The organism is Streptomyces sp. NPDC004788 (assembly GCF_053601115.1).
This window is the reverse complement of sequence record NZ_JBSGBF010000027.1, coordinates 1-56,289: the sequence shown is the minus strand read 5'-3', so window position 1 is coordinate 56,289 and position 56,289 is coordinate 1. Positions and strand designations below refer to the sequence as shown.

The 56,289-nt window shown below is 71.8% G+C and carries 49 protein-coding genes, 5 tRNA genes and 2 pseudogenes (1 of these 56 only partly in view); 20 read left to right on the top strand and 36 right to left on the bottom strand.

Going from position 1 to position 56,289, the window contains the following annotated elements:
* From ACWEJX_RS14915 to ACWEJX_RS14905, 3 genes are all read right to left on the bottom strand, one after another.
* Positions 1-942, bottom strand: the 5' portion of a protein-coding gene (locus ACWEJX_RS14915) for a D-alanine--D-alanine ligase family protein (RefSeq protein ID WP_451607851.1). 198 nt of this gene lie to the left of the window's left edge; 942 of the gene's 1,140 nt are visible here — the first part of the coding sequence; the start codon lies at positions 940-942; its stop codon lies off the left edge, out of view.
* Between the two features lie 137 nt (positions 943-1,079).
* The gene (locus tag ACWEJX_RS14910; RefSeq protein WP_451607850.1) at positions 1,080-2,081 is read right to left on the bottom strand and encodes an NAD(P)H-dependent glycerol-3-phosphate dehydrogenase; all 1,002 of its coding nucleotides are present in this window, start codon (positions 2,079-2,081) and stop codon (positions 1,080-1,082) included.
* A complete protein-coding gene (locus tag ACWEJX_RS14905) occupies positions 2,078-2,839 on the bottom strand; it encodes a lysophospholipid acyltransferase family protein (RefSeq protein ID WP_451607849.1) in 762 nt (253 codons plus the stop codon). Before ACWEJX_RS14905 ends, ACWEJX_RS14910 begins: the two co-directional genes overlap by 4 nt.
* A gap of 293 nt (positions 2,840-3,132) precedes the next feature.
* Between ACWEJX_RS14905 and cofC the strand changes: the two genes are divergently transcribed.
* Entirely contained in the window at positions 3,133-3,792 is a 660-nt protein-coding gene (gene cofC, locus ACWEJX_RS14900) for a 2-phospho-L-lactate guanylyltransferase (RefSeq protein ID WP_403791732.1), read from the top strand.
* Positions 3,793-3,818: 26 nt separating this feature from the next.
* Positions 3,819-4,022, top strand: a complete 204-nt coding sequence (locus tag ACWEJX_RS14895; protein WP_451607848.1) for a hypothetical protein — start codon at positions 3,819-3,821, stop codon at positions 4,020-4,022.
* Positions 4,023-4,226: 204 nt separating this feature from the next.
* On the opposite strand, the gene ACWEJX_RS14890 is transcribed toward ACWEJX_RS14895, so the two are convergent.
* The 4 genes from ACWEJX_RS14890 to leuC form a co-directional block, all read right to left on the bottom strand.
* Positions 4,227-4,928, bottom strand: coding sequence for an HU family DNA-binding protein (locus ACWEJX_RS14890; RefSeq protein WP_451607847.1), 702 nt, complete (start codon positions 4,926-4,928; stop codon positions 4,227-4,229).
* 143 nt (positions 4,929-5,071) lie between these two features.
* Complete coding sequence (locus ACWEJX_RS14885; RefSeq protein WP_403791736.1) at positions 5,072-5,299, bottom strand: SCO5555 family protein; 228 nt, start codon at positions 5,297-5,299, stop codon at positions 5,072-5,074.
* 104 nt (positions 5,300-5,403) lie between these two features.
* The gene (leuD, locus tag ACWEJX_RS14880; RefSeq protein WP_403791738.1) at positions 5,404-5,997 is read right to left on the bottom strand and encodes a 3-isopropylmalate dehydratase small subunit; all 594 of its coding nucleotides are present in this window, start codon (positions 5,995-5,997) and stop codon (positions 5,404-5,406) included.
* Positions 5,998-6,003: 6 nt separating this feature from the next.
* Positions 6,004-7,428, bottom strand: a complete 1,425-nt coding sequence (leuC, locus tag ACWEJX_RS14875; RefSeq protein WP_451607846.1) for a 3-isopropylmalate dehydratase large subunit — start codon at positions 7,426-7,428, stop codon at positions 6,004-6,006.
* A gap of 140 nt (positions 7,429-7,568) precedes the next feature.
* Between leuC and ndgR the strand changes: the two genes are divergently transcribed.
* Positions 7,569-8,285, top strand: coding sequence for an IclR family transcriptional regulator NdgR (gene ndgR, locus ACWEJX_RS14870; protein ID WP_128977462.1), 717 nt, complete (start codon positions 7,569-7,571; stop codon positions 8,283-8,285).
* Between the two features lie 153 nt (positions 8,286-8,438).
* Here the strand turns inward: ndgR and ACWEJX_RS14865 are convergent.
* From ACWEJX_RS14865 to ACWEJX_RS14825, 9 genes are all read right to left on the bottom strand, one after another.
* Positions 8,439-8,511 (bottom strand) — tRNA-Glu (locus tag ACWEJX_RS14865).
* A 29-nt stretch (positions 8,512-8,540) separates the two neighbouring features.
* A tRNA-Gln gene (locus ACWEJX_RS14860) sits at positions 8,541-8,612 on the bottom strand.
* Between the two features lie 22 nt (positions 8,613-8,634).
* A tRNA-Glu gene (locus tag ACWEJX_RS14855) sits at positions 8,635-8,707 on the bottom strand.
* A gap of 61 nt (positions 8,708-8,768) precedes the next feature.
* A tRNA-Glu gene (locus ACWEJX_RS14850) sits at positions 8,769-8,841 on the bottom strand.
* A gap of 41 nt (positions 8,842-8,882) precedes the next feature.
* A tRNA-Gln gene (locus ACWEJX_RS14845) sits at positions 8,883-8,954 on the bottom strand.
* A gap of 95 nt (positions 8,955-9,049) precedes the next feature.
* Positions 9,050-9,772, bottom strand: coding sequence for an HAD family hydrolase (locus ACWEJX_RS14840; protein ID WP_451607845.1), 723 nt, complete (start codon positions 9,770-9,772; stop codon positions 9,050-9,052).
* A 61-nt stretch (positions 9,773-9,833) separates the two neighbouring features.
* Positions 9,834-11,309: a glutamate--tRNA ligase gene (gene gltX / locus ACWEJX_RS14835; protein WP_451607844.1), complete on the bottom strand. Its 1,476-nt coding sequence runs from the start codon at positions 11,307-11,309 to the stop codon at positions 9,834-9,836.
* Positions 11,302-12,096 carry a fumarylacetoacetate hydrolase family protein gene (locus ACWEJX_RS14830; RefSeq protein ID WP_403791745.1) on the bottom strand — a complete coding sequence of 265 codons (795 nt, stop codon included), beginning with the start codon at positions 12,094-12,096 and terminating at the stop codon, positions 11,302-11,304. Before ACWEJX_RS14830 ends, gltX begins: the two co-directional genes overlap by 8 nt.
* Positions 12,097-12,205: 109 nt before the next feature.
* Entirely contained in the window at positions 12,206-12,409 is a 204-nt protein-coding gene (locus ACWEJX_RS14825) for a hypothetical protein (RefSeq protein ID WP_451607843.1), read from the bottom strand.
* 578 nt (positions 12,410-12,987) lie between these two features.
* Here ACWEJX_RS14825 and ACWEJX_RS14820 point away from each other — a divergent pair.
* The 8 genes from ACWEJX_RS14820 (at position 12,988) to ACWEJX_RS14785 (ending at position 23,785) form a co-directional block, all read left to right on the top strand.
* Positions 12,988-16,875, top strand: coding sequence for a sensor histidine kinase (locus tag ACWEJX_RS14820; protein ID WP_451607842.1), 3,888 nt, complete (start codon positions 12,988-12,990; stop codon positions 16,873-16,875).
* 9 nt (positions 16,876-16,884) lie between these two features.
* Positions 16,885-17,298 carry a roadblock/LC7 domain-containing protein gene (locus ACWEJX_RS14815; protein ID WP_403792553.1) on the top strand — a complete coding sequence of 138 codons (414 nt, stop codon included), beginning with the start codon at positions 16,885-16,887 and terminating at the stop codon, positions 17,296-17,298.
* Positions 17,299-17,453: 155 nt separating this feature from the next.
* Positions 17,454-17,861, top strand: coding sequence for a DUF742 domain-containing protein (locus ACWEJX_RS14810; RefSeq protein ID WP_451607841.1), 408 nt, complete (start codon positions 17,454-17,456; stop codon positions 17,859-17,861).
* Positions 17,842-18,432 carry a GTP-binding protein gene (locus tag ACWEJX_RS14805; RefSeq protein WP_451607840.1) on the top strand — a complete coding sequence of 197 codons (591 nt, stop codon included), beginning with the start codon at positions 17,842-17,844 and terminating at the stop codon, positions 18,430-18,432. The genes ACWEJX_RS14810 and ACWEJX_RS14805 overlap by 20 nt, the downstream gene beginning before the upstream one ends.
* Before the next feature lie 353 nt (positions 18,433-18,785).
* A complete protein-coding gene (locus ACWEJX_RS14800; RefSeq protein WP_451607839.1) occupies positions 18,786-22,130 on the top strand; it encodes a nitrate- and nitrite sensing domain-containing protein in 3,345 nt (1,114 codons plus the stop codon).
* 10 nt (positions 22,131-22,140) lie between these two features.
* Positions 22,141-22,554: a roadblock/LC7 domain-containing protein gene (locus ACWEJX_RS14795; RefSeq protein ID WP_362534025.1), complete on the top strand. Its 414-nt coding sequence runs from the start codon at positions 22,141-22,143 to the stop codon at positions 22,552-22,554.
* A gap of 93 nt (positions 22,555-22,647) precedes the next feature.
* Complete coding sequence (locus tag ACWEJX_RS14790) at positions 22,648-23,223, top strand: DUF742 domain-containing protein (RefSeq protein ID WP_451607838.1); 576 nt, start codon at positions 22,648-22,650, stop codon at positions 23,221-23,223.
* Positions 23,204-23,785, top strand: a complete 582-nt coding sequence (locus ACWEJX_RS14785; RefSeq protein ID WP_399749970.1) for a GTP-binding protein — start codon at positions 23,204-23,206, stop codon at positions 23,783-23,785. Before ACWEJX_RS14790 ends, ACWEJX_RS14785 begins: the two co-directional genes overlap by 20 nt.
* A 94-nt stretch (positions 23,786-23,879) precedes the next feature.
* Here ACWEJX_RS14785 and ACWEJX_RS14780 read toward each other — a convergent pair whose 3' ends face one another.
* Positions 23,880-24,434 carry a helix-turn-helix domain-containing protein gene (locus ACWEJX_RS14780; RefSeq protein ID WP_403791757.1) on the bottom strand — a complete coding sequence of 185 codons (555 nt, stop codon included), beginning with the start codon at positions 24,432-24,434 and terminating at the stop codon, positions 23,880-23,882.
* 158 nt (positions 24,435-24,592) lie between these two features.
* On the opposite strand from ACWEJX_RS14780, the gene ACWEJX_RS14775 reads away from it, so the two are divergent.
* Positions 24,593-25,717: an aryl-sulfate sulfotransferase gene (locus ACWEJX_RS14775; protein WP_451607837.1), complete on the top strand. Its 1,125-nt coding sequence runs from the start codon at positions 24,593-24,595 to the stop codon at positions 25,715-25,717.
* Complete coding sequence (locus tag ACWEJX_RS14770) at positions 25,714-27,108, top strand: uracil-xanthine permease family protein (protein ID WP_451607836.1); 1,395 nt, start codon at positions 25,714-25,716, stop codon at positions 27,106-27,108. The genes ACWEJX_RS14775 and ACWEJX_RS14770 overlap by 4 nt, the downstream gene beginning before the upstream one ends.
* A gap of 58 nt (positions 27,109-27,166) precedes the next feature.
* On the opposite strand, the gene ACWEJX_RS14765 is transcribed toward ACWEJX_RS14770, so the two are convergent.
* The 3 genes from ACWEJX_RS14765 to ACWEJX_RS14755 all read right to left on the bottom strand — a co-directional run bounded on the left by ACWEJX_RS14765 (position 27,167) and on the right by ACWEJX_RS14755 (position 29,709).
* Complete coding sequence (locus tag ACWEJX_RS14765; RefSeq protein ID WP_451607835.1) at positions 27,167-27,367, bottom strand: acyl-CoA carboxylase subunit epsilon; 201 nt, start codon at positions 27,365-27,367, stop codon at positions 27,167-27,169.
* Between the two features lie 15 nt (positions 27,368-27,382).
* Positions 27,383-28,966, bottom strand: coding sequence for an acyl-CoA carboxylase subunit beta (locus ACWEJX_RS14760; RefSeq protein ID WP_451607834.1), 1,584 nt, complete (start codon positions 28,964-28,966; stop codon positions 27,383-27,385).
* Between the two features lie 230 nt (positions 28,967-29,196).
* On the bottom strand, positions 29,197-29,709 hold the full coding sequence (locus ACWEJX_RS14755; protein WP_451607833.1) for a hypothetical protein: 513 nt from the start codon (positions 29,707-29,709) through the stop codon (positions 29,197-29,199).
* Between the two features lie 224 nt (positions 29,710-29,933).
* Here ACWEJX_RS14755 and ACWEJX_RS14750 point away from each other — a divergent pair, with 224 nt between their 5' ends.
* Positions 29,934-30,548 carry a YceI family protein gene (locus ACWEJX_RS14750; protein WP_451607832.1) on the top strand — a complete coding sequence of 205 codons (615 nt, stop codon included), beginning with the start codon at positions 29,934-29,936 and terminating at the stop codon, positions 30,546-30,548.
* Between the two features lie 128 nt (positions 30,549-30,676).
* On the opposite strand, the gene ACWEJX_RS14745 is transcribed toward ACWEJX_RS14750, so the two are convergent.
* Positions 30,677-31,837, bottom strand: a complete 1,161-nt coding sequence (locus ACWEJX_RS14745; protein ID WP_451607831.1) for a serine hydrolase domain-containing protein — start codon at positions 31,835-31,837, stop codon at positions 30,677-30,679.
* A gap of 135 nt (positions 31,838-31,972) precedes the next feature.
* Here ACWEJX_RS14745 and dnaN point away from each other — a divergent pair, with 135 nt between their 5' ends.
* The gene (gene dnaN / locus ACWEJX_RS14740) at positions 31,973-33,100 is read left to right on the top strand and encodes a DNA polymerase III subunit beta (RefSeq protein WP_451607830.1); all 1,128 of its coding nucleotides are present in this window, start codon (positions 31,973-31,975) and stop codon (positions 33,098-33,100) included.
* A gap of 6 nt (positions 33,101-33,106) precedes the next feature.
* Here the strand turns inward: dnaN and ACWEJX_RS14735 are convergent.
* The 8 genes and pseudogenes from ACWEJX_RS14735 to ureA form a co-directional block, all read right to left on the bottom strand.
* Positions 33,107-34,471: pseudogene (locus tag ACWEJX_RS14735) on the bottom strand (hypothetical protein).
* Between the two features lie 58 nt (positions 34,472-34,529).
* The gene (locus ACWEJX_RS14730) at positions 34,530-36,869 is read right to left on the bottom strand and encodes a glycoside hydrolase family 3 protein (protein ID WP_451607829.1); all 2,340 of its coding nucleotides are present in this window, start codon (positions 36,867-36,869) and stop codon (positions 34,530-34,532) included.
* A 50-nt stretch (positions 36,870-36,919) separates the two neighbouring features.
* The gene (gene cimA, locus ACWEJX_RS14725) at positions 36,920-38,536 is read right to left on the bottom strand and encodes a citramalate synthase (protein ID WP_451607828.1); all 1,617 of its coding nucleotides are present in this window, start codon (positions 38,534-38,536) and stop codon (positions 36,920-36,922) included.
* A 283-nt stretch (positions 38,537-38,819) separates the two neighbouring features.
* Positions 38,820-40,151 carry an MFS transporter gene (locus tag ACWEJX_RS14720; protein ID WP_451607827.1) on the bottom strand — a complete coding sequence of 444 codons (1,332 nt, stop codon included), beginning with the start codon at positions 40,149-40,151 and terminating at the stop codon, positions 38,820-38,822.
* Between the two features lie 81 nt (positions 40,152-40,232).
* Entirely contained in the window at positions 40,233-40,772 is a 540-nt protein-coding gene (locus ACWEJX_RS14715) for a TetR/AcrR family transcriptional regulator (protein ID WP_451607870.1), read from the bottom strand.
* 162 nt (positions 40,773-40,934) lie between these two features.
* Complete coding sequence (locus ACWEJX_RS14710) at positions 40,935-41,954, bottom strand: agmatine deiminase family protein (RefSeq protein WP_451607826.1); 1,020 nt, start codon at positions 41,952-41,954, stop codon at positions 40,935-40,937.
* Between the two features lie 18 nt (positions 41,955-41,972).
* Positions 41,973-43,655 (bottom strand): urease subunit alpha, encoded by a 1,683-nt coding sequence (locus tag ACWEJX_RS14705; protein WP_451607825.1) that lies wholly within the window; start codon positions 43,653-43,655, stop codon positions 41,973-41,975.
* On the bottom strand, positions 43,655-44,389 hold the full coding sequence (gene ureA, locus ACWEJX_RS14700) for an urease subunit gamma (RefSeq protein WP_451607824.1): 735 nt from the start codon (positions 44,387-44,389) through the stop codon (positions 43,655-43,657). The genes ACWEJX_RS14705 and ureA overlap by 1 nt, the downstream gene beginning before the upstream one ends.
* Before the next feature lie 206 nt (positions 44,390-44,595).
* On the opposite strand from ureA, the gene ACWEJX_RS14695 reads away from it, so the two are divergent.
* Positions 44,596-46,077, top strand: coding sequence for a cytosine permease (locus tag ACWEJX_RS14695; protein WP_451607823.1), 1,482 nt, complete (start codon positions 44,596-44,598; stop codon positions 46,075-46,077).
* 72 nt (positions 46,078-46,149) lie between these two features.
* On the opposite strand, the gene ACWEJX_RS14690 is transcribed toward ACWEJX_RS14695, so the two are convergent.
* From ACWEJX_RS14690 to ACWEJX_RS14675, 4 genes are all read right to left on the bottom strand, one after another.
* The gene (locus ACWEJX_RS14690) at positions 46,150-47,247 is read right to left on the bottom strand and encodes a branched-chain amino acid aminotransferase (protein ID WP_451607822.1); all 1,098 of its coding nucleotides are present in this window, start codon (positions 47,245-47,247) and stop codon (positions 46,150-46,152) included.
* Between the two features lie 266 nt (positions 47,248-47,513).
* A complete protein-coding gene (locus ACWEJX_RS14685; protein ID WP_451607821.1) occupies positions 47,514-48,554 on the bottom strand; it encodes a 3-isopropylmalate dehydrogenase in 1,041 nt (346 codons plus the stop codon).
* 92 nt (positions 48,555-48,646) lie between these two features.
* Positions 48,647-48,778 carry a hypothetical protein gene (locus ACWEJX_RS14680; protein WP_451607820.1) on the bottom strand — a complete coding sequence of 44 codons (132 nt, stop codon included), beginning with the start codon at positions 48,776-48,778 and terminating at the stop codon, positions 48,647-48,649.
* A gap of 234 nt (positions 48,779-49,012) precedes the next feature.
* Positions 49,013-49,930, bottom strand: a complete 918-nt coding sequence (locus ACWEJX_RS14675) for a LysR family transcriptional regulator (protein ID WP_451607819.1) — start codon at positions 49,928-49,930, stop codon at positions 49,013-49,015.
* A gap of 101 nt (positions 49,931-50,031) precedes the next feature.
* Between ACWEJX_RS14675 and ACWEJX_RS14670 the strand changes: the two genes are divergently transcribed.
* The 3 genes from ACWEJX_RS14670 to ACWEJX_RS14660 are packed head-to-tail and all read left to right on the top strand — an operon-like array spanning position 50,032 to position 52,155.
* Positions 50,032-51,051, top strand: coding sequence for a zinc-binding dehydrogenase (locus ACWEJX_RS14670; RefSeq protein ID WP_451607818.1), 1,020 nt, complete (start codon positions 50,032-50,034; stop codon positions 51,049-51,051).
* Between the two features lie 40 nt (positions 51,052-51,091).
* Entirely contained in the window at positions 51,092-51,430 is a 339-nt protein-coding gene (locus ACWEJX_RS14665) for a PadR family transcriptional regulator (RefSeq protein WP_451607817.1), read from the top strand.
* Positions 51,427-52,155: a hypothetical protein gene (locus ACWEJX_RS14660; protein ID WP_451607816.1), complete on the top strand. Its 729-nt coding sequence runs from the start codon at positions 51,427-51,429 to the stop codon at positions 52,153-52,155. The genes ACWEJX_RS14665 and ACWEJX_RS14660 overlap by 4 nt, the downstream gene beginning before the upstream one ends.
* Before the next feature lie 19 nt (positions 52,156-52,174).
* On the opposite strand, the gene ACWEJX_RS14655 is transcribed toward ACWEJX_RS14660, so the two are convergent.
* The 3 genes from ACWEJX_RS14655 to ACWEJX_RS14645 all read right to left on the bottom strand — a co-directional run bounded on the left by ACWEJX_RS14655 (position 52,175) and on the right by ACWEJX_RS14645 (position 55,432).
* The gene (locus ACWEJX_RS14655; protein WP_451607815.1) at positions 52,175-52,711 is read right to left on the bottom strand and encodes a GNAT family N-acetyltransferase; all 537 of its coding nucleotides are present in this window, start codon (positions 52,709-52,711) and stop codon (positions 52,175-52,177) included.
* Between the two features lie 131 nt (positions 52,712-52,842).
* Positions 52,843-54,474, bottom strand: a complete 1,632-nt coding sequence (gene pruA / locus ACWEJX_RS14650) for an L-glutamate gamma-semialdehyde dehydrogenase (protein WP_451607814.1) — start codon at positions 54,472-54,474, stop codon at positions 52,843-52,845.
* 31 nt (positions 54,475-54,505) lie between these two features.
* Positions 54,506-55,432, bottom strand: a complete 927-nt coding sequence (locus ACWEJX_RS14645) for a proline dehydrogenase family protein (RefSeq protein ID WP_451607813.1) — start codon at positions 55,430-55,432, stop codon at positions 54,506-54,508.
* Positions 55,433-55,627: 195 nt separating this feature from the next.
* Here ACWEJX_RS14645 and ACWEJX_RS14640 point away from each other — a divergent pair.
* Positions 55,628-56,289: pseudogene (locus ACWEJX_RS14640) on the top strand (PucR family transcriptional regulator); the annotation flags it as partial.

Sequence of the window (56,289 nt, the reverse complement as noted above, 5' to 3'; positions counted from 1 at the left end):
GACCGACTCGTAGGCGAGGACGGCGAGGCGCTGGACCTCGGCGGTGGCCTCGTCGCCGATCGGCGCGGGCACCAGGCCCGAGGCCGAGTCGATGTACTTCGCCTCGAAGTCGTAGAAGTCGTGGTCGGTGACCGGCGGGATCTCGGCCGGCACGCTGGCGCGCGGGCCGTCCTCGAACTCCAGGACGCCGCACTCGATCTCACGGCCCTTGACCAGCGCCTCGACGATGATCTTCGGGTCGAAGCGGCGGGCCTCCTCGACGGCCTCGTCCAGGCCGGAGAGGTCGTCGACCTTGGTGATGCCCACGGAGGAGCCGCCACGGGCCGGCTTCACGAAGAGCGGCCAGCCGTGGTCGGCGGCGAACTCCACGATCTTCTTGCGGGCCGCGGCCGGGTTCTGCTCCCACTCGCGCGGCCGGATCACCTCGTACGGGCCGACGGGCAGGCCGAAGGAGACGAAGACGCGCTTCATGTACTCCTTGTCCTGGCCGACGGCGGAGGCGAGGACGCCGGCGCCGACGTACGGGATGCCGGAGAGCTCCAGGAGGCCCTGGAGGGTGCCGTCCTCGCCGTACGGGCCGTGCAGCATCGGGAAGACCACGTCGACCTCGCCGAGGGCCTGCGGCAGCGAGCCGGGCTCGTTGAGGACGACCTCGCGGCTGGCGGGGTCGACGGGCAGGACCACGCCGCCGGTCTCGGACTCGGCGAGCTGGGCGACGTCCGGCAGGACGCGGCCGGCGATCGCCATCCGCTCGGGGGCGTCGGCGGTCAGCGCCCAGCGCCCCTCCCGGGTGATGCCGATGGGCAGCACGTCGTACTTGTCCCGGTCGATGGCGCGCAGGACGGCACCGGCGGTGACGACGGAGATGGCGTGCTCGGAGCTGCGTCCGCCGAAGACGACGGCCACGCGCGGCTTGCGGGGGCTCTGGGTGTTCTCGCTCATATCGCGATGAGCGTACCCTGCGGCGTCCGAACTGCTGAGCGCCCCGCTTCCGCTTCGCGCGTCCGGCTCAGCGCCGCCCTGCGGTTCGGCGTGCCCTGCGGCTCAGCGCCGCCCTGCGGTTCGGTGTGCCCTGCGGCTCAGCGCCGCTCGGCCTTGGCGCTGCGCGACATCAGCTCCTTGAGCGCGACGATCGGCGGCTTGCCCTCGTGGACGATGGACACGACCGTCTCGGTGATGGGCATGTCGACGCCGTGCCGGCGGCCCAGATCGAGCACGGACTCGCAGGACTTGACGCCCTCGGCGGTCTGCTTGGTGGCCGCGATGGTCTCCTGGAGGGTCATCCCGCGGCCCAGGTTGGTGCCGAAGGTGTGGTTCCGGGAGAGCGGCGAGGAGCAGGTGGCGACGAGGTCGCCGAGGCCGGCCAGGCCGGAGAAGGTGAGCGGGTCGGCGCCCATGGCGAGGCCGAGCCGGGTGGTCTCGGCCAGGCCGCGGGTGATGAGCGTGGCCTTGGAGTTGTCGCCGAGGCCCATGCCGTCGGCGATGCCGACGGCGAGCCCGATGACGTTCTTGACGGCTCCGCCGAGTTCGCAGCCGACGACGTCGGTGTTGGTGTACGGGCGGAAGTACGGCGTCATGCAGGCGGTCTGGAGCCGCTGGGCGACCGTCTCGTCGGCGCAGGCGACGACGGCGGCGGCGGGCTGCCGGGCGGCGATCTCGCGGGCCAGGTTGGGGCCGGTGAGCACCGCCACGCGCTCGGCCGGGACGTCCGCGACCTCCGTGATGACCTCGCTCATCCGCTTGGCGGTGCCGAGTTCGATGCCCTTCATCAGGGAGACGAGGACGGTGCCGGGGGCCAGCTTCGGCGCCCAGTCGGCGAGGTTCTCGCGCAGCGTCTGGGAGGGCACGACGAGGACGGTGAAGTCGGCGTCGCGCGCGGCCTCGGCGGCGTCGGCGGTGGCCGTGATGCCCTTGGGGAGTTCGACCCCGGGCAGGTAGTCGGGGTTGACCCCGGTGCTGTTGATCGTCTCCGCGAGGGCGGCGCGGCGGCCCCAGAGGCTGACCTCGCAGCCCGCGTCGGCGAGCACCATGGCGAAGGCGGTGCCCCAGGATCCGTTGCCGAAGACGGCTGCCTTGGTCACTTCTTGCCTTCCTCAGCGGCCTTCGCGGCCTTGCGGCGCTGCTCCTGGCGCGCCTTCCTGTGGTCGTACGGCTCGGCCGGGGCCTTCTCGCCGCGGACCTCCTCCAGGATCCGGGTGATCGCCGCCATGATCTCCTCAGTGGCCTCGCGCAGCACGTCGGGCGTGGGTTCGAGGTCGTAGAAGCGGGAGAGGTCGACGGGCGGACCGGCCTGCACGATCAGGGTCTTGCGCGGCCAGAGGCTGAGCTTGTTCTCCTTGGCGTACGGCGGCATCGCGAGGTTGGCGCCCCACTGGGCGACCGGGATGACGGGCGCCTTGGTGAGCAGCGCGACCCGGGCGGCGCCGGTCTTGCCGGCCATGGGCCACATCTCGGGGTCGCGGGTGAGGGTGCCCTCGGGGTAGAAGGCGACGCACTCGCCGCGCTCGATGGCGTCGACGGCGGACCGGAAGGCGTCCAGGGCGTTGGTGGTCTCGCGGTAGACCGGGATCTGGCCGGTGTTGCGCAGCATCGTGCCGACGAAGCCGCCCTTGAAGAGGCCGGCCTTGGCCAGGAAGCGGGGCACGCGGCCGGTGTTGTACTGGTAGTGCGCGTAGGACAGCGGGTCCAGGTACGAGTTGTGGTTCACCGCGGTGATGAAGCCGCCGTCGGCCGGGATGTGCTCCGTTCCGCGCCAGTCCCGCTTGAACAGCACCACCAGCGGGGGTTTGGCGATGACCGCCGCCAGGCGGTACCAGAAGCCGATTCTGCGGCGGGACACTCGGACACCTTTCTCCGGACTGGTTCGCGGGGAGGGTCAAGTGTCGCCCCCCGCTCCTGGGCTGTCGAGGACACCGTACGCCCCGGGGCCCGGCCGGTTCGCGCGGGCGGGACGGAACTCCTGGGGCGCGGGCGGCCGGAAACCGGGCGGTGGGCGGGAGAAGAGAGGCCGGCGGGTGGGAGGGAACCGGGCGGTGGGTGGGAGAAAACCGGCCGGCGGGTGGGAGGGAACCGGGCCGCGGGTGGGAGAAAAGGGGCCGGCGGACCGGGCGGAGGCGGGAAGAATGGGGCCCGATGAAGAGCTACGCCGACGAGAGCGCGGACGACGGCTGGTCGCTCGTCGTGCCCCTGAAGCCGCTGGCACGGGCGAAGAGCCGGCTCGGCCCCGCGGTGGGCGGCCCGCTGCGCCGCCGCCTGGCGCTGGCGTTCGCCGAGGACACGGTGGCGGCGGTGCTCGCCTGCCCCGCGGTACGGGATGTGGCGGTCGTCACGGATGATCCGGCGGCGGCCGGGGCGCTCGCGGCGCTCGGCGCGCGGATCGTGCCGGACCTGCCGGGCGCGGGGCTCAACGGGGCCCTCGCGCACGGGGCCCGTACGGTGCGGGCGGGGCGGCCCGGGGCCCGGGTGGCGGCGCTGAACGCGGACCTTCCGGCGCTGCGGCCGGCCGAGCTCGCGCGGGTCCTGGCGGTGGCGGGGCAATTCCCGAGGGCATTTCTCGCGGATGCCGCCGAAATAGGTACGACATTCCTCTCGGCCGGTCCGGACACGGAATTGGAACCGGCTTTCGGAGGGGCTTCCCGGCGTCGGCATTTGTCGTCGGGAGCGGTGGAAATCCGGCTGGCAGGGGTGGATTCCGTACGCCGGGACGTGGACACCGGAGAGGATCTGGCGGCGGCCCTGGCGCTCGGCGTGGGGCCGCGGACGGCGGCCCGCTGGGTGCGCGCGGCCGGTTAGCGGGCGGGCCGGATAGGCTGCCGTCCATGCAGGCGACCGCGTACACGTACGATCCCGAGACCCACAGCGGCAGCGTGCTGCTGGACGACGGCACCCCGGTCGAGTTCGGGGGCGACGCCTTCGTGGCGGGCGGGCTGCGGCTGCTGCGGCCGGGGCAGCGGGTGCGGATCGAGACGGAGGGCGAGGGTGCGGCCCTGCGGATCACGCTGGTGACGCTGCAGACGTTCTAGCGGCGCCCGTACGACCGCACGCACGGCCCCGCATGCACGGCCCCGCATGCACGGCCCCGCATGCACGGCCGCATGTACGACCGCGTGCACGGCCGCCCACACGGCTGCTCGTGCAGCGTTCATACGGCCGAAAATCCCCTTGTACGCGCCGCGGGCCGGGCTCCCCGACAGGGAGCCCGGCCCGGCGTATGAGCACGCGCCGCCTTACTTCTTCGCGGCGGTGGTCTTCTTCGCGGTGGTCTTGCGCGCCGTCGTCTTCTTGGCGGGCGCCTTCTTCGCGGTGGCCTTCTTCGCCGGCGCGGTCTTCTTGGCGGTGGCCTTCTTCGCCGCCGCGGGCGTGGCCTTCTTGGCCGCGGCGGCGGTGGTGGTCTTCTTCGCCGTCGTGGTCTTCTTGGCGGCGGCCGTGGTCTTCTTCGCGGCGGCCGTCGTGGTCTTCTTGGCCGCGGCGGCGGTGGTCTTCTTCGCCGGGGTGGCCTTCTTCGCCGGGGTCGCCTTCTTCGCGGCGGCCTTCTTGGCGGTGGTGGCCTTCTTGGCCGCGGCCTTCTTCACGGTGGCGGACGCGGCGCCGCCACCCATGAGGCTGCCCTTCGGGGCCTTCTTGACGGAGACCTCGCCTCCCTTGGGGAGCTTCTTCGAGCCGCTGACCAGGTCCTTGAAGCCCTGACCCGCGCGGAAGCGCGGAACGGAGGTCTTCTTGACCCGCACGCGCTCACCCGTCTGCGGGTTGCGGGCGTAACGGGCGGGGCGGTCGACCTTCTCGAACGACCCGAAGCCGGTGACCGAGACCCGGTCGCCGGAGACCACGGCGCGCACGATGGCGTCGAGCACGTGGTCGACGGCTTCGGCGGCCTGCTGGCGGCCGCCCAACTTGTCGGCAATCGCTTCTACGAGCTGCGCCTTGTTCACGTCTTCCCCTTCGGAGACTTTGCCAGAACGAAAGTGTTCAAGCTTTTTCGCACGTTAGGCATGTATATACCGCAAATCAAACACGAAACGGGCTAATCACCCTAGTGCCGCAACGCGGAAGACGCGTTGCGGAGTTCCGGGCGTCAGTCGTCTTCAGGGAATCGACCCTCGTCGAGGTCCTTCATCAACCGGTCCAGACGCGCTGCCGCGTCCGTGATGTCGTGCTTCGCCGCGGCCGTCACGACCAGCAGCTTCCGGGACAGCGCCATCCTTACGCCCTCCGGGACTTGCAGTTCGCGCACCCTTCTGTGCGCTTGCTTCAATCGGGCGGCGACGGCCTCGTAGAGCTCGAGTTGGCTGTCACCTTCCATGCACCGATTGTGCCATCTAGGGCGAGTTGTCGCCCGACCGGGCCTCAACAAGCGACTGCGCCCCCCACCGGGCGGTGGGGGGCGCAGTCGTGGAAACGCGCTGCTCAGACCGTAATTGTACGGGGCTTGAAGGCCGGTCGAGCTGCCTCGTAGGCGGCGATGTCCGCTTCGTTCTGAAGGGTGAGGCTGATGTCGTCCAGACCGTTCAGCAGCCTCCACCGTGCGTTCTCGTCGAGCTCGAAGTCGGCGTCGATCCCGGGGGCGAGGACCTTGCGGGCCTCCAGGTCGACGGTGACCTCGACGGTCGGGTCGGCCTCGGTCAGCTCCCACAGGGCGTCGACGGTGGCCTGCGGCAGGACGACGGTGAGCAGGCCGTTCTTCAGCGAGTTGCCGCGGAAGATGTCGGCGAAGCGGCTGGAGATCACGGTCTTGAAGCCGTAGTTCTGCAGCGCCCAGACGGCGTGCTCACGGGAGGAGCCGGTGCCGAAGTCGGGGCCGGCGACCAGGACCGTGGCCCCCTGCCGCTCGGGGCGGTTGAGGACGAACTGCTCGTCCTTGCGCCAGGCCTCGAAGAGACCGTCCTCGAAGCCGTCGCGGGTGACCTTCTTCAGCCAGTGCGCCGGGATGATCTGGTCGGTGTCGACGTTGCTGCGGCGCAGCGGGACGGCGCGGCCGGTGTGCGTGGTGAAAGCTTCCATGGTTCCTCAGACCCCCGCGGTGGTGGCGACGTCGGACAGATCGGCCGGGGAGGCCAGGTGGCCCAGGACGGCGGTGGCGGCGGCGACCTGGGGGGAGACCAGGTGGGTGCGGCCGCCCTTGCCCTGCCGGCCCTCGAAGTTGCGGTTGGAGGTGGACGCGGAGCGCTCACCGGGGGCCAGTTGGTCGGGGTTCATGCCCAGGCACATGGAGCAGCCCGCGTGCCGCCATTCGGCGCCGGCCTCCTTGAAGACCTTGTCCAGGCCCTCCTCGACGGCCTGCAGAGCGACCCGGACGGAGCCGGGGACGACCAGCATGCGGACGCCGTCGGCGACCTTGCGGCCCTCCAGGAGGGCGGCGGCGTTGCGCAGGTCCTCGATGCGGCCGTTGGTGCAGGAGCCTACGAAGACGGTGTCGACCTTGATGTCGCGCAGCGGCTGGCCGGCGGTCAACCCCATGTACTCCAGGGCCTTTTCGGCGGCGAGGCGCTCCGAAGCGTCTTCGTACGAAGCCGGGTCGGGGACGTTCGCCGAAAGCGGGGCGCCCTGGCCGGGGTTGGTGCCCCAGGTGACGAACGGGGCCAGCTCGGCGGCGTCGATGACGACCTCGGCGTCGAAGACGGCGTCCTCGTCGGTCTTCAGCGTCTTCCAGTACGCGACGGCGGCGTCCCAGTCCTCGCCCTCGGGGGCGTGGGCGCGGCCCTTCAGATAGGCGAAGGTGGTCTCGTCGGGGGCGATCATGCCCGCGCGGGCACCGGCCTCGATGGACATGTTGCAGATGGTCATCCGGGCCTCCATCGAGAGCTTCTCGATGGCGGAGCCGCGGTACTCCAGGACGTAGCCCTGGCCGCCGCCGGTGCCGATCCTCGCGATGATCGCCAGGATCAGGTCCTTGGCCGTGACGTCCTCGGGCAGCTCGCCGTCGACGGTGATCGCCATGGTCTTCGGGCGGGCCATGGGCAGCGTCTGGGTGGCCAGCACGTGCTCGACCTGGCTGGTGCCGATGCCGAAGGCCAGCGCGCCGAAGGCGCCGTGCGTGGAGGTGTGGGAGTCGCCGCAGACCACGGTGGTGCCCGGCTGGGTCAGTCCCAGCTGCGGTCCCACCACGTGGACGACGCCCTGCTCGACGTCGCCCAGCGGGTGCAGCCGGACGCCGAACTCGGCGCAGTTCTTGCGCAGGGTCTCCAGCTGGGCCCGGGAGACCGGGTCCGCGATCGGCTTGTCGATGTCGAGCGTCGGGGTGTTGTGGTCCTCGGTGGCGATGGTGAGGTCGAGGCGCCGCACCTGCCGGCCGTTCTGCCGGAGACCGTCGAAGGCCTGGGGGCTGGTCACCTCGTGCAGCAGGTGCAGATCGATGAAGAGGAGGTCGGGCTCGCCCTCGGCGCGCCGGACGACGTGGTCGTCCCAGACCTTCTCCGCGAGTGTCCTACCCATCGCTTTCCCTCCGGCCGGCGGCGTGCGCCGGCACCCTAGAGACCCGTTTCGCGGGCCGTCGTGCGGCCGCACCTCAAGAGTGACAAGATCCTCGGAAAATTGAACTTGCGTTTCACAGAGTGAGACGCGAATATCGTTTCATGGACAACTCTAGCGGCGTAGGCGTTCTCGACAAGGCAGCCCTTGTCCTGAGCGCCCTGGAGTCCGGTCCGGCCACCCTCGCAGGTCTGGTCGCGGCGACGGGACTCGCACGACCCACGGCACACCGACTGGCCGTGGCACTGGAACACCACCGGATGGTGGCCCGCGACATGCAGGGCCGGTTCATCCTCGGACCGCGGCTGGCGGAGCTCGCCGCCGCGGCCGGTGAGGACCGCCTGCTCGCGACCGCCGGGCCGGTGCTGACGCATCTGCGCGACGTGACGGGCGAGAGCGCCCAGCTCTACCGGCGCCAGGGCGACATGCGCATCTGCGTGGCGGCGGCGGAGCGGCTCTCGGGCCTCCGGGACACCGTGCCGGTCGGCTCCACGCTGACCATGAAGGCCGGCTCGTCCGCGCAGATCCTGATGGCCTGGGAGGAGCCCGAGCGGCTGCACCGCGGCCTCCAGGGCGCCCGCTTCACGGCGACGGCCCTGTCGGGCGTACGGCGCCGCGGCTGGGCCCAGTCGATCGGCGAGCGCGAGCCGGGCGTGGCGTCCGTCTCCGCGCCCGTACGCGGCCCCTCGAACCGCGTGGTGGCCGCCGTGTCGGTCTCGGGCCCGATCGAGCGTCTGACCCGCCACCCGGGCCGTATGCACGCCCAGGCGGTCATCGACGCCGCCGCCCGCCTGACCGAGGCGCTGCGCCGCAACGGCTGACCCTGCCCGCTTTCCCTCTCTTCATCTGTACGTGTCCGGCCCACCGCTCCAACGCCGCAGCGGTGGGCCGGAGTTGTGTGTGTCCTCCGACACAGCGACTGCGACACGACAACGAAGAAGCCCTCCCCCGAAGGGAAGGGCTTCTTCTGTGCGTACCCCCGACCGGATTCGAACCGGCGCTACCGCCTTGAGAGGGCGGCGTGCTAGGCCGCTACACAACGGGGGCTTTGGATCATACGTTTCCGCAGATCCGAGCTGGTCTACCAGGACTCGAACCTAGACTAACTGAACCAGAATCAGTCGTGCTGCCAATTACACCATAGACCAATACGTGGTTAGACCAGCGTCGTACCCCCGACCGGATTCGAACCGGCGCTACCGCCTTGAGAGGGCGGCGTGCTAGGCCGCTACACAACGGGGGCCCTAGCGATCCTGCATCAGAGTCACCGGGAGCTACCCAGGTGATCCTGCGGGAAGGATCTGTACCCCCGACCGGATTCGAACCGGCGCTACCGCCTTGAGAGGGCGGCGTGCTAGGCCGCTACACAACGGGGGCTTTGTGGATGCCATCCACGGTTTGCAGATGAGCTCTGCGAGCTGGCCTACCTGGACTCGAACCAAGACTAACTGAACCAGAATCAGTCGTGCTGCCAATTACACCATAGGCCACCGGAACTTGATCACTTCGAGAAGGGATCCTGCTCGGCTTGCGCTTTCGGGGCTTTCCGGCCTTTCGGCCCGTTCCCCTCGGCGCAGGAAGAACATTACCCGAAGGTGGACGGTGCTCCAAAACGCGTATCCCCGAGCAGCACCCCGGGCAGCTGGTGGAGGTCCGTGATGCGGGTCAGCTCGGGCCTTCCGCCGGTGTCCGCGCGGTCCAGCCAGACCCCGAGCAGCCCCGCCTCGACGGCGCCGCGCGCGTCCGTGTCCGGCTGGTCCCCGACGTACGCCACCTGGCCCGGCGGCAACCCCAGGGCCGTACAGGCCGCGTGGAACGCCTCCGCGGCCGGCTTGGCCACCCCGAGCTCGGCGGCGCACAGAACGGCCTCGAAGCGGTCCCGTACGCCCAGGGTGCGGAGCTTGGGGTCCTGGGCGTGGATGCTGGAGTTCGACAGGACGCCGTGGCGGTAGTCACGGGCCAGCAGGTCGAGCACGGGCACGGCGTCGGGGAAGAGCTCCCAGGCGGCCTCGTAGTGCGCCACGTAGCGGTCGAACCAGCCGTCGGCCTCGTCCGAGGTCATCCCCGGCCGCTCCAGGAAGTCCCGCACCCGCCACCGCCGCTGCTCCTGCCAGTCGCCGAGCCCGGCCTCGTAGCGCCGCCAGTGCAGCTCCGTGAGCTCCTTCCAGCGCCCGAGGGCCCGGTCGACGGAGTCCCACCCGTCGACCAGGCCCTCGGCGGCCAGGTGCGCCCGCATGCCGGCGCGGTCGGCGCTCCCGTAGTCGAAGATCGTGTCGTCCACGTCCCAGAGGACGGCGCGGATGGTCATGGAAACGACGGTACCCCCGCCCCGGGTACGGGACGGGGGTACCGGTGGGTACGGGCCGGGCTCAGCCGGCGAGCTTCGCCAGGGCCGCGTCGACGCGAGCCAGGGTCTTGTCCCGGCCCAGGATCTGGAGGGACTCGAAGAGCGGCAGGCCGACCGTGCGGCCGGTGACGGCGACGCGGACCGGGGCCTGGGCCTTGCCGAGCTTGAGGCCGTGGGCCTCGCCGGCGGCCAGGACGGCGTTCTTGAGCGACTCCGGGTCGTTCCAGTCGGCGTCCACGAGCTTCTCGCGGGCGGTGGTGAGCAGGGCCGCGGGCTCGCCCTTCATCGCCTTGTCCCAGGACGGCTGGTCGAAGACCGGCTCCTTGAGGAACAGGAAGTCGACGTTGGCCGTGATGTCCGACAGGACGGTCAGGCGGGTCTGGGCGTACGGCGCGATGGCCTCCCAGGCGGCGCGGTCGAAGTCCTCGGGGGCCCAGTTGGCGTGCGGGGCGTTCAGCCACGGCTCGCAGGCCGCGGTGAAGTCCTTCACGTCCAGCATGCGGATGTGGTCCGCGTTGATGGACTCGGCCTTCTTGAGGTCGAAGCGCGCCGGGTTGGCGTTGACGTCCGCGATGTCGAACTTCTCGACCATCTCGGGGATGGTGAAGAGGTCCTGGTCCGCGGAGAACGACCACCCGAGGAGCGACAGGTAGTTCAGCAGGCCCTCGGGGAGGAAGCCGCGCTCCCGGTAGAGGTTGAGGGAGGCCTGCGGGTCGCGCTTGGAGAGCTTCTTGTTGCCCTCGCCCATGACGTACGGCAGGTGGCCGAAGGCCGGGATCTGCTTGGCCACGCCCAGCTCGATCAGCGCCTTGTAGAGCGCGATCTGGCGCGGGGTGGAGGAGAGCAGGTCCTCGCCGCGCAGGACGTGGGTGATCTCCATCAGGGCGTCGTCGACCGGGTTGACCAGGGTGTACAGCGGGGCGCCGTTGGCGCGCACGATGCCGTAGTCCGGGACGTTCTCCGGGGTGAAGGTGAGCTCGCCGCGGACCAGGTCGGTGAAGGTGATCGTCTCGTCCGGCATCCGGAAGCGGACGATGGCCTCGCGGCCCTCGGCCTTGTAGACCTCGACCTGCTCGGCGCTCAGCTCGCGGCAGTGGCCGTCGTAGCCGGACGGCTTGCCGGCGGCGCGGGCGGCCTCGCGGCGGTCGTCCAGCTCGGTCTGGGTGCAGTAGCAGTGGTACGCGTAGCCGCCGGCGAGGAGCTTGTCGGCGACGTCCTTGTAGATGTCCATCCGCTGCGACTGGCGGTACGGCTCGTGCGGGCCGCCGATCTCCGGGCCCTCGTCCCAGTCGAGGCCGAGCCACTTGAGCGAGTCGAGCAGCTGGTTGTACGACTCCTCGGAGTCGCGCGCCGCGTCGGTGTCCTCGATGCGGAAGACCATGGTGCCCTGGTTGTGCCGCGCGAAGGCCCAGTTGAAGAGGGCGGTGCGGACCAGGCCCACATGGGGGTTGCCGGTCGGGGAGGGACAGAAACGTACGCGGATGTTCGCGTTAGCCACGCTTGATCACCCTGTTGGTGAGAGTGCCGATGCCTTCGATGGTGACGGCGACCTCGTCGCCGACGGTGAGGGGGCCGACCCCGGCGGGGGTGCCGGTGAGGATGACGTCGCCCGGGAGCAGCGTCATGGCCTCGGTGATGTGGACGACCAGGTCCTCGATGGAGCGGATCATGTCGCTCGTACGGCCGAGCTGTCGTTGTTCGCCGTTGACCGTGGCCTGGATGGTCAGGTCGCTCGCGTCGGCGATGCTCAGGCCGGTCTCGACCCAGGGACCCAGCGGGCAGGAGGTGTCGAAGCCCTTGGCGCGGGCCCACTGGGACTCGCGCTGCTGGACGTCGCGTGCGGTGACGTCGTTGGCACAGGTGAAGCCGAAGACGACGTCCTTGACGCGCTCGCGGGGAACCTCGCGGCACATGCGGCCGATGACCACGGCCAGTTCGGCCTCGTGGTGCAGCTCGTTGGAGAAGGAGGGGTACTCGATGGCGTCGCCGGGGCCGATCACGGAGGTGGTGGGCTTGAAGAAGGCCACCGGGACCTCGGGGACCTCGTTGCCGAGTTCCTTCGCGTGCTCCGCGTAGTTGCGGCCGATGGCCACCACCTTGTTGGGGAGCACGGGCGGCAGGAGCCGGACCTTGCTCAGCGGGACCTTGGTGCCGCTGAGCTCGAAGTCGGTGTACGGGATGCCCTTGATGATGTCGAGGACCAGGCCGCCGGACTCGACGGTTCCCTCGCCCTCGACCGCACCGAACGCGACGTTGCCGTCGATGGAGAATCTGGCGATGCGCACGAGTGCTGTCGCCCCTCACTTGCTACTGGCTGGAGTCTGACGCTCCAGGCTAACGCGGCGCGAGGGGCCGACCGGCGGATTTGCCGCCTGGTCGCGGACGCGCGGGGAGTTACTCGGCGGCGGAGAGGTACGCCGGGACGTACGGCGCAGGCGGGGTCATCAGGACCGTGCGGCGCGGGTTGGCGGTCGTGCCCGGGAGGGCGGCGGCGTACTCGGGCTGGACGGGGCGGCCCAGCTGTGCGGCGTCCTCGAGGTGGGCGAGGGTCGAGCGGCGGGGGTTGGCCGTGGTGCGGAGTACGGGCGTCGTCTTCATCGCGGTGTCGGACCCTTGTCTGCGGTGGGGGGCGCCCACGCGGGCGCGCGGGTCTCCCATTCTGTAAAGCGTCAGGCTAAACATGCAATTCCCTTCGATTGCATGGCGGACCCAACGAACTACGTGTGAGTTTGCTCACCAATCAAGGAACAAAGCGGGCATTACGCTCCGCCACGCGAGGTGACCGAAACGGACATTCCTCCACTGAATGCAGTATTCCGCTCCTGATCATGGCGACTGGGACACCCCTCCCCCCTTGCCTCTTCGGGCAGATTCGCCCGATTCCTCCGTGATCATCTTCTACATGGGGTGACACGTCGTTCACACGTTGTCATCCCCTTCGCGCCACGCCCCACGGCCCTTGTTGGAGATCCGGCACTGTGCTGGAATTCCACGCACCGCCGCGGGTTTGAGGCCGGTGTGCAGGGGGCGCAACGCAGCGCCGGCCGAGTGGCGGGACTAGGGGGATCTGCGCCGGTCACCGACGACCACCACTGGGACGCGCCTGCGTCCCACGACGCCGACACCGTCTTCTCCGTTCATCCGGAGGGACGCCTGGTCCAGAGGTTGCGACGCTAGTGCAGGGACGTTTCAAGAGGGATGGCACGGGCTCTTCCCAGGCCCGAAAGGGCCGAGGGGAAGCTCCGGCGGAGCAGGAGCCGCGTGCCGGGACCCAGCACGGTTCCCCGGCCTCGCAGCCGCAGCATGCTTCCGGCGGCCCCGGCAACTCCGGCGCTGACCGGAACGGCAAGGGCGGCAAGGGCGGCAAGGGCACGAACCCGGCCAAGGCCGGTGGCTCCGACGGTGCCCGCGGTACGGCCGCGGACGCCGCCGCCGAGCACGCCCCGCTGCCCAAGCTCAACTCCGAGGCCCAGGTCGGGCCCCGAATAGCCCTGCGCAACTGGCGCATCTCCACCCGCCTGGTCGCCCTGCTGACCCTCCCCGTGGTCGCGGCGACCAGCCTCGGCGGCATCCGCATCAGCGAGTCCCTGCAGGACATGGACCAGCTGGACCAGATGCAGCTGCTCACCCGGCTGACCAAGGAAGCCACCAACTTCGCCGAGCAGCTCCAGCAGGAGCGCGACCTGTCCGCCGGTCCGCTGGCCAACGGCAAGGACCCGAGCGACTACCAGGTCGCCAACCCGCGGAAGAACACCGACCGCGCGTACCGGGCGTTCCTGGAGGCCACCAAGGAGATCCCGGCCACCGAGGACGACGAGTCGCTGCGGAGCATCCGGCAGAACGTCAACCAGATCGCCTCGCAGGTCAGCCAGCTCGGCACCATCCGCGTCAACGCGTACAAGCAGGACGGCACCGCCCACTCGGTGACCGTCGAGGCGTACAGCCGGCTGATCCGCTCGCTGCTCAGCCTGTCCCAGGACATGGCGCAGGCCACCAGCAACCCGGAGATGATCAAGCGGACCCGCGCGCTCGCCGCGTTCTCGTCCGCCAAGGAGTACGCCTCCATCCAGCAGGCGATCATCGCCTCCGCGCTGCCGCCGAACGACAGCAAGCCCGCCAACCTCCAGCTCGGTGACCGCCTCTACGGCGAGGCCGCGTTCACCAGTGAGGGCGTCGAGCTCAAGTCCTTCCAGGCGATCTACGAGTCGGCCGGCGGCGACGCCGCGGAGCTGACCGCCTCGCTGACCAACGGCAACCCCTCGATCGAGGCGGCCGACAACTACTCGCAGCGGCTGCTGAACTCCAGCCGCGGCCTGCCGGACGTCAAGCGCGGCCACCTGAACTTCACCGACGAGTACGGCACCAAGATGCGTGCCATGAAGACCATCGAGGCGACGCTGCTCGGCGAGATGGAGACCAAGGCGCGCGAGCTGCGCCAGGAGTCGCAGCGCGACGCCATCATCAACGGTGCGCTGATCCTCCTCGTCCTCGGCGTCTCGCTCGTCGGCGCCTTCGTCGTGGCCCGGTCCATGATCCGGTCGCTGCGCCGGCTCCAGGACACCGCGACCAAGGTCGCCCAGGAACGCCTGCCCGAGCTGGTCAAGCAGCTCTCGGAGGCCGACCCGCAGGACGTCGACACCTCCGTCGAGTCCGTCGGTGTGCACTCCCGCGACGAGATCGGCCAGGTGGCCGCGGCCTTCGACGACGTGCACCGCGAGGCGGTCCGCCTCGCCGCCGAGCAGGCCCTCCTCCGGGGCAACGTCAACGCGATGTTCACCAACCTGTCGCGCCGTTCGCAGGGCCTCATCCAGCGTCAGCTCTCGCTCATCTCCGAGCTGGAGTCCCGCGAGGCCGACCCGGACCAGCTGTCCTCGCTGTTCAAGCTCGACCACCTCGCGACGCGCATGCGCCGTAACGGTGAGAACCTCCTCGTCCTCGCCGGTGAGGAGCCGGGCCGCCGCTGGACCCGCCCGGTCCCGCTGGTCGACGTGCTCCGCGCCGCCGCGTCCGAGGTGGAGCAGTACGAGCGCATCGAGCTGGCCTCGGTCCCCGCGACCGAGGTCGCCGGCCGCGTCGTCAACGACCTCGTGCACCTGCTCGCCGAGCTGCTCGAGAACGCCACCTCCTTCTCCTCGCCGCAGACCAAGGTCCGGGTCACCGGTCACGCGCTGCCCGACGGCCGCGTGCTCGTCGAGATCCACGACACCGGCATCGGCCTCTCCCCCGAGGACCTCGCCGCGATCAACGAGCGGCTCGCCTCGCCGCCCACCGTGGACGTCTCGGTCTCCCGCCGCATGGGTCTGTTCGTGGTCGGCCGCCTGTCCCTGCGGCACGGCATCCGGATCCAGCTGCGCCCGTCCGACTCGGGCGGCACCACCGCGCTCGTCATGCTCCCCGTCGACGTCGCCCACGGCGGCAAGAAGCCGGCGCCGAAGGCCGGTCAGGCCGGCCAGGGCGCCGTCCCGCAGGGCCAGGGCGCCCCGGGCGGCCGGCTCACCGCCGGTCCCGGCGCGGCCGGCGGCCTCGGCGGCGGGCGGCCGGGCGGTGCCCCGGCCGCACCCGGCGGCCGGCTCGGCGCGGGCGCGGCCCGTGGCGCGCTGCCCGGCCAGGGCGGTCAGCGGCCGAACGGCCAGGCTCCGCAGCAGCCGCAGGGTCCGAACCTCTTCCAGGAGCGCTCGCAGGCGCCGGCCCCGTCCCAGGACCGGTCCCTGGACCGGGGTCCGGAGACCGCGCAGCTGCCGCCCGTACCGCAGGACCCGCAGCAGCCGGGGCTCGGCGGCGCGGCGCCCGGCGGTTTCGTCGGCGGTGCGCAGAGCGCGATCCCGTCCCGTACGGACATCTGGGGTGGCCAGAACCCGCAGGCCCAGCAGGCCCAGCACGCCCAGCAGGCTCCGCAGGACCGCCAGCAGCCGGCGCCGGAGGGCCAGAACGGCTTCCCGCGTGCCGAACTGCCCGGTGGCAACCCGCAGCCGCAGCAGCCGCGCCCGCAGGCCACCAGCTGGGGCAACGACCCGGTGCAGCCGGTCCGCCGGCCGCAGCAGGACATGACCCCGCTGGACGCGCCGCGCGGCCACGAGGACCCGGAGACCACCGGCGGCTACCCGCAGCCGGTCCCGGGCTACCCCGAAGGCCCCGGCTCCACCGGTCAGTTCGCCCGCCCGGACTACGGGATGCCGCAGGCCCCGCAGCAGCCGCAGGTCCCGCAGGGCTACCAGGACCCGGCGTCCACCGGGCAGTTCCCGCAGGCGGACTACGGGATGCCGCAGGCGCCGCAGCCCCAGCAGGCCCCGCAGCAGCAGGCGTTCGGCCACCAGCCGTACGTGCCGCAGGCGCAGGCGCCGCAGCAGCACGTCCAGGCCCCCGCGCCCCAGCAGCGTCCGGCGAACCAGCCGGCCCAGCCGCAGCAGCCGCAGCTTCAGCAGCCGCGTCAGCCGGAGGCCCTGCCGCCGGCGCCGCCCGCCGGTGAGGGCCGTACTCCGCTGTACGACACGCTGGAGACGAACTGGTTCCACCAGGACCAGGCCCAGCAGGCGCAGGCCCAGCAGGCGCAGGCCCAGGCCCAGCAGGCCCAGGCTCAGCAGGCCCAGCAGGGTCAGGCCCAGCACGGACAGCACGGTCTCCGCCCGCAGCAGGCCCCGGCGCCGCGTCAGGCCGCCCCGGCCCCGCGGGTGCCGGACGTCGAGCGGACCATGCAGACCCCGGTCGTCCCGCAGCGGCCCGCCCCGGCGGCCCCGCAGCAGCCGGAGGCCGGGCGGCAGAACGGCGCGGCCGCCTGGCGGACCTCGCCCAACGACGAGCTGGTGCGCCAGGCGGAGCGGGCGCGCAAGCCCGCGGCCGGCGGCGTCACCACCTCCGGGCTTCCGCGGCGCGTGCCGCGGGCCAACCTCGTGCCCGGGACCGCCCAGGAGCAGGCCAACTCGGCCGGCCCCCAGGTCTCCCGCGCACCCGACGACGTCCGCGGCCGGCTCACCAATCTGCGCCGCGGTATCCAGCAGGGCCGTCAGGCGGGCAACTCCACCACGGGTTCCTTCCACGTCGGTCCGACCCAGCAGCAGGAGCGTTAGTTGAGCGCGATGAGCCAGGCGGCGCAGAATCTGAACTGGTTGATCACCAACTTCGTGGACAACACCCCAGGGGTGTCGCACACGGTGGTGGTCTCCGCCGACGGACTGCTCCTTGCCATGTCCGACGGGTTCCCCCGCGACCGTGCCGACCAGCTGGCGGCGGTCGCGTCCGGACTGACCTCGCTGACCGCGGGGGCGTCCCGGATCTTCGAGGGCGGGCCCGTCGCCCAGACCGTGGTGGAGATGGAGCGCGGCTTCCTCTTCATCATGTCCGTCTCCGACGGTTCCTCGATGGCCGTGCTCGCGCACCCGGAGTGCGACATCGGCCTCGTGGGCTACGAGATGGCGCTGCTCGTCGACCGTGCGGGCAGCGTGCTCACCCCCGACCTGCGGGCCGAGCTCCAGGGCAGCCTGCTGCGCTGAGCCACCCTTTGTCCTATCCGTAACCGAACCGACGTGCCCAGGGCGGTGCGCCCCTCCGCACCGCCTCCGGACCGTTCACCGTCCGGCCGCCCCACCCGGCCCCCCACCGGCCCCATCAGACGGCAGAAGGTTCTGCTGTCACGCCCGGAGGATTCATGACCCCGCCCCCCGCCTCTCACGATCCGTACGGCGTCTCCATAGACGATCCGTACGGAGCGGAAGGCGACCAGCCGCTGGTCCGTCCCTATGCGATGACCGGCGGCCGGACCCGGCCGCGCTACCAGCTCGCCATCGAGGCGCTGGTCAGCACCACGGCCGACCCGGCACACCTGGCCACCCTGCTCCCGGAGCACCAGCGGATCTGCCACCTGTGCCGTGAGGTGAAGTCGGTGGCGGAGGTCTCGGCCCTGCTCTCGATGCCGCTCGGTGTGGCGCGCATCCTCGTGGCCGACCTGGCCGAGGCCGGCATGGTGGCCATCCACCAGCCGGGCAACGGAGAGGCCGGCGGCACGCCGGACGTGACACTGCTCGAAAGGGTGCTCAGTGGACTTCGCAAGCTCTAGCGCCGGTACCGCTTCGGCGGGCCGGTCGACCACCAGCGCGAAGATCGTGGTGGCCGGCGGCTTCGGCGTGGGCAAGACCACGTTCGTCGGCGCCGTCTCCGAGATCAACCCGCTGCGGACCGAGGCCGTGATGACCTCCGCCTCGGCGGGCATCGACGACCTCACGCACACCGGCGGGAAGACCACCACCACGGTGGCGATGGACTTCGGCCGCATCACCCTCGACCAGGACCTCATCCTGTACCTGTTCGGCACGCCCGGTCAGGACCGCTTCTGGTTCATGTGGGACGACCTGGTGCGCGGTGCGATCGGCGCCGTGGTCCTGGTGGACACGCGGCGGCTCGCCGACTGCTTCCCGGCCGTGGACTACTTCGAGAACTCGGGCCTCCCCTTCGTGATCGCGCTCAACGGTTTCGACGGGCAGCAGCCGTACACGCCGGACGAGGTCCGGGAGGCGCTGCAGATCGGGCCCGACGCGCCCATCATCACGACCGACGCCCGCCACCGCGCGGACGCCAAGAGCGCGCTCATCACCCTCGTCGAGCACGCGCTCATGGCCCGCTTGAAGTAGTACACATCAAGTAGAAGTCGATATACGGCAGTTGTCGTAGAGGTTTTGGGGGTGGTCTGTGTCCTTCGACACGACCACCCCCACGTTGATAACAATCCGACAGAGAATCGGGGCGGGTCGGACACCCGACGCATCCAAGCGGTATCGCTGTGCTCACATGAGCCCTGCCTTTTGGCGGGGCTCGCTCTTTATGCCCGTTTTATCTGTGGCGTGAGCACTGAAAACCGGCTGCTTCGCACTGTTTGGATGCGGCCCCCCTCACGTGCTGCAATTCATGAACTCCCGAGTAGTACGGCCCTGAAACGAAACACCCGGCACAACGTAGGTGCCGACGCCGAGAGGTTGTTGGTCGAGTGAGGCGAAGCAAGGAAAGCTCCGCGGAACCGCAGGCGCGGGGCAACTTCACGCCGCCGTCCCACGCGGTGCCGCAGCCCGCGGAAGAGCTTCCACCCCCGGCCGCCGGCCGCAAGGGCAGCTCCAGCAAGCTGGCGCCGCGCAACTGGCGCGTGCCCACGCGTCTGAACGCGATCCTCCTCATACCCGCGCTCGTGGGCCTGGTCATGGGCGGCTTCCAGGTGAAGACGTCCATCGACACCTGGCAGGAGGCGCAGGACGCCGAGAAGACGGCGCTCATCGTGCGCGCCGCCTCGGACTACGGCCAGGCACTGCTCAACGAGCGCGACCTGACCGCCGCTCCGCTGCTCAAGGCCAAGAGCGCCGAGGACCGCCAGAGCGACGAGATCGCCCAGGCGTACGCCGCCACCGACGAGGCCAAGGCCAAGTTCGACCAGGCCGTGCAGAACATGCCGGGCGGACAGGGCCTGGAGCGCCGCCTCGGGCTGTTCCGCAAGACCGAGCCCAAGCTGCAGCAGCTGCGCAAGGTCGCCTACACCCGCGCCATGGACCCGGTGAACACCCAGCTCGGTTACACCGAGGTCCAGCACTACCTGATGGAGTTCTCCAACGAGCTCGGTCTGGGCACCGGGAACATCACCAGCTACGGCCGTACGGTCTACGCCATCCAGCTCGCCAAGGCCGCCGAGTCCCTCCAGCGCTCGATCGGCACCCAGCTGCTCGTCCGTCCTTCCAAGAAGGAGGACGTGTTCGCGCAGCAGACGGTTGCGTTCAACTCGTACAACTACCTGGAGCAGATCGCCCTCGGCGAGTACAACTCGGGCGGTACCCAGGAGGACGTGGACCGGCTCAAGGAGGTCATGGCGGGCAAGGCCGCCGAGGGCTCCAAGAAGATGGCCGCGCTCGGCATCGAGCTGCCCAAGGGCGGCGGCCAGGACCCGTCCGTCTACGCCGGCGTGGCGCAGGCGATCGGCCGGTCCAAGGACGCCGACGCCATCGACTCGCTGAAGCAGGAAGGCATCACCGCCGACACCTGGATGGCCGTCTCCACCGCCAAGTTCGACGGCTACACCGAGGTCGAGAAGGAACTCGTCGACAAGGCCGTGACCGAGGCCGCCGACATCTCCGACAGCGCCCAGACCGACGCCTGGGTCAACGGTGGCGTCGTCGTGGTCGCGCTGCTCGCCGCGTTCGTCATCGCCGGTCTCATGGCCCGCCAGATGGGCCGCTCGATGCGCGAACTGCGCTCCGCCGCCTTCGGCATCGCCGAGCAGCGCCTGCCGATGCTCGTCGACCAGCTGTCCCGTACCGAGCCGGGCCGGGTCGACACCCGCGTCCAGCCCATCCCGATCGACACCACCGACGAGATCGGCGAGGTCGCCCGGGCCTTCGACCAGGTGCACCGCGAGGCCGTCCGGCTCGCCGCCGAGCAGGCCCTGCTCCGCGGCAACATCAACGCGATCTTCACCAACCTCTCGCAGCGCAACCAGTCGCTGATCGAGGGCCAGCTGACCCTCATCACCGACCTGGAGAACAACGAGGCCGACCCGGACCAGCTGGAGAACCTCTTCCGCCTGGACCACCTGGCCACCCGTATGCGCCGCAACGGCGAGAACCTCCTGGTCCTCGCCGGCCAGGAGCCGGGCCGCCGCTGGGACCAGCCGGTCCCGCTGGTCGACGTCATGCGCGCCGCCGCCTCCGAGGTGGAGCAGTACGAGCGCATCGACATCGAGGGCGTGCCGGAGGCCGACATCCACGGCCAGGCCGTGACCGACCTCGTGCACCTGCTCGCCGAGCTCCTGGAGAACGCCACCACGTTCTCCTCCCCGCAGACCAAGGTCCGGGTCACCGCGACCCGGCTGCCCGACGGCCGCGTCATGGTCGAGATCCACGACAAGGGCATCGGCCTCACCGCCGAGGACTTCGCGGACATCAACCACAAGCTGGCCAACCCGCCGACCGTGGACGCCGCGATCTCGCAGCGCATGGGCCTGTTCGTGGTCGGCCGGCTCGCCGACCGGCACGGTGTCCGGGTCCAGCTGCGCCCCTCGGGCGAGCAGGCCGGCACCACCTCCCTCGTCATGCTGCCGGACGCGATCACGCACGGTGGCGGTGGCGAGCAGCCGCTGCAGGACGGCTTCACCGTCTCGCAGATGATGCCGCAGCAGGAGCAGCCCTCCTTCGACCCGCAGGCGCAGCCGATGCGCACCGCGGCCGAGCTCGGCTTCGACGACTCGCGCTACGAGGAGCCGGCCGACGAGCGCCAGCTCGACCCGGTCAACCGCTCGCTGATGCGCGAGGAGCGCCGCGCGGCCCTGGAGGCCCAGGCCCAGCCCGGCGGCGACGCCGCGCTGTTCCGGGACGGGGCCGACCTCGGCGCCGCGCAGCAGGGTTACGTACCGCAGGAGCACGAGCAGGAGTACGCCGCGGAGTACCCCGGCGACTACGCTCAGGGACAGGACGCCTACGCCCAGCCGCAGGACGCCTACGCCCAGCCGCAGGACGCCTACGGCTTCCCGCAGCAGGGCTACGACGCCGCGCAGGGCTACCCGGCGCAGCAGGGCTACGAGGGGTACGAGCAGCAGGTCGACGGCTACTCGGAGCAGGCGTATGCGGAAGCCGCGTACGAGGCCCCGGCCGGTGGCCCGCAGGGCTACGTCAACGGCTTCGAACCCCAGGCCCAGCAGGACGACTGGCCGCAGCAGACCGGCTACGCCGACGGCTACGCGCAGCAGTTCGGGTCGGAATCGGAATCTCTCCGGGTCGCTCCCGAACAGGACCGTGACCGCGTAGGCTTCGACCGTCCGGGTGCCACGCCGAACCCCGTCCCGGACGCCGGCCACGCACTGACCGACGCCGGACTGCCGCGCCGCGGCGGCGTCGCCCCCCAGGCGTCGTCGGCCCCGCAGGCGGCGCAGCCCGCGCCGCCGGACCGGTCCGCTCGGCCGGCCGGCGACGTCCACCACGGCGGCAACGCCGGCAACGGCAGCGCCGTCAGCAATGGCGGCCACGGCGGCGAGGCCGGCAACGGCACCGCGGCCGACGGTTCCGACGACTGGCGCTCGGCCAACGACGAGCGCTGGAAGCGGGCCGAGAAGCTCCGCGACCCGAAGGCGGGCGGGGTCACCTCCTCCGGCCTTCCGCGACGGGTCCCCAAGGCCAATCTGGTCGAGGGCGCGGCGGAGCACACCCCGCAGGGCGGCCCCCAGGTCTCCCGCGCACCGGAGGACGTCCGGGGCAGGTTGAGCAACCTGCGCCGCGGCATCCAGCAGGGGCGCAGTGCGGGTACGGACACGAACGGATCGGGCCTCGGCCCGGGCAACACCTACAACCAGGAGCGTTAGTGTGAGCGCGATGAGCCAGGCGGCGCAGAATCTGAACTGGTTGATCACCAACTTCGTGGACAACACCCCCGGGGTGTCCCACACGGTGGTGGTCTCCGCCGACGGCCTCCTGCTGGCGATGTCCGACGGGTTCCCCCGGGACCGCGCCGACCAGCTTGCGGCGGTCGCGTCGGGTCTGACGTCGCTGACCGCGGGCGCGTCCCGGATCTTCGAGGGCGGCGCGGTCAACCAGACCGTGGTGGAGATGGAGCGCGGCTTCCTCTTCATCATGTCCATCTCCGACGGCTCCTCGCTGGCGGTGCTCTCCCACCCCGAGTCCGACATCGGTCTCGTGGGTTACGAGATGGCGCTGCTGGTCGACCGCGCGGGCAGCGTGCTGACGCCTGACCTGCGGGCGGAACTTCAGGGAAGTCTTCTCAACTAACAGACAGACAGTGCGTTTCTCGTCACCGCACCGTAGGGTGCGGTGGCGCGGTTCCACGGGACATGGGACCGCGAGGCAGTCGGAGGAGGAGACGTGGGCACACCCCCGGGCGCGAGCCCTTACAACGGTTATGACGCGCATCAGGCGCCGCTCGGCGACGCCGCGCAGAACCGCTACAACTTCCCTTCCGCGCCGAGCAGACAGGGCGTGTCGCAGCCCTACCAGCAGCCCCAGGCCCCGCAGCACGTCCAGCACACCGCCGCCGGCTCACCGAGCGCGCCCGCCGCGCCCGGCCGCCGGGCCGGCTCCCAGGGCGGTTCGGGCGGGCACAACCCGCTCGTCCGCCCGTACGCGATGACCGGTGGCCGTACCCGGCCCCGGTACCAGCTCGCCATCGAGGCGCTGGTCAGTACGACGGCCGATCCGGCCCGGCTGCAGGGGCAGTTGCCCGAGCACCAGCGGATCTGCCGACTGTGCTTCGAGATCAAGTCGGTCGCCGAGATCTCGGCACTTCTCTCCATCCCCCTCGGCGTCGCCCGGATTCTCGTCGCCGACCTGGCGGAGGCCGGACTTGTCGCCATCCACCAGCCCGGCGGCGACGAGGCCGCCGGCGGTCAGCCAGACGTGACACTGCTCGAAAGGGTGCTCAGTGGACTTCGCAAGCTCTAACGGCGGTGCGGCTCGTTCTACCACCAGCGCGAAGATCGTGGTGGCGGGCGGCTTCGGCGTGGGCAAGACCACATTCGTCGGCGCCGTCTCCGAGATCAACCCGCTGCGAACCGAGGCCGTGATGACCTCCGCCTCGGCGGGCATCGACGACCTCACCCACACCGGCGACAAGACGACGACGACTGTCGCCATGGACTTCGGCCGCATCACCCTGGACCAGGACCTGATCCTGTACCTGTTCGGTACGCCCGGTCAGGACCGCTTCTGGTTCATGTGGGACGACCTGGTGCGGGGCGCCATCGGCGCCGTCGTCCTGGTCGACACCCGGCGGCTCGCCGACTGCTTCCCGGCGGTCGACTACTTCGAGAACTCGGGTCTGCCGTTCGTCATCGCGCTGAACGGCTTCGACGGCCACCAGCCGTACACCCCCGACGAGGTCCGCGAAGCCCTGCAGATCGGCCCCGACACCCCGATCATCACGACCGACGCCCGCCACCGCGCGGACGCCAAGAGCGCGCTCATCACCCTGGTGGAGCACGCGCTCATGGCGCGCCTGCGGTAAGTCCCGGCGGACCGAGGACAGTTGCGCGAAGGCCCCGTACACCGATCCGGTGTACGGGGCCTTCGCGTGCGTGCCGGCCGGCGGTGGGGGCCGGTCAGGAGCCGAGGACCTCGACGTGGTCGCCCACCGCCACGACCAGGACCCGCGCGCCGGGACCGGTGGTGCGCCAGCGGTGCCGCACCCCGCCGGAGAGCAGGATGGTGTCGCCGCGTCCGAGCCGGTGCACCCGGCCCTCGGCCTCGACCTCCACGGCGCCCTCCGCGACGTAGAGCAGCTCGTCGTTGCGGTGCCGGAACTCGCGGTCGGCCTCCTGCGCGCCGGTGAACTCCAGGGCGTGCAGCTGGTGCCGGCCGCGCACCACGGGCCGCACCCGGGCGTCCGGGTGCAGGCCGCTGTCGGCGTCGGCGCGGACGACGTCGACCGTGCGCGTCTCGTCCGAGGCGGCGAGCAGCTGCACGGCGGTGGTGTCGAGGGCGTCCGCGATCCGCTGCAGCGAGCGCATGCTGGGCCGGGCCCGGTCGTTCTCGATCTGGCTCAGGAAGGGCGAGGACAGGCCGCTGCGGGCGGCCACGTCGGCCAGGGTGAGTTCCAGGGCCCGGCGCCGGCGGCGCACGGCGGCCCCCACGCGTGGCGTGTCCGTCGCCTCCACCTGTCCCCTCCCTTTGCCCTGTTCCCGAACCCTACGCGACCCGGGCGGCGGCCCCGGGCACGGTTTCGTACTCCTGACACACGCCCGTCACACAAGGTCTCTACGGTCAAAGTCAGTTGCTCTCATCAAAGAAACTTTGACAGCCGAGGAGTCCCGCCATGTCCGTCGTCGACCAGAACTCGCGCCGCCGGCGCCCCACCGGCCTCATCGCCCTCGACGAGGAGGCCGCCTCCCCGGGCTACACGCTCTTCGCCCCGCTGACCGGCTCCGGCGAGGTCTACCTCGTCGACCTGCACGGCCGGCCCGTCCACCAGTGGACGCTCCCCTACCGGCCGGGCCGGCACGCCCGGCTGCTCGCCGACGGGACGCTCGCCTACAACGGCGTGCTGCCCGGCGAGCCGGCGCTGTTCCCGATGTGGCACAAGTACCGCGGCGGCGTGATGCTGCGGGCCGCACCCGACGGCACGGTGCTCGCCGAGCACCGGGACCCGTTCCAGCACCACGACGCCCACCACCTCGACGACGGACGGATCCTCTACACCGCGCTCGAACCCCTGCGCGGCGCCGAGGCCGCCTCCGTGCGCGGCGGGGTGCCCGGCTCCGAGGCGCAGGACGGCACCGTATGGGCCGACACCATCCGCGAAGTCGCCCCGGACGGCACCCTGTTGTGGTCCTGGCGCGCCGCCGACCACCTCGACCGCGCCGACTACCCGCTGCACCCCGCGTACGCCCGGGAGCACTGGCCGCTGATCAACAGCGTGACCCCGCTCGCCGACGGGAACATCCTGGCGAGCCTGCGCAGCGTGTCCGCGGTCGTCGTGATCAGCCGGTCCACCGGCGAGATCCTCTGGCGGACCGAGCCCGGCACCGTCTCCCAGCAGCACGCGCCGACCGAACTCGCCGACGGCCGGCTGCTCGTCTTCGACAACGGCGTCTTCCGGCCGCACAGCGACGTCCCCTACTCCCGGGTGATCGAGATCGACCGGGGCAGCGGCAAGGTGGTGTGGGAGTACCACGACCCGGCCCGCGAGTTCTTCTTCGCGCCGTTCATGGGCTCCGCGCAGCGCCTGCCGAACGGCAACACCCTGGTCACCGACTCCCCCTCCGGACGGCTCTTCGAGGTGACCCGGGACGGCTACCTCTGCTGGGAGTACGTCGTCCCGCACTTCGCCCCGTACCGCGAGAAGGAGGTGCGCGGCCTGTTCCCCGCCGAGCCCAACGCCGTCTTCCGCGCCTACCGTTACCAGGCGTCCGACCTCCCGTGGCTGGGAGCCGGCTCGTGACCCCGACCGCCGTCGCCCCGTCCTCCGCCTCCGCCTCCGCCTCCGACGCGCCCATCTCCTCCGACGCGCCGGTCGCCTCCGACCCGTCCTCCGCACCCGTACCGGTGCGCCGCCTCGTCCCGCTGGCCGCCCAGCACGTCCTCGCGCTGATCGCCGCCCCGGTCTCCACCGTCTTCCTCACCGCGGGCACCCTGCACCTGTCGCCCGGAGCCACCGCGTCCCTGCTCAGCGCCGTGCTCGTGCTGTGCGGGGCCGGCGCACTGCTGCAGTCGCTCGGCAGGTGGCGGATCGGTGCCCGGCTGCCCTTCGTGATGCTCCCCGGCGGAGCGGCGACGGCGCTGTTCCTCCAGATCGCCCAGGAGTACGGCGCGCCGACCGCCACCGGCTCCGTGCTGCTCGCGGCGGCGCTGCTCATCGCCGTGCTGCCGCTGTACGCGCGGATCGTCCGGCTCTTCCCGCCGCTGGTCATGGGCGTCACCGTGCTGCTCATCGGCGTCGCCATGATCCGGGTCGCCGCCCGGCTCGTCACCGGCCCCGACGGCAGCGGGGAACCGCGCGCCGTGCTGCTCGCCGGCCTCACGGTCGCCGCGACGGTCGCCGCCGCGCTGCTGCTGCGCGGGGTGTGGCGGCAGACGGCGGTCCTCATCGGCATGGCGGCGGGCACGCTGCTCGCCGTCGTCACCGGCCTCGGCGCGTTCACGCCCGCCGCGGGCAGCGGCTTCTCGCTGCCCGCCCTGCTCCCGTACGGCGCACCCCGCTTCGACCTCGTCGCCGCGCTCCCGCTGCTCGTCTTCGCCCTCACCACGCTGGCCGAGATCACCGGACAGACCGTGCTGAACAGCGAGACCGTCGGCCGCACCCCCGACCCCGGCCGGGACGTGCCCCGGGTCGCCCGCGCCGATGCCCTGGTCTCGCTGGTCGGCGGCCTGTTCGGTACGTCGCTGATGGTGACCAGCGCGGAGAACATCGGCATCGTCCGGCTCACCGGCGTCCGCAGCCGGTTCGTCACCGCGGGCGCGGGGGTGCTCCTCGTGGCGCTCGGCCTGGCCACCCCGGTCTCCCGGGCGGTGGCCGGCCTGCCGGCGGCCGTGGTCGGCGGCTCCTCGCTCGTCGTGTACGCGGTGATCGCCGTGATGGGCGTGGAGATGCTGCGGCGGGCCGACCTCTCCGGCACCGGCGGCGGTGCGACGGCGGCGGCCCTCGCGCTCGCGGCCGGCCTGCTGCCGCTGCTCGTCCCGGGCCTGTACGACGGCTTCCCGGCCATGGCCCGTACGGTGCTGGGCAGCGGGGTGGTCGCGGGCACCCTGACGGCGGTGCTGCTGACCCCGCTCCTGACGAGGGCGCGGCCCGGAGCCCGTACCGCGCCCGAATCCGCCGAATCCCCCGGGTAGGGCCGCCGGGAACGCCGAGGCCCCCGGCTCGAAATGAGCCGGGGGCCTCGTTCGCGTGTCAGCGCCAGCTGTGCGGGGCGCGGAAGCCGTTCTCGCGCTCCAGACGGCGCCAGCCGGCCGTCGTGCGGCGGGGGTGGGCGGGCTCGGCGGGCTGGGCGGCGGCGCGGGCGAGGAGGACCGCGGTGATGGCGGCGAGCTCCTCGGGGTCGGCGTGGCCCTTCTCGACGCGGAGCAGGTTGGCTGTGGCAGGCGTGGTCACTTCGGTGGGCTCCTCTTACTGAGGCGGGTTGCCGTGCTTGCGGGACGGCAGGTCGGCGTGCTTGGTGCGGAGCATGGCGAGGGACCGGACGAGCACCTCGCGGGTCTCGGCGGGGTCGATGACGTCGTCGACCAGGCCGCGCTCCGCGGCGTAGTACGGGTGCATGAGCTCGGCCTTGTACTCCTTGACCATGCGCGCGCGCATCGCCTCGGGGTCCTCGGCCTCCGCGATCTGCTTGCGGAAGATGACGTTGGCGGCGCCCTCGGCGCCCATCACCGCGATTTCGTTGGTGGGCCAGGCGTACGTCAGGTCGGCGCCGATGGACTGGGAGTCCATGACGATGTAAGCGCCGCCGTACGCCTTGCGCAGGATCAGCGAGATCCGGGGCACGGTCGCGTTGCAGTACGCGTACAGCAGCTTCGCGCCGTGGCGGATGATTCCACCGTGCTCCTGGTCGACGCCGGGCAGGAAGCCGGGTACGTCCAGAAGGGTGACGATCGGGATGTTGAAGGCGTCGCACATCTGCACGAAGCGGGCGGCCTTCTCGGACGCCTCGATGTCGAGCACGCCGGCCAGCGTCTGCGGCTGGTTGGCGACGATGCCGACGACCTGGCCGTCGAGCCGGGCCAGGGCGCAGATGATGTTGCGGGCCCAGCGCTCGTGGATCTCCAGGTAGTCGCCGTCGTCGACGAGCTCCTCGATGACCTTGTGCATGTCGTACGGGCGGTTGCCGTCGGCGGGCACCAGGTCGAGCAGCACGTCGGAGCGGCGGTCGGCCGGGTCCTCGGAGGCGACGACGGGCGGGTTCTCGCGGTTGTTCTGCGGCAGCATCGACAGGAGGTAGCGCACCTCGGCGATGCAGGTCTCCTCGTCGTCGTACGCGAAGTGCGCGACGCCGCTGGTCTCGGCGTGCACGTCGGCGCCGCCGAGGCCGTTCTGGGTGATCTCCTCGCCGGTGACCGCCTTGACGACGTCCGGGCCGGTGATGAACATCTGCGAGGTCTCGCGGACCATGAAGACGAAGTCGGTCAGCGCGGGGCTGTAGGCGGCGCCGCCGGCGCACGGGCCGAGCATCACGCTGATCTGCGGGATGACGCCGGACGCCTTGGTGTTGCGCTGGAAGATGCCGCCGTAGCCGGCGAGGGCGGAGACGCCCTCCTGGATGCGGGCGCCGGCGCCGTCGTTCAGCGAGACCAGCGGCGCACCGGCCGCGATGGCCATGTCCATGATCTTGTGGATCTTGGTGGCGTGGGCCTCGCCCAGGGCGCCGCCGAAGATCCGGAAGTCGTGCGCGTAGACGAAGACGGTACGACCCTCGACCGTGCCCCAGCCGGTGATGACACCGTCGGTGTACGGCTTCTTGGCCTCCAGGCCGAAGCCCTGCGCGCGGTGCCGGCGCAGCTGCTCGACCTCGTTGAAGGAACCAGGGTCGAGCAGCAGCTCGATGCGCTCGCGAGCGGTCAGCTTGCCCTTGGCGTGCTGGGCCTCGGTCGCTCGGTCACTCGGGCCACGCCGAGCCTGCTCACGCAGCTCGTGCAGCTCGGCCACCCGGCCACGGGCGTCGGCGGGCTCGCTCGGGATCTGGTCCACAACGGTCATGTACCGACCCTACGAAGTCGGTCGAGAAAACCCCGCCGTCCACTCCGTACAGTCTCGCGTGTCGAATCCTGGTGAGGCTTGACAGAACATTCGCCCCACCAGCGTGAGTCAACAGCCAGACACCCCAGGTGATTGTAGGGTTTCTACATAAGCGGTTTCTGCATAAGCAGATTGCAGCCATGTGTGGCGCCCGCGCCACCCGGGGTGATCTCGAGCCCGGACCGGGCGGCTCAGCAGCCGCCGCAGTTGTAGTAGGTCACGTCCCAGTGGCTGCCCTCGTCGGCGTAGACGTTGCCGGAGGCGGACTTCCACTGCGGGGCGCCGTCGCCGCGCAGGCCGATGTAGCCGAAGGTGTTCTTGATGTAGCCGCCGAGGCACGTGTACTTGCTCATGTCGAGCTTGTAGCCGTTCCAGTGCGAGTAGGTGCCGCTCGCGTGGCCGGTCTCGGTGCCGCCGGTGATGTTGATCGCGCAGCCGCTGGCGCGCTTGAGGGTCTGGGCGCCCTGGGCGGTGGCGAGGTTGAGCTGCTCGAAGGACGTACAGGTGGAGTTGTAGCGGTCCGAACAGTTACCGGACGAGGACCAGGTGATGCCGACCTCGCGGAACATCGAGGTGGCGGTGGCGTGACTGATCTTGGTGACGGCGGCCTGGGCGTCGGTGGCGCCGGCCAGGACGCCGAAGCCCGGGGCGAAGAGGGCGGCCAGGACCAGGGCGAGGGCGGTGAGGACGGAGCGGAGCTTCAAGGGTGCCTCCTGCGGATGACCGTGACAGTCGGGGACGGCTGTGCAGGTGGTGCTCGCGCATGGTGCCGCAGTTCTACGCGCGTCCGCCAGAGGGCGTCGGGGCCGTCCGGGTGAACCTCTTCGCTAGATGTTGAAAGTTGAACGGAATAGGTCTACAGTCGTTCTCGTTGAAGGTTCAACAAAGCGCACTCCCCCCTCTGCGCACCGTCCCCAAGGAGCACGTCATGGGTCTGTTCAACCGCAAGAACAACACCGAGTCCGCCGCCGCCGTCGCCACCCTCCCCGTGGACCCGGCCCTCGCCGCCCTGACCGGCGACTACACGATCGACCCGGCCCACAGCAGCATCGGCTTCACCGTCCGGCACGCGATGGTCACCAACGTCCGCGGCACCTTCGCCGAGCACGAGGGCTCGCTGAAGCTGAACGGCGCCGAGCCGGCCGCCTCCAGCGCCGCCATCGACGTGAAGATCGCCTCGATCGACACCGGCATCGCGGACCGCGACGGGCACCTGCGCAGCGGTGACTTCTTCGACGCCGACGCCTTCCCGCTGATGAGCTTCCGCTCCACCGAGGCGGCCCACCTGGGCGGCGACAAGTACCGCATCAAGGGCGACCTGACCATCAAGGACGTCACCAAGCCGCTCGCCATCGACCTGGAGTTCAACGGCACCGCCACCGACGTCTACGGCAACGAGCGCGTCGGATTCGAGGGCTCGGCCGAGATCCTGCGCTCCGACTGGGGCCTGACCTGGAACGCGGCCCTGGAGACCGGCGGCGTCATGGTCAGCGACAAGGTCAAGCTGAACTTCGACATCTCCGCGATCAAGAACGCCGCCTGACCCGGGTCCCCGGGCCCGCAGCGCACGCACCCCGAACCCGGCAGCCGTCACGGCTGCCGGGCGGTGGTGTTTCCCGCGCCTTCCTCAGCCGCGCTCCAGAGCGCCGAGCACCCGATCAGCCCTACTCCTCAGGCGCACTCCTCCATGCGATCGGCGGCCGCAGTCACCGCGCGGACCAGGCGGGTGTTCTCGGGGGCGCCGGGGCCGCCGAGGAAGGCGAAGCGGCGGCGGGTGTAGCTGTAGGCGAGGGCCCGGGAGGGGTCGGCGAAGGACTGGGAGCCGGGGGCGCCGCTGTGGCCGATCGCGGTCGGGCCCAGTTCGGGGTGGCGGGTGGCGAGCGGCACGAAGCCGAGGCCGAAGGCGTTGAACTCGCCGGTGACCAGGTCACGGCCGGAGGAGTGGATCCGGGAGAACTCGGCGAGCGCGTCGGGCTTCAGCAGCGGCGGCCGGCCGGCCAGGTCGCCCGCGACCGCCGCGTACATCCGGGCCAGGCCCCGCGCGCTGCCGATGCCGCCGCCGGAGAGCGGGGCGGCGGCGTGGACGGCGCGGGAGTTGCCGAAGGCGACCAGGTCGGCGGGCGGGTCGCCGTGCATGCCGAAGGAGACGGCCATGAGGCTGGCCGGGTCGGCCGGGTTCGCCGCCAGGAAGGCCCGCTGGAGCGGCGTGGGCAGCATCGGCAGCGCGGGGCGGAAGCGCGCTTCGAGCTCCTCGGGGAGGCCGAGGTGGTAGTCGACTCCGTAGGGGGCGCGGATCCGCTCCTCGTACAGCTCCTGGACCGTCCGGCCGGTGGCCCGCAGGACGACCTCGCCGACCAGGGCGCCGAAGGCGAGCGCGTGATAGCCGTGGCCCGTGCCGGGCTCCCAGTACGGGCGGTGCGCGGCGAGCCGGGCGGCGACCAGCCGGTCGTCGGCGAGCTCGTCGAGGGTGAAGCCGCCCTCGACGCCGATGGCGCCGGACCGGTGCGCGAGCAGCCCGCGCAGGGTCAGGGCGCCCTTGCCCTCGGCGGCGAACCCGGGCCACCAGGACGCCACTTCGCGGTCCAGGTCGAGCGCGCCGTCCTGTACGAGGAGGGCGACGACCAGGGCCGTGGCGCCCTTGGACGAGGAGTACAGCGCGAGCAGCGAGTCCCCGTCGACCCCGTCGCCGCCCCACAGGTCGACCACCTGGCGGCCCCGGTGGTAGACCGCGAGCTGGGCGCCGCCGTCGCGCGCCTCGGCCGCTGCGACGGTGGCGAACTCCTCGCGCACGGACTCGAATCCGGGCGCCACGGTGCCGTGGACGTCAGTCACGTCCGCCCTCCCCCTTCGTCTGCGGATGTCCGTCCGCGCCTGCCCCTCGGAGAGGCGAACGATCAAGGGCCCGCGCGGATTCCCGGCGGCCGCCGACCGACGCGATTGTCAGTGGCGGCCGCTAGCGTCGGCGGCATGGAATTCCGTATCGACAGCGGCGTGTTGACCGAGGCCGTGGCCTGGGCCGCCCGCGTGCTGCCCGCCCGTTCCCCCGTGCCCGTCCTCGGCGGTCTGCTCCTGGAGGCGGCCGACGGCCGGCTGCGCGTCTCCGGTCTGGACTACGAGGCGTCCGCGCGGATCGAGGTCGCCGCCGACATCCTCGGGGAGGGCCGGGCCCTGGTGCTCGGGCGGCGGCTCCTCGACATCTGCAAGGTGCTGCCGCACGGCCCGGTCGACTGCGCGGTCGACGGCGCCCGGCTCGCGGTGACCGGCGGCGACGCCCGCTTCGGGCTCTCGCTGCTGCCCCTGGACGACTACCCGGCCCAGCCCGCGCTGCCCGCCTGGCGCGGCACGGTGGACGCCGACGCCTTCGCTGCGGCCGTCGGGCACGTGGCGGTGGCGGCCGGCCGGGACGACTCGCTGCCGATCCTCACGGGCATACGGCTCGGCCTGGACGGCCCGGTGATGACGCTGGCCGCGACCGACCGCTACCGCTACGCGGTGCGCACCCTGGACTGGCGGCCGGCCGCGCCTCTGGACGCGCCGGACGCCCCGGACGCGCCGGTCGACGTCGTGGTGCCGGCCAGGCGCCTCACCGAGATCGCCCGCTCGCTCGCGGGCACGGGGACGGTGCGGCTGGCCCTGGACGGCGGCTCCGCCGGTTTCGAGAGCGGCGGCATGCGTACCACGACCCGGCTCATCGACGGCCGTCTCCCCCGGCACGACAAGCTCTTCGCGCTCGGCGAGCACGCCGTCGCGGTCACCGAGCGGGTCCCTCTGGTCGAGGCCGTGAAGCGGGTCGCGGTGGTCGCGGAGGGCGACAGCCCCGTACAGCTCGCGTTCGACGGCACGACGGTCCACCTCCAGGCCGGGTACGAGGACGACGTGGCGTCGCAACGGCTGCCGGCCGCCCTCACCGGCGCCGGGTCGATGACGGTCGCCTTCAACCCGGGCTATCTCCTGGACGCGCTCGGCTCCTTCGACGCGCCGGAGCTCGGCCTCCATCTCGTCGGCCCGGGGCAGCGCGCGCTGATCACGGCGGGCGGCGACGGCGGGGCCGGGACCCACCGTCATCTGCTGATGTCGGTGAAGCCGCTGGTGTGAGGACCGCTAGAAGCCGCCGCCGCCTCCGAAGTCGCCACCGCCGCCGAAGTCACCGCCACCACCGAAGTCACCGCCGCCACCGCCGAAGTCGCCCGGCCCGAAGTCGTCCGGGTTGAAGTCGGCGCCGGAGAAGTCGCCGCCCTGGAAGTGCTGGAAGTCCCCGCCGCCGTACTCGGTGGCGTAGGCCGGGGTGGCGAGCATCGAGCCGAGCACGGTGCCGACGAGCAGGCCGGGCAGCATGCCGCCGCCGAAGTAGCCGCCGGCCCAGGGGCCGTACGCCGGCCCCGCCTCCCAGTACGGGCGGCGGCCGCCGTCGGTCTCGACCGTGCGGGCCTGCGGGTCGAGCCCGTCGTCCAGCCGGGCCGCGTCGGCGGCGCAGACCGGGACCTCGCGGGCCGTGCCGCCCGCCGGAGTCCAGGTGCGGTCCGCGACGGACGGGCCGTGGCGCGGGTCGAAGAAGCAGGGCGCGCGCCGCTCGGGCAGCGGTCGGCCTTCCCGGCGCGCGGCGAGCACGGCGAGCGAGAAGCGGCCGTCCTCCAGCGACTCGGTGACCCCGCGCACCTCGTGCGGCCGGGTCACCGCGCCCATCCGGGACTTCGCCTGGTCGTAGGAGTCGAGTGCCCGTTCGTAGTCACCGCGCATGGCGTCCGTGGCGCCCGCCTCGGCCGGGTGGAAGTCGAGTCGCTCCAGCTCCTCGCCGAAGGCGGTGATGTCCTCGTCGACGACGACCCGCAGCCGGTCCAGGGCCGCGCGCTCCTCGGCCTCCCGGCGCAGCCGCTTGCGCCGCGCGAGGGCGTAGGCGCCGGCGCCGCCGGCCACCACGACCGCGCCCACGGTGACCAGGCCGGCCACCGGCACCCCTTTGTCCTTGCCGACGGCGCCCCAGGAGGAGGGCGCGTGGCCGCGCATGCTCGGCAGGGCCTGGTCGACGAAGTTGTTCAGCTCGGTCTTCGCGTCGACGCCGGGCTCCTTCACGTCGGCGACGAGGTTGTCCACGGCGTTTCGGGAGATGACCGAGCGGTCGGCGCGGGCGTCGAAGCCGTTGCCGAGGCGGATGGCGTACAGGCCGGTGATGCCGGTCTCGGTCCGCAGGTTCCGGAACAGGTTCTGCGGCGGGAACTGCGCGTTCGCCGGCAGCACCGCCACGAACAGGGGCTTGTCCGCGTCCTTGATCTTCTTCGCCAGGGCGTCCGCGTCCCCCTTCGAGAGCTGTCCGGCGGCCCCGGGGTCCACCTACACCGGGCCCTGCTTCAGGGCGGCGGCCGCGTCGGAGATCCCCGTGGCCCTGGCGCCCGCGAGGGGCGCCAGGGCCAGGAAGAGCAGCAGGAGCAGTCCGCCGACGGCCGACAGCAGCGGGATCCTCGTCCTCATACCACCGTGATTACCCCCAAAGAGGAATATTCAGACCTGGTGCCGCACGGCCGTGCGATCAGCGCCCGAGAGGCCGGGTGACCAGGCCCCAGCCGTACGGGAACTGCGGGGCGCCCATGCGGCCGGCCGGCTTCAGCGGCAGCTGGTCCTCGGACTTCGGCCAGGTCACCGGCAGCCGGCCGGTGAAGCCCCGGCGCCCGTAGAGGACGTCGGCGACCCCGTCGCCCTCGCTGCCGGGCAGCCAGGAGGCGACCAGCGCCCCGATCTCGCCGAGCCGGTCACCGATGAACTGCGGGCGGCCGGAGACGACCAGGACCACGCACCGCATGTGCCCGCAGACGCGGTCGACGGCCTGCTTGTCGGCCGCCGAGAGCTCCAGGTCGTGGCCCTCGGTGCCGACGTCGCCCATCCCCTCCGCGTACGGGTCCTCACCGACCACGACCACGCCCACGTCGTGCCCGGCCGTCGGGGCCGAGGCGTCCTCGGAATAGGTGACGCGGGCCGTCGGGTCCGCCCTGCGGATGGCCTGCAGGATCGTGGTGCCGCGCGTCGCGCGGTCGGCGCCGCCCTGCCAGCCGAGGGTCCAGCCGCCCTCCTGGGCGGAGAGGTCGTCGGCGTTGGAGCCGGCCACGTACAGCCGCCGGCCCCTCGGCAGCGGCAGCAGCTGCGCCTCGTTCTTCAGCAGCACCTGCGACTTCGCCACGGCCTCGCGGGCGGCCGCCCGGTGCTCGGCGGAGCCGATCCCGGCGAGGTGGGCGGTGTCGGCGTACGGCTTCTCGAAGAGGCCGAGGAGGAACTTCTTCTCCAGGATCCGGCTGACGGCGTCGTCGATCCGGGAGAGCGGGATCCTGCCCGCGGCGACCTCGTCCGTGACGATCCGGCCGAAGTCCTTGTAGGTCAGCGGGGCCATGGCGATGTCGATCCCGGCGTTGACCGCGTCGCGCACGTTGTCGACCGCGCCGCCCGGCATCTGGTCGACGGCCTCCCAGTCGCTGACGACGATGCCCCGGAAGCCGAGCTCGCCCTTCAGGACGCCGCTGAGCATCTTCCGGTGGGCGTGCATCTTCACCGGCCCGCCGGGCTCGCCGACGACTTCGAGGGAGGAGAACGAGGGCATCACCGAGCCCGCCCCGAGGGCGATCGCCCGCCGGAACGGTGCGAGGTGCACCTTCTCCAGTTCGTTGCGGTCGATCAGGGTGGCGCCCTGGTCGAGGGTGTACGGGGGCCGGCCGGAGCCGTAGGCGGTGCCGCCGTCGCCGACGAAGTGCTTGGCGGTGGCCAGCACCTTGTCGTTGCGGGCGAGGTCGCTGCCGTCGGCGGCGCCCTGGAGCCCGCGGACCGCGACCGCCAGGGAGGAGACCAGGTCCGGGTCCTCGCCGAAGGACTCGTACGTGCGGCCCCAGCGCACGTCGCGCACGACGCAGACGCAGGGCGAGAAGTTCCAGGCGATGCCGGTCGCCCGCGCCTCCTCGGCGGTGATGGCGGCGAGCCGTTCGACGAGCGCGGGGTCGCGGGTGGCGCCGAGTCCGATGTTGTGCGGCATGACCGTGGCGTCCTTGACCAGGGCGTGGCCGTGCACGGCGTCGGTGGCGAGCAGCAGCGGGATCTGGAGGCGGGTGGCGCGCGCGTATCCCTGGTAGCCGTCGGTGGTCCGCCGCCACTCCTCGGCGCTGCGGGCCGGCACGCCGTCGGCCGCGGAGTCGTGGACGACGGAGCCGAGGGCGTAGCTGGTGATGTCCTGGTCGGCGCCGAGGGTGTTGCGGACGGCCTGGGTCATCTGCCCGACCTTCTCGGCGAGGGTCATCCGCCCGAGCAGGTCGGCGACCCGTTCCCGGACGGACCGGGCCGGGTCCAGGTACGGCAGGCCGTTGGCGTCCACCACGACCAGCGGGGGCCGCTCGGGCGCGGTGGCGCCGGTGACGTCGAGGGTGACCGGCACGGTCTCGGCGGTCTCGGGCGTCGGGTCGCGCAGGGTGGGAACCTCGACGGTGCGCATGGCCCCGGGCAGGGTGCCGATCGGGAAGGTGACGGTGCCGGAGGCGGCCCGGTAGTCACGGGAGGGGTCAGCGGCCCGCGCCCCGGGCGCCGGTGCGCCCGCGCCCGCCCGTGCGGCCGCCGCCGGGCGGGCGGCCGTCGTCCAGCGGACCGTCACGCGGTGGGTCAGCGGGCGGGTGGCGTCGAGACGGAGGCGGACCCGGGCGGTGCCGCCCTCGGTCACCGTCGTGACCGGCGGGGCGACGAGCCGCACCGGGTTCCGGTTCCGCTCGGTGCCGGGCGCGGCCGCCGCGGCGGTGGGGTCTCCGGTGAGCAGGGCTGCCGCGCTGACGGCCGCGGTGACGGCTGCGGTGACGGCCGCCACCGCGCCCGGCCGCACCCCATGAAATGTACGACTAGTCATACCGGACATATTTGGGCGTAAAGGCCCGGGAACCCCGGTACGACGCGCGGTCACTCCGCCGGGTCGACGCCCGCCCGCAGCAGCCCGTAAGTGAAGGCGTCCTCGATGGCCTGCCAGGAGGCGGCGATGACGTTCGTGCCGACGCCGACCGTGGACCACTCGGCGTTGCCGTCGCTCGTGGTGACCAGGACGCGGGTGGTGGACTCGGTGCCGTGGCGGCCTTCGAGGATGCGGACCTTGTAGTCGGTCAGCTCGAACTTGGCGAGCTGCGGGTAGATCCGCTCCAGGGCGACCCGCAGGGCCCGGTCGAGGGCGTTGACGGGGCCGTTGCCCTCGGCGGTGGCGACGATCCGCTCACCCTTGGACCACAGCTTCACGGTGGCCTCGTTGGCGTGGGTGCCGTCGGGGCGGTCCTCGACGATCGCGCGCCAGGACTCCGTACGGAAGTAGCGGCGCGGCCGGCCCTCGGCCTCCTCGCGCAGCAGCAGCTCGAAGGAGGCGTCGGCGGCCTCGTAGGTGTAGCCCTGGAGCTCGCGCTCCTTGACCCGCTCGACGACCCGGGCGACCAGGGCGCGGTCGTCGCCGAGGTCGACGCCGAGCTCCTTGCCCTTGAGCTCGATGGAGGCGCGGCCGGCCATGTCGGAGACGAGCATCCGCATGGTGTTGCCGACCAGCTCGGGGTCGATGTGCTGGTAGAGGTCCGGGTCCACCTTGATCGCGGAGGCGTGCAGGCCCGCCTTGTGCGCGAACGCCGAGACGCCGACGTACGGCTGGTGGGTGGACGGGGTGAGGTTGACGACCTCGGCGATGGCGTGCGAGATCCGGGTGGTCTCGGCGAGCGCGCCCGCGGGCAGCACCCGCTTGTCGTACTTGAGCTCCAGGGCCGCGACCACGGGGAAGAGGTTGGCGTTGCCGACCCGCTCGCCGTAGCCGTTCGCGGTGCACTGGACGTGGGTGGCGCCGGCGTCGACGGCGGCGAGGGTGTTGGCGACGGCGCAGCCGGTGTCGTCCTGGGCGTGGATGCCGAGGCGGGCGCCGGTGTCGGCGAGGACGGTGGCGACGACGGCCTGCACCTGGGCGGGCAGCATGCCGCCGTTGGTGTCGCAGAGGACGACGACGTCGGCGCCGGCCTCGTGCGCGGCGCTGACGACGGCCTTGGCGTAGCCGGGGTTGGCCTTGTAGCCGTCGAAGAAGTGCTCGCAGTCGACGAACACGCGGCGGCCCTGGGAGCGCAGGTAGGAGACGGTGTCGCGGACCATCTCCAGGTTCTCGTCGAGGGTGGTGCGCAGGGCCAGCTCGACGTGCCGGTCGTGCGACTTGGCGACGAGGGTGATGACCGGGGCGCCGGAGTCGAGCAGCGCCTTGACCTGCGGGTCGTCGGCGGCCCTGGCGCCGGCCCGGCGGGTCGCGCCGAAGGCGACGAGCTGCGCGTTCCTGAACCGGATCTCCTGCCGGGCGCGGGCGAAGAACTCGGTGTCGCGCGGGTTGGCCCCGGGCCAGCCGCCCTCGATGAAGCCGACGCCGAAGTCGTCGAGGTGCCGCGCGATGGTCAGCTTGTCGGCGACGGTGAGGTTGATTCCTTCACGCTGGGCGCCGTCGCGCAGCGTGGTGTCGAAGACGTGGAAGCTGTCGTCGGGGCGCGAGCTCTCGCCGTTCTCCGTGGTCATGACGTGATGGCTCCTGTCGGATGTGGCTCCGGAAGGTCTGGATCCACTTGCCCCCATTCTCACGCGCGGTCCGTTTCCGGCGGTGGTGGGGCCGGAAAACGAAAAAACCCCTCGCGGGTGCGAGAGGTCTGCGCGCGGGTCTGGGGCACGGTGGCCGCTGCCGCGGGGGTGGAGTCCCACGGTTCAGCGGTCACTGCGGACCGGCGCGCTGCTGCCGATAATCATCGTGGTAGCAAGCACGTCGGCAGTCTGCCACACCCGCGCGCGGCTTCGGACACGAATCTCACGATGCGGAATCGACGACGGCGGGTGCGCGGGAGGGCTTCGCCGGCGCCGCGGTGCCCACCCGGGCCAGGTCGATGTCGCGGGTCTCGCGCATCGTCACGTACACGATCAGGGAGACGGCCGCGCAGCCGGCGACGTACCAGTAGTAGCCGGACTCGATCCCCGCGTTCTTGAACCACAGCGCCACGTATTCGGCGGTGCCGCCGAAGAGGGCGTTGGCGAGGGCGTACGGCAGGGCGACGCCGAGGGCGCGGACGCCGGTCGGGAAGAGCTCCGCCTTCACGCAGGCGTTGATGGAGGTGTAGCCGGTGACGACGAGGAGCGCGAGGAGGGACAGGCCGAGGGCCGGCCAGAAGGAGCCCGCGTGCTTCAGGAGCGTCATGATCGGCACGGTGAGGAGGGTGGAGCCGACCGCGAAGGTGATGAGGAGCGGGCGGCGCCCGATGCGGTCGGAGAGGCGGCCGGCGAGCGGCTGCAGGCAGGCGAAGACGATGAGCGCGCAGAAGGAGACCAGGGTGGCGGTCTGCTTGGGCAGTCCGGCGGAGTTGGAGAGGTACTTGGTGAGGTAGGTGGTGTACGTGTAGTAGGCCACCGTGCCGCCCATGGTGAGCGCCATGACGAGGAGGGCCTCGCGCCGGTGCGCCCAGAGGGCCTTGAGGGTGCCCTTGTCGCGGCTGCCGACACCGTCGTCGGCGGTCTCCTCGTACACCTCGGTCTCCAGCATGGTGCGCCGAAGGTAGAAGACGACGGCCGCGCCGAGGGCGCCGATGACGAACGGGACGCGCCAGCCCCAGCTGTGCAGGGCCTCGGCGGACATCGTCCGCTGCAGGACGATCTGCAGGCCCAGGCCGATGATCTGGCCGGCCGTCATCGACACGTACTGGAAGCTGGAGGCGAAGCCGCGACGGTCGGGCGCGGACGCCTCGGTGAGGTACGTGGCGCTGGCCGCGTACTCGCCGCCGACGGAGAGGCCCTGGAGCAGGCGGGCGACCAGCAGCACCGCGGCGCCGCCGTAGCCGGCGACGGCGTAGGTGGGCGCGACGGCGATCAGGACCGCCGAGGCCGACATCAGCGTGACGGTCAGGGTGAGGGCCGCCTTGCGCCCCTTGCGGTCACCGACCCGGCCGAGCAGCCAGCCGCCGACCGGGCGCATGAAGAAGCCGACGGCGAAGATGCCGGCGGTGTTCATGAGCTTGGCGGTGTCGTCGCCCTCGGGGAAGAACGCCCCCGCGAAGTAGGTCGCGAAGCTCGCGTAGACGAACCAGTCGAACCACTCGACCATGTTGCCGGCGGAGCCGACCCAGATCTTCTTCCAGTGCTCTCGTCCCATGGGCACGAACCGTGCCGGAGGCGGCCCCTGATCAACAAGGGTGCACGGGGCAACGATCAGGAGTACTTGCGTGCCTAACGGTCACGGAAGAAGGGTTTCGGCGATGAACTCCCTTACGTGGGCGAGCACTTGCTCCCGTCCGGTACCGGGGATGCCGACGGCGACGTGCACGCTGAAGCCGTCGAGCAGGGCCCGCATCCGGTGCGCGAAGCGGTCCGGGTCGACGGGCCGGAACTCGCCGCGCGACACGCCCTCGGCGAGGATCGCGACCAGGTCCCGGTGCCAGGCCCCCTCGATGGCGGCCTGCCGGGCGCGGGCGTCCGCGTCGGCGTTCTGCGAGCGGTTCCAGACCTCCAGCCACAGCGTCCAGTGCGGATCGCGCGGGCCGTCCGGCACGTACACGTCCACGTACCCGTCGAGCCGCTCCCGCGCCGTGCCCGGCTTCGCGAGCAGCGCACCGCGCTCGGCGCCGAGCCGCCCCTCGCTCCACTCCAGCGTCTGCAGCAGCAGCTCGTCCTTGGTGCGGAAGTAATAGAGCAGATGCCCGCTGCTCATCCCCACCTGCCGCCCGAGCCCCGCCATGGTCAGCCCGTCGAGCCCGCGCTCGGCGATGGTGTCCATCGCCGCCGCGAGCACGTCCTCCCGCGGCGGCGCGGCCTGGTTGCGCCGTCGGGGATGGGGGGCGGGGTCGGGGTGGGGCGGGCTGCTCTGACTCACTCGTACGTTCTACAGGATCCGGCGGCCGGGAGGATCCGGCCGCCGGCTCCATGCCTGCCCGCGGTCTCAGACCGCCGGCTGCTGCTGGGTGATGCAGTGGATGCCGCCGCCGCCCGCGAAGATCGGGCGGGCGTCGACGAGTACGACCTCGCGCTCCGGGAAGAGGCGGCGGAAGATCTCGGCGGCGAGCTCGTCGTGCGGGTCGTCGAAGGCGCAGAGGACCACGCCGCCGTTGCAGAGGTAGTGGTTGATGTAGGAGTAGTCGACCCAGTCGCCCTCCTCGTCCTTGAGGACGGTGGGGGCCGGGACCTCGATGACCTCCAGGGGGCGGCCCTGGGCGTCGGTCTGGCCGCGGAGGAGGTTGACGTACAGGCGGGAGCGCTCGTAGTCGGGGTGCTGGGGGTTCTGCTGGCTGTGGACCAGGACGGTGCCGGGGCGGGCGAAGGCGGCGACGATGTCGACGTGGCCCTGGGTGCCGAAGAGGCCGTAGTCGCCGGCCAGGCCGTGCGGCAGCCAGATGGCCTTCGTGGTGCCGAGCTTCGCGTGGATCTCGGCCTCGACGTCCTGGCGGTTCCACTCGGGGTTGCGGCCCGCGCCCAGCTGGACGGTGTCGGTGAGGAGCACGGTGCCCTCGCCGTCGACGTGGATGGCGCCGCCCTCGTTCACCAGGGCGCTGCTCACCACCGGTACGCCCGCCGCGTCCGCGACATGGCGGGCGATCTTGGAGTCGTGCTCCCAGCGGGCCCAGTCCTGCGCGCCCCAGCCGTTGAAGACCCAGTCCACGGCGGCCAGCCGGCCCTGCTCGTCCTTGACGAAGGTGGGGCCGATGTCGCGCATCCAGGCGTCGTCCAGCTCCCGCTCCAGCAGGTCCACGTCCTCGCCGAGCAGCGCGCGGGCGGAGTCGCCGTCGCCGGGCGCGACGACCATCGTCACCGGCTCGAAGCGGCGCACGGCGCGGGCCACGCTCGCCCAGGCGGCGCGGGCCACGGCCAGCTCCTCGTCGTTGGTGAAGGTCGGGTTGGGGCTCGGCCAGGCCATCCAGGTGCGCTCGTGCGGCGTCCACTCGGCGGGCATGCGGTAGTTCATCAACAGGTCCTAAGCGGGTCAGAGGAAGTAGAGGCGGTTGAGCGAGACGGACTCGGCCGCCTCCGAGCGGATCGGCGCGCCGTCCAGCGAGACGAGGCCGGTGTGGCCGTCGACCTGGACGTCGCCGACGCGCGAGTTGCGGAGCAGGTCGGCGGGGCCGATGCCGCGGGTGCCGCGTACGGGGACGCGGCGCCGTCGGGTCGGCAGCGCGTCCGACCCGAGGTCGACGGCGGCCTGCGCGACGAAGGCGACGGCGAGGTCGGCGGGCGCGGCGCCGTGCGCGCCGAACAGCGGGCCGAGGACGAGCGGCTCGCAGGTGTCGGTGGCGGCGTTGGGGTCGCCGGTCACGCCCCAGGCGGGGAAGCCGTTCTTGATGACCAGCTGCGGCTTGGCGCCGAAGTACTCCGGCCGCCACAGCACGATGTCGGCCATCTTGCCGACCTCGACCGAGCCGATCTCGTGCGCGAGTCCGTGGGCGATGGCCGGGTTGATGGTGAGCTTGGCCATGTAGCGCAGCACGCGCGCGTTGTCGTCGTGCGCGCCGTCGCCCTCCAGCGGGCCCAGTTCGGCCTTCATCTTGCCGGCCATGGCGAAGGTCCGGCGGACGGTCTCGCCCGCGCGGCCCATGCCCTGGGCGTCGGACGAGGTGATGCCGATCGCGCCGAGGTCGTGCAGGACGTCCTCCGCGCCCATCGTGCCGGCCCGGATCCGGTCGCGCGCCATGGCGGCGTCGCCGGGCAGGTCGGTCTTGAGGTCGTGGACGGAGACGATCATCCCGTAGTGCTCGGCGACGGCGTCGCGGCCGAAGGGGAGGGTCGGGTTGGTCGAGGAGCCGATGACGTTCGGCACGCCCGCCATCTTCAGGACGTTCGGTACGTGTCCGCCGCCGCAGCCCTCGATGTGGAAGGCGTGGATCGTCCGGCCCTCCAGGACGCGCAGGGTGTCCTCGACCGACAGGCACTCGTTGAGGCCGTCGCTGTGCAGGGCGACCTGGACGTCGTGTTCCTCGGCGACGCGCAGCGCGGTGTCCAGGGCCCGGGTGTGGGCGCCCATGTCCTCGTGCACCTTGAAACCGGAGGCCCCGCCTTCGGCGAGGGCCTCCACGAGCGGCGCCGGGTCCGAGGAGGAGCCGCGGGCCAGGAAGCCGATGTTGACCGGCCAGGCGTCGAAGGCGCTGAAGGCGTGGCGCAGGGCCCACGGCGAGTTGACGCCGACGCCCCACACGGGGCCGAACTCCTGGCCGATGATCGTGGTGACGCCGCTGGCGAGCGAGGCCTCCATGATCCGCGGCGAGAGCAGGTGCACATGGGTGTCGACGGCGCCGGCCGTCGCGATCAGGCCCTCTCCGGAGACGATCGAGGTGCCGGTGCCGACGACGACGTCGACACCGTCGAGGGTGTCCGGGTTGCCGGCCCGCCCGATGGCGTGGATGCGGCCCTCGCGGATGCCGATGGACACCTTGCGGATGCCCTGCACGGCGTCGATGAGCAGCACGTTGCTGATCACGACGTCACAGGTCTCGCGGACGGCCGCGGCCTTCAGGTGGAGGCCGTCGCGGGCGGTCTTGCCGAAGCCGGCGAGGAACTCGTCGCCCGGCTTCTGCGAGTCGGACTCGACGCGTACGACGAGGCCGGAGTCGCCCAGGACGACGCGGTCGCCGGCCCGGGGGCCGTGCACGGAGGCGTACTCGTAGGGGTCCATCAGCTGTCCTCCTTCGGGGACTCGAACGGGGCGGAGGACAGGTAGTCGGGGGTTTCGCCGGCGCCGAGATAACCGCAGGCAGCGGCCCTGCGCAGGGCCTCCTCCTTCGCGCCGGGCGCGTCGAGCGGGCCGTCGACGAGGCCGGCGAAGCCGATGGCCACGCGGGCGCCGCCGATCGGCACGAGGCCGACCTCGGCCTCGCCGCCCGGGTCGAAGCGGGTCGACGCGCCGGCCGGGGCGGCGAGCCGCATCCCGTAGGCGGCGGCGCGGTCGAAGTCGAGCCGCGGGTTGGCCTCGAAGAAGTGGAAGTGCGAGGTCACGCTCACCGGCACGTCGGCCGTGTTGCGCACGGTCAGCCGGAGGGCCGGCTCGGTCTCCTCGTACGCGGGCCCCGGGAGCAGCGCGCCGGGCGCGCCCTCTCCGAGCGAGCCCCCGCCGATGGGGTCGGAGACCACGGCGAGCCGGGAGCCGTCGTCGAAGACGGCCTCGACGTGGACCTCGGTGACCACGTCGGCCACTCCGGGCAGGACGTCGTCGGGGCCGAGGACGGAGCGGGCCGCCTCGATGGCCTCGGCGAGCCGCCGGCCGTCCCGGGCCGCCTCGCAGACAGTGTCCGCGATGAGCGCGGTGGCCTCGGGAACGTTGAGCTTCAGGCCACGGGCCCGGCGGGCGCGAGCGAGCTCGGCGGCGCCGAAGAGCAGCAGCCGGTCGCGTTCCGTGGGGGTCAGTCGCACGCCGTGCACCTCCTGATCGAATCGAGCCGATGGAACGACTTTGAGCAACACTCTAAATGTTGAGACGGCATCTTCCAAGCATTGACGTGACCAAGAACCGTGGTTCACATTGGGCCACTGAGCCTGATAGAGCGCCGCTCTAAAACCGGCCCACGGAAATCCCCCCACGCCCCCACCCCCGTCCCCCACCCCCTCCCGGAGTTCCCATGGCGATAGAACAGCGCGGAGTCGACACCATCCCCGAGGTGGAACGCACCAGCGGCCCCCGCGACCTCGTCTCGATCCTGCTCGGCTCCAATCTCTGCCTCGGCGTGATCGTCTTCGGCTGGCTGCCGGTCTCCTTCGGTCTCGGCTGGTGGGCGTCGGTGACCTCGGTCGTCACCGGCACCCTCGTCGGCGTGGCCGTCACCGCCCCGCTCGCGCTGGTCTCGCTCCGCACCGCCACCAACCTCTCCACCTCCTCCGGCGCCTTCTTCGGCGTCCGCGGCCGCCTGGTCGGCTCGGTGGTCGGCCTGCTGCTCTCGCTCGGCTACACCGCGCTGACCCTGTGGATCGGCGGCGACGTGATGGTCGGCACCCTGGAACGCCTGATCGGCCTGCCCACCGGCGGCGCCACGCACGCCGCCGTCTACGCGCTCCTCGCCGCCCTCACGGTCGTCGGCGCGGTCTACGGCTACCGGCTGCTGCTCAAGCTGAGCCAGGCCCTGGCGATCGGCATGACCATCCTGCTCGCCATCGGACTCGTCGCGTACGCCGGTGACTTCACCACCGCGGCCGTGCCGGACACCCCGTACCTGCTCGGCTCCTTCTGGCCGACCTGGCTGCTCTCCGCGGTCGCCGCCGGACTCAGCGGCCCGGTCGCCTTCATCACCCTGCTCGGCGACTACACCCGCTACATCTCGCCGGCGAAGCACAGCCCGAAGAAGGTCTGGCGCGCCACCTGTGTCGGCCTGGTCATCGGCCTGCTCGTGCCGCAGCTCTTCGGTACGTTCACGGCGCTGGCCGCCCGCGGCGGCACCGACTACGCCGGACCGCTCGTCGCGGCCTCGCCCGTCTGGTACCTGGTCCCGCTGCTGCTCTCCGCGACCGCCGGCTCGGTCGGCAACGCCGGACTGATGCTCTACTCCATGGGTCTGGACCTCGACGCGATCCTGCCGAAGGCCACCCGCGCCCGCGCCACCCAGGTCGTCGCGGCCGTGTCCACCGCCTTCGTCTTCCTCGGCCACTTCGCCTCGGACACGCAGACCGCGATGACGTCCTTCGTCCTGCTCCTGACCGCCATCGGCACGCCGTGGGCGGTCATCACGCTGATCGGGCACCGGCGATGTCGCGGCGAGTACGACGCCGAGGCGCTCCAGGTCTTCAACCAGCGCTCGCGCGGCGGCGTCTACTGGTTCAAGGCGGGCTGGCACCCCCGTGCCACGATCGCCTGGGCGATCGGCGCCGCGGTCGGCCTGACCGCGGTGTCGACCCCGCTCTACGAGGGCCCGCTGCTCTCCCTGACCGACGGGATCGACTGCAGCTTCGTGTTCTCGGGGATCGTCGGCGGCCTGCTGTACATGGCCCTGACGCCGGGGGCGGCGAAGACCGCGGAGGCCCCGGGCGCGGAGGCTCCGGGCGCAGAGGCTCCGGGCGCGGACGCGGAAGCGCCCGGGACGGAGACCGTCCCGGGCGCCCTGGTGGACTGAGCCCACTCGCCCACTCGCCCACTCGCCGGTGAGGAGCCACGCGCTCACTCGCCGGCGAGTCCGGCTATTCGCTCACTTGCCCAGCTCGTGCATCCAGCCGTGGACGTCCTCGGACTTGCCGGTCTGGATGGCGAGCAGGGCCTCGCGCAGCTTCATCGTGACCTCGCCGGGCACGCCGCCCGAGTGCTGCCAGTCGCCCCGGGCGGACTTGACCGTGCCGACCGGGGTGATGACGGCGGCGGTGCCGCAGGCGAAGACCTCGGTGAGGATGCCGTTCGCGGTGTCCTCCTGCCACTGGTCGATGGAGACGCGCGCCTCCACGGACTCGTAACCGAGGTCGTTGGCGACCTGCAGGAGCGAGTCACGGGTGACGCCCTCCAGGATGGAGCCGGAGAGGGTCGGCGTGACGATCTTGTTCTCGTTCCCGTACACGAAGTACAGGTTCATGCCGCCGAGCTCCTCGACCCACTTGTGCTCGACCGCGTCGAGGTAGCAGACCTGGTCGCAGCCCTTCTCCGCCGCCTCGGCCTGCGCGAGCAGGGAGGCCGCGTAGTTGCCGCCGGTCTTGGCGTCGCCCATGCCGCCGGGGACGGCGCGGACGCGGTCCTCGGAGGCCCAGATGGAGACGGGCTTGACGCCGCCCGGGAAGTACGCGGCGGCCGGGGAGGCGATGACCACGAACAGGTACTCGTTGGCCGGCCGGACGCCCAGGCCGACCTCGGTCGCGATCATGAACGGACGCAGGTAGAGGGACGACTCGCCGCCGTGCTCGGGAACCCACGCCTTGTCCTGCTGGACCAGCACGTCACACGCCTCGACGAAGGTCTCGACCGGCAGCTCCGGCATCGCGAGCCGGCGCGCGGACGACTGGAAGCGGCGGGCGTTGGCGTCGGGGCGGAAGGTGGCGACGGAGCCGTCGGGGCGACGGTACGCCTTCAGGCCCTCGAAGATCTCCTGGGCGTAGTGCAGGACGTTCGTCGCCGGGTCGAGGGAGAGCGGGCCGTACGGCACGAGCTGGCCGTCGTGCCAGCCGCGGCCCTCGGTCCAGCGGATGGTGACCATGTGGTCGGTGAAGTGGCGGCCGAATCCCGGGTTGGCCAGGATCGCCTCGCGCTCCGCGTCGGACAGCGGGCTGGAGGAGGGCTTGAGCTCGATGGTGGGCGTCGTCATGAGTGCTTGTCCTTCACCGGTTGTGTGGGTCGGACCGCGCTCACGCCGCTCCGCAGTCACACAGGTCACTGCTAGGACGTCCGAGCTTTCCCGCATGCCGCGGCCCCACGTCCGATTATCGCGCGTGGTGGCGCGGCACGAAACGGGTGGGTACGCGGAGAGGCGCGCGCGGTCCAAGGATTCGATGGTGGCACCGGGCGACCGCACAGGAACAGCCGCCGGGTGCTGGTGTGCGACCCGGCGGCTGGGTGGATGTCAGCGTCGGGTCAGCTCGCTACGCGTACCGCGAGCGCGTCGCCGATCTCGTCCGTCGTACGGACGCGGTCGCCGCGCTCGGTGAGGTCGGCGGCGACGGCCTCCTCGATCCGGGCGGCCTCGGTCTCGTGACCGAGGTGGCGCAGCAGCAGGGCGACCGAGAGCACGGTGGCCGTCGGGTCGGCCTTGCCCTGGCCGGCGATGTCCGGCGCGGATCCGTGGACCGGCTCGAACATGGAGGGGAACTCGCCGCTCGGGTTGATGTTGCCCGAGGCGGCGACGCCGATGCCGCCGGAGACGGCCGCGGCGAGGTCGGTGATGATGTCGCCGAAGAGGTTGTCGGTGACGATGACGTCGAACCGGGCCGGGTCGGTGACGAGGAAGATCGTCGCGGCGTCGACGTGCAGGTAGTCGGTCGTGACCTCGGGGAACTCGGCCGCGACCTTGTTGAAGATGTTCGTCCACAGGTGGCCCGCGAAGGTCAGCACGTTGTTCTTGTGGACCAGCGTCAGCTTCTTGCGGGGGCGGGCCTGGGCGCGGGCGAAGGCGTCCCGGACCACGCGCTCGACACCGTAGGCCGTGTTCACGGACACCTCGGTGGCGACCTCGTGCTCGGTGCCCTTGCGGATGGTGCCGCCGTTGCCGGTGTACGGGCCCTCGGTGCCCTCGCGGACGACGACGAAGTCGATCTCGGGCTGGCCGGCGAGCGGGGTGGCGACACCGGGGAGCAGCTTCGAGGGGCGCAGGTTGACGTGGTGGTCGAAGGCGAAGCGCAGCTTCAGGAGGAAACCGCGCTCCAGGACGCCGGACGGGACGGACGGGTCGCCGATCGCGCCGAGCAGGATCGCGTCGTGCTGCCTGAGGGCGTCGAGGTCGGCGTCGGTGAGGGTCTCACCGGTGGCGTGGTAGCGCTGGGCGCCGAAGTCGTACTCCTTCGTCTCCAGCTTCACATCCTCGGGAAGGACGGCCGCGAGGACCTTGAGGCCCTGGGCCACGACCTCCTGGCCGATTCCGTCGCCGGGGATGACTGCGAGATTGATGCTGTGAGACATGTCGGCACCCTACTCTTCGTCCCATCGTCTGACACGTTCCGTCCACCATGTGGACGAACGGACAGCCGTGGAGGGACGGTCTTTCCTGCGGATCAGTGACCGGTGGAGCCGCCGTTGTCACGGCGGTCGAGGGCGCGCTGGAGGGCGGCGGCGGCGTTCTGGCGGGCCTCGTCGGAGGGACGGGCGACGGAGTGGCGGACGCGGCGGGCGGTCTGAGCGGCCATGAGGGATCGACTCCTTGAGATCAGTTCTCCGGACGTGCGGGCACGGAGGGGCGTGGTGATCGAAGGCGCCGGAAGGGGCGGGGAGCGCCGCCGCAGGGGTTGCCTGCTCGGGGGCGTCGCACTCTCGACCGCCCTGCGCTCGATGGAGCGGGACGTTCGGCTTCTACAAAGCTAGGACAGCGGGCTGCTTCTGTCTCCACAATTACTCGGACTTCCTACTATCTGAGACGGCAGTCAGCCCGCCCGGCGCCCGGACTGCGCCCGCAGCTCCCGGATCAGCGCCCGCACGGCGAGGGATCCGCCCAGCTCAGGGGTGGTGACATAGCCGACCGAGCGGGTCGGGCGCGCCGTTCCGAGATCGGTGATCTCGACCGAGGGCGGTGCTCCGACCAGGGACAGTTCCGGCATCACGGCCATGCCGAAACCACTGCTCACCATCGAGAGCACCGCTCCGTCGTCCTCCGCCTCGACGGTCGCCGGCGGCAGCCACTCCTGTGCGGCCCACCACTCCCTGGTGTACGAGGTGCAGTTCTCCACCCAGTCGACCAGCGGCAGCGAGCGCGGCGCCGGATGCCCGGCCGGATGCACCAGCGCGTACCCCTCCTCCAGGAGCACGCCTCCGATCAGCTCCGGCGGTACGGGCGAGGTGGTGCCGATCGTCGCGATGCCGAGGTCCGCCCGCCCGTCGAGCACCTCACCGGCCGTGCCGCGCCCCACCTCCCGCACGATCCGCACCTCGGGCGCGATCCCCGGATGCCGGGCCGTGAGCCGCTCCAGGGCCGGCGGCAGCAGATGCAGGGCGGCGCTGCGGAAGGCGGCGATCCGCAGCGGGCCGGAGAGGGTTCCGGCTCCGCCGCCCCGGCCGACGGCCGCCGCCGCGGCGGCCCGCACCTCGGCGCCCATCACCTCCAACAGCCGCAGCACCCGCCGGGCATGACCGAGCGCCACCTCCCCCGCCGCCGTGGGCGTCGCGCCCGTCCGGCCCCGCTCGAAGAGGACCGCCCCGAGCTTGCGCTCGCTCGTGCGCACGGAGTGGGAGACGGCCGACTGGGTCATGCCGAGCGCCGCCGCGGCGGCCGAGAAGCCGCCCGCGCGCGCCACGGCCAGCAGGATCCGCAGTTCGCCCACGGCGGGCAGGGGTTCGGTCGCCATCGGGGGTCTCACCTCGTCGTATGAGCGGGATTCATGGAACGGGAGCAGCCATCGACGCTACCTGCTGCCCGGCCGCCGGATTCCTTCCTACGGTCGTCCGCATGACGAACGAGACCATGATCACCGTCCGGCAGACCGCCCGCCCCGACGGCTTCCCCACCCCCGGGCTCTTCTCCTTCACCGAGTCCCCGCTCCCCGCCCCCGGACCCGGCACCGCCCTGGTCGAGAACCTGCTCTGGTCCGTGGACCCCTACCACCGCGAGGCGATGGACGGCGACTTCCTCTGGACGCTCGGCTCGCCCATGGAGGGCCGGACCCTCGGCCGGGTGCTCGACTCCCGCGACCCGGCGCTGCGCCCCGGCGAACTGGTCCTGCACCGCAAGGGCTGGCGCACCCACTCCGTGGTCGCCCGCGCCGAGGTCCGCCCGGTCCCCGACCTCGGCCCCGGGGTGCCGCTCGCCGCGCACCTCAGCGTCCTCGGCGGCACCGGGCTCTCGGCGTACGTGGGGCTGACCCGGATCGCCCGGCTCCAGCCCGGCGAGGACCTGTTCGTGTCGGCGGCCGCGGGCGGGGTCGGCACGGCGGCCGGCCGCTTCGCCCGGCTGCTCGGCGCCGGCCGGATCGTCGGCAGCGCGGGCTCGGCGCGCAAGGTCGCCCACCTCACCGAGCGCATCGGCTTCGACGCGGCCTTCGACTACCACGACGGCCCGGTCGCCGAACTGCTCGCGAAGGCCGCCCCGGGCGGCGTCGACACCGTCCTCGACGGGGTCGGCGGCGACCACCTGGAGGCCGCGATCGGCTCGCTGCGCGACCACGGGCGGATCGCCTGGGTCGGCGCGGTCGCCCAGTACCACTCCCTCGCCACTCCCCCGCCCGCCCCGCGCAACCTGTTCGACCTGGTGGAGAAGAGCGGCCGCCTGGAGGGCTTCCTGGTGCGCACCCACATGGACGCGCAGGAGGAGCTGTACGACTTCGCCGTGGAGCACCTGCGCAGCGGGCGCCTTGAGCCGGACGTCACGGTGGTGGAGGGCTTCGAGCACATCGTGACGGCGTTCCTGGGCATGCTGCGCGGCGAGAACACCGGGAAGATGCTGGTCGCGAAGGAAGGACTGGACAGCTAGCTAGATTGCTTTCCTACCTAGGTAGTGATGAAATGCCGTCATGGCCGCAGACCGCAGATCCAGCTGGCTCAAGGGAGTCCTCGACCTGCTCGTCCTCTCCTGCCTGACCGACGGCGAGAGTTACGGGTACGAGATCGCCAAGTCGCTCGCCGAGGCGGGCCTGGGCGAGATCAAGGGCGGGACGCTGTATCCCGTACTGAACCGCCTGGAGGAGGCGGGCCTGGTGGAGGCCGAGTTCCGGGCCGCCGAGCGCGGACCGGGGCGGCGCTACTACCGGCTCACCGAGCGGGGGCGTACGCATCTGGCGGCCGAGAGCGCGGCCTGGACGGAGTTCCACCGGGCCGTACGAGGCAAGCTGCAAGCGGGGGGAAACGCATGAACACCGACGCCTACTTCACCGAACTCGCGCAGGCGCTGCGCACGTCCGGCGTCCCCGAGGAGCAGCTCGCGCGGACCGTCGACGAACTGCGCGCCCACCTCGCCGAGTCGGGCACGGCCCCGGAGGAGGAGTTCGGCCCGGCCGCACTGTTCGCGGCCTCGCTCGGCGGGCTCGCCCCGGCGCCCGGCGAGCCGGACCGGGCGGCGGAGCACTGGACCTGGACGGCGGACCTCTTCAACGACCGGCGGATGCTCGCGGTCCACGGCGACCAGGGCTGGGAGGTGGAGCACCTGGACTCGCTCGGCCGCTTCGTGTGCCGCCGGGCGCCCGGGGTCGCGCTCGCCTGGGAGTACCGCCGCGAGGTGATCGCCGGCCGGCGCCGCGCCAAGGTGCTCGCCGAGCTGGACCCGGAGGGCTGGGAGCTGTGCGGCGAGTGGCTGGTGTACGGCTACTTCAAGCGCCCCAAGGCGGCGACCGCGGGACCCGCCGGCAGTCTGGACGCGCCGCCGGCGGCGCCGGAGAAGGTCTGGTTCCTGAGCCGCCGCGCCAAGGCGCTGCTCGCGGTGTGGGCGCTGGCGTGCGGCGCCGCGTACCTGTCGCTCGGCCTGCCGGGCTTCGCGATCCTGGTCGCGGTCGGCAGCGCGCTGTCGGCGGTGTACACGGCGAACCTGGAGACGAGGAAGGGCAAGGCCGTGAACGCCCGTACCGCCGCCCAGAAGGACTGACGGAGCGGCCCATGGGGAGTCACATGACGTCCCCGTCCCGCCAGTCGAAGACCAGCGGCTCGGCCGGGTCCGGCAACGGGCGCCCGGCCGCCGGCCGCAGATACGTCGAGTCCTCCTCGGCCGGCAGCCGCACGATCCCCGCCGGGCTCAGCGTCTCGATCCGCCCGCGCCACAGCCGCCATCCGCGCCCCCGGTAGAGCCCGGACCCGCCCTCCGACGCGGACAGCGCCCCGAAGGCGTAGGCCCCGTCGATCGCGCGCTCCAGCTCGCCCATGATCCGCCCGCCGAGGCCCTGCCGCCGCAGCTCGGCCCGTACGGCCACGGCCTCGACGTACCCGACGCGGTGCGAGCGCCCGTGGTGCAGCACGCGCCGCATCACCAGGCTGCCGTGCGCGGCGATGCCCCACTCGTCCTCGGTCCAGGCGTGGAGGCCGCCGAGGGAGTGGTCCCAGTCCTCGTCGGAGAAGTCCCCGTCGAAGGCGTCGTCCAGCATCTCGCGCACGGCGCGGAGCCGATCGGGGCCGAGCTCGTGGGTGGGTGCGGTCCAGACGGTCATGCCCCCAGTCTCCTCCGGCGCTCTCGCCGGCCGCGGGACGGCGGAATGGAAACCGCCCCCGACCTCGGTTGGGGGACCAAGGAAGGGGGCGGTGTTCAGGGGCGGGCCCCATCGGGGCCCGCGGGGGGGGCTCAGCCCATGTGCGGGTAGCCGTACTCGGTCGGCGGGACCAGCGTCTCCTTGATGGCCCGGGTCAGGGTCCAGCGCATCAGGTTCTGCGGGGCACCGGCCTTGTCGTTGGTGCCGGAGGCGCGGCCGCCGCCGAAGGGCTGCTGGCCGACGACGGCGCCGGTCGACTTGTCGTTGATGTAGAAGTTGCCCGCGGCGAAGCGCAGCTTCTCCATCGTGTACGCGGCGGCGGCGCGGTCGTTCGAGATGACCGAGCCGGTGAGGGCGTAGTCGGAGACGGACTCCATCTGGGTCAGCATCTCGTCGTACTTGTCGTCCTCGTACACGTGGACGGCGAGGATCGGGCCGAAGTACTCGGTCGTGAAGACCTCGTTCTCCGGGTCGGTGCACTCGATGACCGTCGGGCGGACGAAGTAGCCCTCGGAGTCGTCGTAGGTGCCACCGGCGACGATCGTGCAGGTCTCGTCGGCCTTGGCGCGGTCGATGGCGGCCTTGTTCTTGGCGAAGGCGCGGTCGTCGATGACGGCGCCGATGAAGTTCGACAGGTCGGTGACGTCACCCATCTTGATGCCGTCGACCTCGGCCGCGAACTCCTCCTTGAAGCCGTCGTTCCAGATGGAGGCCGGGATGTACGCACGCGAGGACGCGGAGCACTTCTGGCCCTGGAACTCGAAGGAGCCGCGGGTCAGCGCGGTCTTCAGGACGGCGCGGTCGGCGCTGGGGTGGGCGACGACGAAGTCCTTGCCGCCGGTCTCGCCGACGATCCGCGGGTAGGAGCGGTACTTCTCGATGTTGTTGCCGACCGTCTTCCACAGGTGCTGGAAGGTCCTGGTCGAGCCGGTGAAGTGGATGCCGGCCAGGTCGCGGTGGTTCAGGGCCACCTCGGAGACGGCGATGCCGTCGCCGGTCACCAGGTTGATGACGCCCTTCGGCAGGCCGGCCTCCTCCAGGAGCTCCATGAGGAGCACGGCGGAGTGGGTCTGGGTCGGGGACGGCTTCCAGACCACCACGTTGCCCATGAGGGCGGGGGCGGTGGGCAGGTTGCCGGCGATGGCCGTGAAGTTGAACGGCGTGATCGCGTAGACGAAGCCCTCGAGCGGGCGGTGGTCCAGACGGTTCCAGACGCCCGGCGAGTTCGCCGGCGGCTGCTCGGCGAGGATCTGGCGGGCGTAGGCCACGTTGAAGCGCCAGAAGTCGACGAGCTCACAGGGGGTGTCGATCTCGGCCTGCTGGGCGGTCTTCGACTGGCCGAGCATGGTGGAGGCGGCCAGCGTCTCGCGCCACGGGCCGGCGAGCAGCTCGGCGGCGCGCAGGATGATCGCGGCGCGGTCGTCGAAGGACATCGCGCGCCAGGCCGGGGCGGCGGCCAGGGCGGCGTCGATGGCGTCCTGGGCGTCCTGCTGGGTGGCGCCGGCGAAGGTGCCGATGACGGACTTGTGGTTGTGCGGCTGCACGACGTCGACGCGCTCGCCGCCGCCCATGCGCTTCACGCCGCCGATGGTCATCGGCAGCTCGCGCGGGTTGTCGGCCAGCTCCTTGAGCTTGGCCTCCAGGCGGGCGCGCTCGGGCGAGCCGGGGGCGTAGCCGTGCACCGGCTCGTTGACGGGAGTGGGGACCTGGGTCACAGCGTCCATGAGTCTCTTAACTCCTTCAGAGGGGTGGGGCTCAGCCCTTGGTGAGGATGGAGCGGACGAAGAAGAGGAGGTTGGCCGGCTTCTCCGCCAGGCGGCGCATGAAGTAGCCGTACCAGTCGGTGCCGTACGCGGTGTAGACGCGCATCCGGTGGCCCTCGGCCGCGAGCCGGTTCTGCTCCTCGGTGCGGATGCCGTACAGCATCTGGAACTCGTACTCGTCCAGCTTGCGCCCGGCGCGGCGGGCGAGCTCCTGGCCGACGGAGATGAGCCGGGGGTCGTGGGACCCGATCATCGGGTAGCCCTCGCCCTCCATCAGGATCTTCATGATCCGGACGTAGGCCTTGTCGATCTCGGGCTTGTCCTGGATCGCGACGGACGCGGGCTCCTTGTAGGCGCCCTTCACGATGCGCACGCGCGAGCCGTTGGCGGCCAGGCGGCGGGCGTCGTCCTCGGTGCGGAAGAGGTACGCCTGGATGACGCAGCCGGTCTGCGGGAAGTCCTTCCGCAGCTCCTCGTGGATGGCGAACATCGAGTCGAGGGTGGTGTGGTCCTCGGCGTCCAGGGTGACCGTGGTGCCGATCTCGGCGGCGGCCGCGACGACCGGGCGGACGTTGGCGAGGGCCAGCTCGTGGCCGTTCTCCAGGGACTGGCCGAACATCGAGAGCTTCACCGACATCTCGGCGCGGGCGCCGAGGCCCAGCTCCTTGAGGCGGCCGATGAGCTCCAGGTAGGCGTCGCGGGCGGCGTGGGACTGCTCGACGGTGGTGATGTCCTCACCGACGACGTCGAGGGTGACCTCCAGGCCGCGGGCGGCGAGGTCCTGCACGATCGGGATGACGTCGCCGACGGTCTCGCCCGCGATGAAGCGGGCGACGACCTGCTTGGTCCCGGGGGCGGCCGACACGAAACGGCGCATCTTGTCGCTGCGCGACGCGGCGAGGATCACGGGACCCAGCACGGGGCACCTCCAGAGGGCAGGGTGACGAAAGGTGTCGCACCCGGATGTACGTGACCAACCGGGAACAGCACGAAGAACCACCGTGAAACCTAAGGATCGCTCCGATCGTCCGCCATCTACAGCTGTCACGCATCCGTGGCCGCGCTCTCAGACATCTGTCTGAAGGCGCGGGCGAACGGTGCGACAATGGGCGCCGTGAAGGGCGATTACCAGGACCTGGTGGACGAGATCTCGACGCTGCTCGGCGCCCCCGCGACCCTGGAGAACCGGGACTTCGGGCTGATCGCCTTCGGCGCGCACGACTCCGAGGACGACAGCGCCATGGACCCGGTCCGCACCCGCTCGATCCTCACCCGGAAGTCCACCCCGGCGGTCCGGGCCTGGTTCGAGGGCTTCGGCATCACCCGGGCGACCGGCCCGGTCCGCATCCCGGCCGCGCCCGACGCGGGCGTGAACCGGGGCCGGATCTGTCTGCCGGTACGCCATCGGGGCGTGGTCCTCGGTTACGTGTGGCTGCTCGACGCCGAGCCGGGCCCCTCGCACGCCCAGCTGACCGCCGCCATGGAGGTCGCCGCCCGGATCGGCGACCTGCTCGCCGACGAGGAACGGGCCGGCGCCGACCTCTCCCGCGAACTGCGCGCGACCCTGACGGCGGAACGCGGCTGGCAGTACGACATGGCGGTCGCCGCCCTCCGCACCGCCCTCGGCCCGGACGCCGACGGCCTGCACGCCCTGATCTGCCTGGCCCCCTGGCCGGACGAGGACTCCCCGTCCCCGCGCACGGTGCCGGGCGCGGCGGCTCTCTGCACGGTGCCGTGGAGCCGGCCGCGAACGGGCGACCCGGGGCCCGGCGGCAC

Bases quoted from the DNA above. Each gene is read 5' to 3' on its own strand.
- ACWEJX_RS14655 (WP_451607815.1), bottom strand. From the start codon at position 52,711: ATGACCGTCTGGACCGCACCCACCCACGAGCTCGGCCCCGATCGGCTC.
- ACWEJX_RS14685 (WP_451607821.1), bottom strand. From the start codon at position 48,554: ATGTCTCACAGCATCAATCTCGCAGTCATCCCCGGCGACGGAATCGGC.
- ndgR (WP_128977462.1), top strand. From the start codon at position 7,569: ATGGACAACTCTAGCGGCGTAGGCGTTCTCGACAAGGCAGCCCTTGTC.
- ACWEJX_RS14710 (WP_451607826.1), bottom strand. From the start codon at position 41,954: ATGAACTACCGCATGCCCGCCGAGTGGACGCCGCACGAGCGCACCTGG.
- dnaN (WP_451607830.1), top strand. From the start codon at position 31,973: ATGGAATTCCGTATCGACAGCGGCGTGTTGACCGAGGCCGTGGCCTGG.
- ACWEJX_RS14675 (WP_451607819.1), bottom strand. From the start codon at position 49,930: ATGGCGACCGAACCCCTGCCCGCCGTGGGCGAACTGCGGATCCTGCTG.
- ACWEJX_RS14690 (WP_451607822.1), bottom strand. From the start codon at position 47,247: ATGACGACGCCCACCATCGAGCTCAAGCCCTCCTCCAGCCCGCTGTCC.
- ACWEJX_RS14670 (WP_451607818.1), top strand. From the start codon at position 50,032: ATGACGAACGAGACCATGATCACCGTCCGGCAGACCGCCCGCCCCGAC.
- ACWEJX_RS14760 (WP_451607834.1), bottom strand. From the start codon at position 28,966: ATGACCGTTGTGGACCAGATCCCGAGCGAGCCCGCCGACGCCCGTGGC.
- ACWEJX_RS14720 (WP_451607827.1), bottom strand. From the start codon at position 40,151: ATGGGACGAGAGCACTGGAAGAAGATCTGGGTCGGCTCCGCCGGCAAC.
- ACWEJX_RS14885 (WP_403791736.1), bottom strand. From the start codon at position 5,299: ATGGAAGGTGACAGCCAACTCGAGCTCTACGAGGCCGTCGCCGCCCGA.
- cofC (WP_403791732.1), top strand. From the start codon at position 3,133: ATGAAGAGCTACGCCGACGAGAGCGCGGACGACGGCTGGTCGCTCGTC.
- ACWEJX_RS14810 (WP_451607841.1), top strand. From the start codon at position 17,454: ATGACCCCGCCCCCCGCCTCTCACGATCCGTACGGCGTCTCCATAGAC.
- leuD (WP_403791738.1), bottom strand. From the start codon at position 5,997: ATGGAAGCTTTCACCACGCACACCGGCCGCGCCGTCCCGCTGCGCCGC.
- ACWEJX_RS14825 (WP_451607843.1), bottom strand. From the start codon at position 12,409: ATGAAGACGACGCCCGTACTCCGCACCACGGCCAACCCCCGCCGCTCG.
- leuC (WP_451607846.1), bottom strand. From the start codon at position 7,428: ATGGGTAGGACACTCGCGGAGAAGGTCTGGGACGACCACGTCGTCCGG.
- ACWEJX_RS14775 (WP_451607837.1), top strand. From the start codon at position 24,593: ATGTCCGTCGTCGACCAGAACTCGCGCCGCCGGCGCCCCACCGGCCTC.
- ACWEJX_RS14895 (WP_451607848.1), top strand. From the start codon at position 3,819: ATGCAGGCGACCGCGTACACGTACGATCCCGAGACCCACAGCGGCAGC.
- ACWEJX_RS14665 (WP_451607817.1), top strand. From the start codon at position 51,092: ATGGCCGCAGACCGCAGATCCAGCTGGCTCAAGGGAGTCCTCGACCTG.
- ACWEJX_RS14695 (WP_451607823.1), top strand. From the start codon at position 44,596: ATGGCGATAGAACAGCGCGGAGTCGACACCATCCCCGAGGTGGAACGC.
- pruA (WP_451607814.1), bottom strand. From the start codon at position 54,474: ATGGACGCTGTGACCCAGGTCCCCACTCCCGTCAACGAGCCGGTGCAC.
- ACWEJX_RS14730 (WP_451607829.1), bottom strand. From the start codon at position 36,869: ATGACTAGTCGTACATTTCATGGGGTGCGGCCGGGCGCGGTGGCGGCC.
- cimA (WP_451607828.1), bottom strand. From the start codon at position 38,536: ATGACCACGGAGAACGGCGAGAGCTCGCGCCCCGACGACAGCTTCCAC.
- ACWEJX_RS14840 (WP_451607845.1), bottom strand. From the start codon at position 9,772: ATGACCATCCGCGCCGTCCTCTGGGACGTGGACGACACGATCTTCGAC.
- ACWEJX_RS14715 (WP_451607870.1), bottom strand. From the start codon at position 40,772: ATGGACACCATCGCCGAGCGCGGGCTCGACGGGCTGACCATGGCGGGG.
- ACWEJX_RS14660 (WP_451607816.1), top strand. From the start codon at position 51,427: ATGAACACCGACGCCTACTTCACCGAACTCGCGCAGGCGCTGCGCACG.
- ACWEJX_RS14795 (WP_362534025.1), top strand. From the start codon at position 22,141: ATGAGCCAGGCGGCGCAGAATCTGAACTGGTTGATCACCAACTTCGTG.
- ACWEJX_RS14705 (WP_451607825.1), bottom strand. From the start codon at position 43,655: ATGGACCCCTACGAGTACGCCTCCGTGCACGGCCCCCGGGCCGGCGAC.
- ACWEJX_RS14680 (WP_451607820.1), bottom strand. From the start codon at position 48,778: ATGGCCGCTCAGACCGCCCGCCGCGTCCGCCACTCCGTCGCCCGTCCC.
- ACWEJX_RS14815 (WP_403792553.1), top strand. From the start codon at position 16,885: ATGAGCCAGGCGGCGCAGAATCTGAACTGGTTGATCACCAACTTCGTG.
- ACWEJX_RS14750 (WP_451607832.1), top strand. From the start codon at position 29,934: ATGGGTCTGTTCAACCGCAAGAACAACACCGAGTCCGCCGCCGCCGTC.